General features: G+C 53.4%; 60 protein-coding genes, 3 tRNA genes and 1 pseudogene (1 of these 64 only partly in view). 43 read left to right on the top strand and 21 right to left on the bottom strand.

All coding sequences use genetic code 11. The features are described from left to right. Together fliG and fliF are read right to left on the bottom strand one after the other, a co-directional pair. Positions 1-216: the beginning of a flagellar motor switch protein FliG gene (gene fliG / locus OOJ60_RS20005; RefSeq protein ID WP_042284037.1), read on the bottom strand. 783 nt of this gene lie to the left of the window's left edge; the window shows 216 of its 999 coding nt (coding positions 1-216); it begins with the start codon at positions 214-216; its stop codon lies off the left edge, out of view. Continuing rightward, positions 209-1,891 carry a flagellar basal-body MS-ring/collar protein FliF gene (gene fliF / locus OOJ60_RS20000; protein ID WP_205613070.1) on the bottom strand — a complete coding sequence of 561 codons (1,683 nt, stop codon included), beginning with the start codon at positions 1,889-1,891 and terminating at the stop codon, positions 209-211. The genes fliG and fliF overlap by 8 nt, the downstream gene beginning before the upstream one ends. A gap of 216 nt (positions 1,892-2,107) precedes the next feature. On the opposite strand from fliF, the gene fliE reads away from it, so the two are divergent. Continuing rightward, positions 2,108-2,422 (top strand): flagellar hook-basal body complex protein FliE, encoded by a 315-nt coding sequence (gene fliE, locus OOJ60_RS19995; RefSeq protein WP_042284034.1) that lies wholly within the window; start codon positions 2,108-2,110, stop codon positions 2,420-2,422. Positions 2,423-2,489: 67 nt separating this feature from the next. On the opposite strand, the gene yedF is transcribed toward fliE, so the two are convergent. Together yedF and yedE are read right to left on the bottom strand one after the other, a co-directional pair. Further along, positions 2,490-2,723 carry a sulfurtransferase-like selenium metabolism protein YedF gene (gene yedF, locus OOJ60_RS19990; protein ID WP_000790504.1) on the bottom strand — a complete coding sequence of 78 codons (234 nt, stop codon included), beginning with the start codon at positions 2,721-2,723 and terminating at the stop codon, positions 2,490-2,492. Next, positions 2,720-3,925, bottom strand: coding sequence for a selenium metabolism membrane protein YedE/FdhT (gene yedE / locus OOJ60_RS19985; RefSeq protein ID WP_205613069.1), 1,206 nt, complete (start codon positions 3,923-3,925; stop codon positions 2,720-2,722). The genes yedF and yedE overlap by 4 nt, the downstream gene beginning before the upstream one ends. Positions 3,926-4,110: 185 nt before the next feature. On the opposite strand from yedE, the gene yedD reads away from it, so the two are divergent. Beyond that, positions 4,111-4,524, top strand: a complete 414-nt coding sequence (gene yedD, locus OOJ60_RS19980; RefSeq protein ID WP_205613096.1) for a lipoprotein YedD — start codon at positions 4,111-4,113, stop codon at positions 4,522-4,524. A 35-nt stretch (positions 4,525-4,559) separates the two neighbouring features. Here yedD and amyA read toward each other — a convergent pair whose 3' ends face one another. The 4 genes from amyA to fliD all read right to left on the bottom strand — a co-directional run bounded on the left by amyA (position 4,560) and on the right by fliD (position 8,312). Further along, a complete protein-coding gene (amyA, locus tag OOJ60_RS19975) occupies positions 4,560-6,047 on the bottom strand; it encodes an alpha-amylase (protein WP_205613068.1) in 1,488 nt (495 codons plus the stop codon). A gap of 67 nt (positions 6,048-6,114) precedes the next feature. After that, positions 6,115-6,486, bottom strand: a complete 372-nt coding sequence (fliT, locus tag OOJ60_RS19970; RefSeq protein WP_181823005.1) for a flagella biosynthesis regulatory protein FliT — start codon at positions 6,484-6,486, stop codon at positions 6,115-6,117. Beyond that, positions 6,486-6,893, bottom strand: a complete 408-nt coding sequence (fliS, locus tag OOJ60_RS19965; RefSeq protein ID WP_042284021.1) for a flagellar export chaperone FliS — start codon at positions 6,891-6,893, stop codon at positions 6,486-6,488. Before fliS ends, fliT begins: the two co-directional genes overlap by 1 nt. A 15-nt stretch (positions 6,894-6,908) precedes the next feature. Beyond that, complete coding sequence (gene fliD, locus OOJ60_RS19960) at positions 6,909-8,312, bottom strand: flagellar filament capping protein FliD (protein WP_042284017.1); 1,404 nt, start codon at positions 8,310-8,312, stop codon at positions 6,909-6,911. A 255-nt stretch (positions 8,313-8,567) separates the two neighbouring features. Here fliD and OOJ60_RS19955 point away from each other — a divergent pair, with 255 nt between their 5' ends. The 8 genes from OOJ60_RS19955 (at position 8,568) to sdiA (ending at position 15,954) form a co-directional block, all read left to right on the top strand. Next, positions 8,568-10,091, top strand: a complete 1,524-nt coding sequence (locus OOJ60_RS19955) for a FliC/FljB family flagellin (protein WP_199956774.1) — start codon at positions 8,568-8,570, stop codon at positions 10,089-10,091. Positions 10,092-10,253: 162 nt separating this feature from the next. Further along, complete coding sequence (gene fliA / locus OOJ60_RS19950) at positions 10,254-10,973, top strand: RNA polymerase sigma factor FliA (protein WP_012906204.1); 720 nt, start codon at positions 10,254-10,256, stop codon at positions 10,971-10,973. A gap of 59 nt (positions 10,974-11,032) precedes the next feature. Next, a complete protein-coding gene (fliZ, locus tag OOJ60_RS19945) occupies positions 11,033-11,584 on the top strand; it encodes a flagella biosynthesis regulatory protein FliZ (protein ID WP_205613067.1) in 552 nt (183 codons plus the stop codon). An 87-nt stretch (positions 11,585-11,671) separates the two neighbouring features. Continuing rightward, positions 11,672-12,472: a cystine ABC transporter substrate-binding protein gene (tcyJ, locus tag OOJ60_RS19940; RefSeq protein WP_060571412.1), complete on the top strand. Its 801-nt coding sequence runs from the start codon at positions 11,672-11,674 to the stop codon at positions 12,470-12,472. 106 nt (positions 12,473-12,578) lie between these two features. After that, entirely contained in the window at positions 12,579-13,565 is a 987-nt protein-coding gene (gene dcyD, locus OOJ60_RS19935; protein ID WP_181823009.1) for a D-cysteine desulfhydrase, read from the top strand. Positions 13,566-13,579: 14 nt separating this feature from the next. After that, positions 13,580-14,248: a cystine ABC transporter permease gene (gene tcyL, locus OOJ60_RS19930; RefSeq protein WP_042284001.1), complete on the top strand. Its 669-nt coding sequence runs from the start codon at positions 13,580-13,582 to the stop codon at positions 14,246-14,248. Next, complete coding sequence (gene tcyN / locus OOJ60_RS19925) at positions 14,245-14,997, top strand: L-cystine ABC transporter ATP-binding protein TcyN (RefSeq protein ID WP_060571408.1); 753 nt, start codon at positions 14,245-14,247, stop codon at positions 14,995-14,997. The genes tcyL and tcyN overlap by 4 nt, the downstream gene beginning before the upstream one ends. Before the next feature lie 234 nt (positions 14,998-15,231). Continuing rightward, positions 15,232-15,954, top strand: a complete 723-nt coding sequence (gene sdiA / locus OOJ60_RS19920) for a transcriptional regulator SdiA (protein ID WP_042283995.1) — start codon at positions 15,232-15,234, stop codon at positions 15,952-15,954. A 66-nt stretch (positions 15,955-16,020) separates the two neighbouring features. On the opposite strand, the gene OOJ60_RS19915 is transcribed toward sdiA, so the two are convergent. Together OOJ60_RS19915 and OOJ60_RS24885 are read right to left on the bottom strand one after the other, a co-directional pair. Further along, positions 16,021-16,245, bottom strand: a complete 225-nt coding sequence (locus OOJ60_RS19915) for a DUF2594 family protein (protein WP_042283992.1) — start codon at positions 16,243-16,245, stop codon at positions 16,021-16,023. Positions 16,246-16,264: 19 nt separating this feature from the next. Next, positions 16,265-16,312 (bottom strand): hypothetical protein, encoded by a 48-nt coding sequence (locus tag OOJ60_RS24885; RefSeq protein ID WP_420246181.1) that lies wholly within the window; start codon positions 16,310-16,312, stop codon positions 16,265-16,267. Between the two features lie 389 nt (positions 16,313-16,701). On the opposite strand from OOJ60_RS24885, the gene uvrY reads away from it, so the two are divergent. The 6 genes from uvrY to OOJ60_RS19880 all read left to right on the top strand — a co-directional run bounded on the left by uvrY (position 16,702) and on the right by OOJ60_RS19880 (position 20,240). Next, complete coding sequence (gene uvrY, locus OOJ60_RS19905; RefSeq protein ID WP_042283990.1) at positions 16,702-17,358, top strand: UvrY/SirA/GacA family response regulator transcription factor; 657 nt, start codon at positions 16,702-16,704, stop codon at positions 17,356-17,358. Further along, positions 17,355-19,187, top strand: a complete 1,833-nt coding sequence (gene uvrC / locus OOJ60_RS19900) for an excinuclease ABC subunit UvrC (protein WP_042283987.1) — start codon at positions 17,355-17,357, stop codon at positions 19,185-19,187. The genes uvrY and uvrC overlap by 4 nt, the downstream gene beginning before the upstream one ends. A gap of 56 nt (positions 19,188-19,243) precedes the next feature. After that, positions 19,244-19,792 (top strand): CDP-diacylglycerol--glycerol-3-phosphate 3-phosphatidyltransferase, encoded by a 549-nt coding sequence (gene pgsA, locus OOJ60_RS19895; RefSeq protein WP_042283985.1) that lies wholly within the window; start codon positions 19,244-19,246, stop codon positions 19,790-19,792. Positions 19,793-19,942: 150 nt separating this feature from the next. Beyond that, positions 19,943-20,018: transfer RNA gene (locus tag OOJ60_RS19890), tRNA-Gly, on the top strand. A 50-nt stretch (positions 20,019-20,068) separates the two neighbouring features. Next, a tRNA-Cys gene (locus OOJ60_RS19885) sits at positions 20,069-20,142 on the top strand. Between the two features lie 11 nt (positions 20,143-20,153). Next, a tRNA-Leu gene (locus OOJ60_RS19880) sits at positions 20,154-20,240 on the top strand. A 171-nt stretch (positions 20,241-20,411) separates the two neighbouring features. Here the strand turns inward: OOJ60_RS19880 and OOJ60_RS19875 are convergent. Beyond that, positions 20,412-20,756, bottom strand: coding sequence for an anti-adapter protein IraM (locus OOJ60_RS19875; RefSeq protein WP_042283982.1), 345 nt, complete (start codon positions 20,754-20,756; stop codon positions 20,412-20,414). Positions 20,757-21,184: 428 nt separating this feature from the next. Here OOJ60_RS19875 and OOJ60_RS19870 point away from each other — a divergent pair, with 428 nt between their 5' ends. Then, complete coding sequence (locus tag OOJ60_RS19870) at positions 21,185-21,850, top strand: YecA/YgfB family protein (protein WP_042283979.1); 666 nt, start codon at positions 21,185-21,187, stop codon at positions 21,848-21,850. Between the two features lie 57 nt (positions 21,851-21,907). Here the strand turns inward: OOJ60_RS19870 and tyrP are convergent, their stop codons facing one another. Further along, positions 21,908-23,119, bottom strand: a complete 1,212-nt coding sequence (gene tyrP / locus OOJ60_RS19865; RefSeq protein ID WP_205613066.1) for a tyrosine transporter TyrP — start codon at positions 23,117-23,119, stop codon at positions 21,908-21,910. Between the two features lie 193 nt (positions 23,120-23,312). Between tyrP and OOJ60_RS19860 the strand changes: the two genes are divergently transcribed. Then, the gene (locus tag OOJ60_RS19860; RefSeq protein WP_060571401.1) at positions 23,313-23,552 is read left to right on the top strand and encodes a YecH family metal-binding protein; all 240 of its coding nucleotides are present in this window, start codon (positions 23,313-23,315) and stop codon (positions 23,550-23,552) included. A gap of 32 nt (positions 23,553-23,584) precedes the next feature. Here the strand turns inward: OOJ60_RS19860 and ftnA are convergent, their stop codons facing one another. Together ftnA and yecR are read right to left on the bottom strand one after the other, a co-directional pair. After that, positions 23,585-24,082, bottom strand: a complete 498-nt coding sequence (gene ftnA, locus OOJ60_RS19855; protein ID WP_042283973.1) for a non-heme ferritin — start codon at positions 24,080-24,082, stop codon at positions 23,585-23,587. Between the two features lie 181 nt (positions 24,083-24,263). Continuing rightward, entirely contained in the window at positions 24,264-24,599 is a 336-nt protein-coding gene (gene yecR / locus OOJ60_RS19850) for a YecR family lipoprotein (protein WP_205613065.1), read from the bottom strand. Between the two features lie 259 nt (positions 24,600-24,858). Here yecR and OOJ60_RS19845 point away from each other — a divergent pair, with 259 nt between their 5' ends. After that, positions 24,859-25,497: an RpiB/LacA/LacB family sugar-phosphate isomerase gene (locus OOJ60_RS19845; RefSeq protein WP_042283968.1), complete on the top strand. Its 639-nt coding sequence runs from the start codon at positions 24,859-24,861 to the stop codon at positions 25,495-25,497. A gap of 40 nt (positions 25,498-25,537) precedes the next feature. On the opposite strand, the gene OOJ60_RS19840 is transcribed toward OOJ60_RS19845, so the two are convergent. Beyond that, positions 25,538-26,962 (bottom strand): MFS transporter, encoded by a 1,425-nt coding sequence (locus OOJ60_RS19840; protein WP_205613064.1) that lies wholly within the window; start codon positions 26,960-26,962, stop codon positions 25,538-25,540. 211 nt (positions 26,963-27,173) lie between these two features. On the opposite strand from OOJ60_RS19840, the gene azuC reads away from it, so the two are divergent. Both azuC and OOJ60_RS19830 read left to right on the top strand, forming a co-directional pair. Continuing rightward, entirely contained in the window at positions 27,174-27,257 is an 84-nt protein-coding gene (azuC, locus tag OOJ60_RS19835; RefSeq protein ID WP_014229869.1) for a stress response protein AzuC, read from the top strand. Positions 27,258-27,373: 116 nt separating this feature from the next. Further along, positions 27,374-27,625, top strand: coding sequence for a DUF2766 family protein (locus OOJ60_RS19830; protein WP_060571393.1), 252 nt, complete (start codon positions 27,374-27,376; stop codon positions 27,623-27,625). Positions 27,626-27,750: 125 nt separating this feature from the next. Here OOJ60_RS19830 and OOJ60_RS19825 read toward each other — a convergent pair whose 3' ends face one another. Further along, positions 27,751-28,254: a non-heme ferritin-like protein gene (locus OOJ60_RS19825; protein ID WP_042283961.1), complete on the bottom strand. Its 504-nt coding sequence runs from the start codon at positions 28,252-28,254 to the stop codon at positions 27,751-27,753. A 515-nt stretch (positions 28,255-28,769) separates the two neighbouring features. Here OOJ60_RS19825 and OOJ60_RS19820 point away from each other — a divergent pair. The 6 genes from OOJ60_RS19820 (at position 28,770) to otsA (ending at position 35,590) form a co-directional block, all read left to right on the top strand. Further along, positions 28,770-29,327 carry a DJ-1/PfpI family protein gene (locus tag OOJ60_RS19820; protein ID WP_205613063.1) on the top strand — a complete coding sequence of 186 codons (558 nt, stop codon included), beginning with the start codon at positions 28,770-28,772 and terminating at the stop codon, positions 29,325-29,327. A gap of 317 nt (positions 29,328-29,644) precedes the next feature. Continuing rightward, the gene (gene araF / locus OOJ60_RS19815) at positions 29,645-30,634 is read left to right on the top strand and encodes an arabinose ABC transporter substrate-binding protein AraF (protein ID WP_042283956.1); all 990 of its coding nucleotides are present in this window, start codon (positions 29,645-29,647) and stop codon (positions 30,632-30,634) included. A 69-nt stretch (positions 30,635-30,703) separates the two neighbouring features. Further along, positions 30,704-32,218, top strand: coding sequence for an L-arabinose ABC transporter ATP-binding protein AraG (gene araG, locus OOJ60_RS19810; protein ID WP_200034015.1), 1,515 nt, complete (start codon positions 30,704-30,706; stop codon positions 32,216-32,218). A gap of 14 nt (positions 32,219-32,232) precedes the next feature. After that, positions 32,233-33,225 carry an arabinose ABC transporter permease AraH gene (gene araH, locus OOJ60_RS19805; RefSeq protein WP_205613062.1) on the top strand — a complete coding sequence of 331 codons (993 nt, stop codon included), beginning with the start codon at positions 32,233-32,235 and terminating at the stop codon, positions 33,223-33,225. A gap of 165 nt (positions 33,226-33,390) precedes the next feature. Beyond that, positions 33,391-34,194 carry a trehalose-phosphatase gene (otsB, locus tag OOJ60_RS19800; RefSeq protein WP_205613061.1) on the top strand — a complete coding sequence of 268 codons (804 nt, stop codon included), beginning with the start codon at positions 33,391-33,393 and terminating at the stop codon, positions 34,192-34,194. Next, positions 34,169-35,590 carry an alpha,alpha-trehalose-phosphate synthase gene (gene otsA, locus OOJ60_RS19795; protein ID WP_042283945.1) on the top strand — a complete coding sequence of 474 codons (1,422 nt, stop codon included), beginning with the start codon at positions 34,169-34,171 and terminating at the stop codon, positions 35,588-35,590. The genes otsB and otsA overlap by 26 nt, the downstream gene beginning before the upstream one ends. A 17-nt stretch (positions 35,591-35,607) precedes the next feature. Here otsA and uspC read toward each other — a convergent pair whose 3' ends face one another. After that, on the bottom strand, positions 35,608-36,036 hold the full coding sequence (gene uspC, locus OOJ60_RS19790) for a universal stress protein UspC (RefSeq protein WP_205613060.1): 429 nt from the start codon (positions 36,034-36,036) through the stop codon (positions 35,608-35,610). A 793-nt stretch (positions 36,037-36,829) separates the two neighbouring features. Between uspC and flhD the strand changes: the two genes are divergently transcribed. The 6 genes from flhD (at position 36,830) to cheW (ending at position 42,246) form a co-directional block, all read left to right on the top strand. Further along, complete coding sequence (gene flhD / locus OOJ60_RS19785) at positions 36,830-37,180, top strand: flagellar transcriptional regulator FlhD (RefSeq protein WP_042283937.1); 351 nt, start codon at positions 36,830-36,832, stop codon at positions 37,178-37,180. 2 nt (positions 37,181-37,182) lie between these two features. Further along, entirely contained in the window at positions 37,183-37,761 is a 579-nt protein-coding gene (flhC, locus tag OOJ60_RS19780; protein ID WP_042283935.1) for a flagellar transcriptional regulator FlhC, read from the top strand. 127 nt (positions 37,762-37,888) lie between these two features. Next, complete coding sequence (gene motA / locus OOJ60_RS19775) at positions 37,889-38,776, top strand: flagellar motor stator protein MotA (protein ID WP_042283932.1); 888 nt, start codon at positions 37,889-37,891, stop codon at positions 38,774-38,776. After that, entirely contained in the window at positions 38,773-39,702 is a 930-nt protein-coding gene (gene motB, locus OOJ60_RS19770) for a flagellar motor protein MotB (RefSeq protein WP_042283929.1), read from the top strand. Before motA ends, motB begins: the two co-directional genes overlap by 4 nt. A gap of 4 nt (positions 39,703-39,706) precedes the next feature. Beyond that, positions 39,707-41,722: a chemotaxis protein CheA gene (cheA, locus tag OOJ60_RS19765; protein WP_205613059.1), complete on the top strand. Its 2,016-nt coding sequence runs from the start codon at positions 39,707-39,709 to the stop codon at positions 41,720-41,722. A 20-nt stretch (positions 41,723-41,742) separates the two neighbouring features. Beyond that, complete coding sequence (gene cheW, locus OOJ60_RS19760) at positions 41,743-42,246, top strand: chemotaxis protein CheW (protein ID WP_042283923.1); 504 nt, start codon at positions 41,743-41,745, stop codon at positions 42,244-42,246. A 68-nt stretch (positions 42,247-42,314) separates the two neighbouring features. Here the strand turns inward: cheW and OOJ60_RS19755 are convergent, their stop codons facing one another. Continuing rightward, the gene (locus OOJ60_RS19755; protein ID WP_205613058.1) at positions 42,315-43,583 is read right to left on the bottom strand and encodes a dicarboxylate/amino acid:cation symporter; all 1,269 of its coding nucleotides are present in this window, start codon (positions 43,581-43,583) and stop codon (positions 42,315-42,317) included. Positions 43,584-44,006: 423 nt separating this feature from the next. On the opposite strand from OOJ60_RS19755, the gene OOJ60_RS19750 reads away from it, so the two are divergent. The 10 genes from OOJ60_RS19750 to cheZ all read left to right on the top strand — a co-directional run bounded on the left by OOJ60_RS19750 (position 44,007) and on the right by cheZ (position 54,037). Further along, positions 44,007-44,576, top strand: coding sequence for a Csu type fimbrial protein (locus OOJ60_RS19750; RefSeq protein ID WP_042283919.1), 570 nt, complete (start codon positions 44,007-44,009; stop codon positions 44,574-44,576). Positions 44,577-44,664: 88 nt separating this feature from the next. Continuing rightward, a complete protein-coding gene (locus tag OOJ60_RS19745; RefSeq protein ID WP_233470911.1) occupies positions 44,665-45,132 on the top strand; it encodes a Csu type fimbrial protein in 468 nt (155 codons plus the stop codon). Positions 45,133-45,148: 16 nt separating this feature from the next. Next, a complete protein-coding gene (locus OOJ60_RS19740; protein ID WP_205613056.1) occupies positions 45,149-45,904 on the top strand; it encodes a fimbrial biogenesis chaperone in 756 nt (251 codons plus the stop codon). Continuing rightward, positions 45,880-48,270 carry a fimbria/pilus outer membrane usher protein gene (locus OOJ60_RS19735; RefSeq protein ID WP_205613055.1) on the top strand — a complete coding sequence of 797 codons (2,391 nt, stop codon included), beginning with the start codon at positions 45,880-45,882 and terminating at the stop codon, positions 48,268-48,270. The genes OOJ60_RS19740 and OOJ60_RS19735 overlap by 25 nt, the downstream gene beginning before the upstream one ends. Beyond that, on the top strand, positions 48,267-49,232 hold the full coding sequence (locus OOJ60_RS19730) for a Csu type fimbrial protein (RefSeq protein ID WP_373322582.1): 966 nt from the start codon (positions 48,267-48,269) through the stop codon (positions 49,230-49,232). The genes OOJ60_RS19735 and OOJ60_RS19730 overlap by 4 nt, the downstream gene beginning before the upstream one ends. Before the next feature lie 81 nt (positions 49,233-49,313). After that, positions 49,314-50,975 carry a methyl-accepting chemotaxis protein II gene (gene tar, locus OOJ60_RS19725; protein WP_042283908.1) on the top strand — a complete coding sequence of 554 codons (1,662 nt, stop codon included), beginning with the start codon at positions 49,314-49,316 and terminating at the stop codon, positions 50,973-50,975. An 87-nt stretch (positions 50,976-51,062) separates the two neighbouring features. After that, the gene (cheR, locus tag OOJ60_RS19720) at positions 51,063-51,929 is read left to right on the top strand and encodes a protein-glutamate O-methyltransferase CheR (protein WP_060571384.1); all 867 of its coding nucleotides are present in this window, start codon (positions 51,063-51,065) and stop codon (positions 51,927-51,929) included. Beyond that, positions 51,926-52,975: a protein-glutamate methylesterase/protein glutamine deamidase gene (gene cheB, locus OOJ60_RS19715; RefSeq protein WP_042283903.1), complete on the top strand. Its 1,050-nt coding sequence runs from the start codon at positions 51,926-51,928 to the stop codon at positions 52,973-52,975. Before cheR ends, cheB begins: the two co-directional genes overlap by 4 nt. Before the next feature lie 17 nt (positions 52,976-52,992). Continuing rightward, positions 52,993-53,382 (top strand): chemotaxis response regulator CheY, encoded by a 390-nt coding sequence (gene cheY, locus OOJ60_RS19710; RefSeq protein WP_042283900.1) that lies wholly within the window; start codon positions 52,993-52,995, stop codon positions 53,380-53,382. 10 nt (positions 53,383-53,392) lie between these two features. After that, positions 53,393-54,037: a protein phosphatase CheZ gene (cheZ, locus tag OOJ60_RS19705; protein WP_042283898.1), complete on the top strand. Its 645-nt coding sequence runs from the start codon at positions 53,393-53,395 to the stop codon at positions 54,035-54,037. A gap of 41 nt (positions 54,038-54,078) precedes the next feature. On the opposite strand, the gene OOJ60_RS19700 is transcribed toward cheZ, so the two are convergent. The 3 genes and pseudogenes from OOJ60_RS19700 to OOJ60_RS19690 form a co-directional block, all read right to left on the bottom strand. Continuing rightward, the gene (locus OOJ60_RS19700) at positions 54,079-54,225 is read right to left on the bottom strand and encodes a hypothetical protein (protein ID WP_205613054.1); all 147 of its coding nucleotides are present in this window, start codon (positions 54,223-54,225) and stop codon (positions 54,079-54,081) included. Between the two features lie 45 nt (positions 54,226-54,270). Beyond that, positions 54,271-54,781 (bottom strand): annotated as a pseudogene (locus OOJ60_RS19695) (RHS repeat-associated core domain-containing protein); the annotation flags it as partial. Between the two features lie 561 nt (positions 54,782-55,342). Then, positions 55,343-55,923, bottom strand: a 581-nt coding sequence (locus OOJ60_RS19690; RefSeq protein WP_233470910.1) for an RHS repeat-associated core domain-containing protein, incomplete at its 5' end; no start/stop codon positions are given.

Raw genomic sequence — 55,923 nt, 5'->3', positions numbered from 1 at the left:
AATGTTGAGCGCCGCAAACTGCTCGGCCTCTTGCTCAAATTCCGCCAGCACTTCCGTAAGCTGCTGATTAGAGATTTGGCGAACGTTCGCCATCGCCGCGCTCAGGGTCTGTACTTCCCGTTGGGAGAGGTGCTTGAACACCTCCGCCGCGCGATCTTCGCCAATGGTCATCAGCAGGATGACGCTTTTATCGGTACCGGTAAGGGCATTACTCATGATCGTTACTCATCCACTGACGAATGACCAGCGCCACCACGCGCGGATCGTTATCTGACATTTCGCGAATACGTTGACTCATCACTTCCGCGCCCAGACGCTGGTTCGCGCGACGCTGCTGAGTCTGTTCATCCTTACTGAGACGAACTTCAACGGCTTCCTGCGTTTCCTGACGCAGTTGTTCAAGTTCCTGAGCGGCTTTGGCCTCCTCAGCGCGACGCGTCAACTGTGGACGCACCGCCTTACGCCAGAGGATCCAGGCAACCAGCAGCACCAGCAGCCAGCGACCCGCCGACATTAACTGTTCGATAAAGGCCTGTTGTTTCCAGAACGGCAGGTCGGCGCTGTCGTCATCGGTGGCGGTAAACGGTGAGTTAACGACGTTCAGGGTGTCGCCGCGTTTATCCGAGAAGCCCATTGCCTCGCGAGTCAGATCTTCCAGCTGTTTCATCTGTTCAGCGGTGAGCGGCAGCGGCTTGCCATCCGGCAGGGTTTTGTAATTCACGACCACCGCCACGGAAAGACGCTGGATGTCGCCGACGTTCATTTTGGTATGGCGAATGGTGCGGTCGACTTCGTAGTTACTGGTTTCGTTACGCTGGGTGCTGCGCGGCCCGGCGTTGGTATTGGTGGTCGTCTGCTGGGCGTTTTGCCCGTTTTGCGCATTCTGCTGATTAGCCGGCGGTGTGGTAATTGGCGCGGCGTTTGCTGGCGCAGGCTGGTTGGACAGCGCGCCCGGTACGCCGCCTGGCAGACCGGAACCGATTTGTTCGCTTTCATTCACCTGACGTGAACGCAGCACCGCCTGCGACGCGTCGCCGTTCGGACGGTACTGCTCTTCCGTCTGTTCTTTATTGGCGAAGTCCAGTTGCGCGGTCACCTGTGCGTGGACATTACCGTTACCGACGATCGGCGAGAGGATCGATTCGATGCGGCGCTGAATACGGCCTTCCACGTCGCTGGCGTATTTCAATTGCGCGTCGTTGAGGTCGCGTCCGCTGGTGTTCGACTGGGTAAGCAAATGCCCGCCCTGATCGACCAGCGTCACGTTACCCGGCGGCAGCCCGGCGACAGCACTGGAAACCAGATGCACCACCGCGCTGATTTGTCCTTCGTCCAGGGCGCGGCCCGGTTCCAGATTCACCGTGACGGAGGCGGAAGGGGATTTTTGTTCACGCACGAACAGCGACGGTTTGGGCATCGCCAGATGCACGCGGGCGCGCTTGACCGGACCGAGGGTTTCGATGGTGCGCGCCAGTTCGCCTTCCAGCGCGCGCTGGTAGTTCACCTGCTCGCTGAACTGGCTGATGCCGAATTTTTCCTGATCCAACAGTTCAAAGCCTACCGCGCCGCCTTTCGGCAGCCCTTGCTGAGCCAGACGCAGGCGCAATTCATGCACTTTATCCGCCGGAACTTCGATCGCGCCGCTGCCTTCCGTAAAACGGTAGGGGATATTCATCTGGGTTAGCTGGGTGACGATCGCGCCGCCGTCCTGATCGGACAAATTGCTGAACAACGTGCGATAGTCCGGCGACTTCGCCCAGAGCACCATCGCCACGATAATCGCGACGGCGGCGGAGCCAGCGACAATCAAAGGAATTTTAGGGTTCGCGCGCAGGCGATTAAGCCACTCGAGAGGTTTAGGTTGGGTTGCAGCCGATGCAGTCGCGTTCATCTCGCACCTCGTGACTGTTCGTGGACGGCTTTATTTGCAAAGTGGAACAAGACTCACTCCCGGGTCAGCAAAATCGAAAAATTGACGGTCTCATTATTTGTGCTTTCGTTTTTTTCTATGCGGCAAAAACCGTGGTTTTTTAGCGTTATTTAACGCCTTTATCTTATTGACAAACTGGTAATCTCTGCTGCGTAAAAAATCATCCAGAGGATTATCATGTCAGCGATACAGGGGATTGAAGGGGTCATCAGCCAACTGCAGGCGACCGCGATGGGCGCGCGTGCGCAGGAGGCTTTGCCGCAGTCGACCGTCAGTTTTGCCGGCCAACTCCACGCGGCGCTGGACCGCATCAGCGACAGGCAAACCGCCGCACGCGTTCAGGCCGAAAAATTTACCCTCGGCGAGCCGGGCATCGCGCTGAACGATGTGATGACCGATATGCAAAAGGCGTCCGTGTCCATGCAGATGGGCATTCAGGTGCGTAACAAGCTGGTGGCGGCGTATCAGGAAGTCATGTCGATGCAGGTGTAGGTTTGATGCCTGGGGGTGAGCGGTGTCAGGCCGGACGGTGACGCTTGCGCCGCCATCCGGCAACGTTTTATTTCTGAATTAAATAACGGATTGTGGGACCGTCCTGCTGAATGTCCAGTACCGTGTAGCCATGGTTACGCGCATCCAGCGGGATGTTATTGATCGATTGCGGACAGTCGCTCACCACTTCCAGAATTTCCCCTTTTTTTAACTGCGGCATCGCCTCAAGCGTGGCGACGGCAGGGTAGGGGCAGGGTTCACCAACCATATCAAGACGGTAATCAGGTACGATATTTTTCATGCGGTTTCCTTAGCGGGGGTTAACCCGGCGCGGCGGAAGAAACGTTTTTCCCAACCGATAATCAGCATCAGCGCGGTAAACAGCAGCAGATAAGTCACCAACAGACCGCCAGGCGGACCAAAGGTTGTGAGCAGATTAATTTTGTCCCAGTTGGTTGCCAGCGCCGGGGCGAAGTCATCCCAGTAGTACGCCAGAATTGTAGAGCCAATGACATTACCCAGCCCAACCCACCAGTAGTGCACCTGGCCTTCCACGGCGCGGTACATCCAGCCGGTTTCGCAACCGCCGGCCAGCACGATGCCAAAACCGAACAGCAGCCCGCCGATCACGGCGTTCGGGCCAGCCCACATGATCTTCGCTTCCACGCCCAACTGCACGTAGCTGAATATCCCGATTGCGCTTACCGCCATCCCAAAGATGATCGCTTTCGCCATATGGGTACGTCCGGTGATCCACAGATCGCGAAACGCCGAAGTAAAGCAAATCTGCGCGCGTTCAATCAGCAGCCCAAATCCCACGCCGAACAGCATCGCCATACCCAGCTTCGGTTGGTTCATCGCCGTTAACAGCGCCCAGCCAATCATGCCGATAAACACCAGCATCCCTAAGCGGAAGCGGCGACGCGCCTGATCCGGCTTTTGCGTCAGCGGCGAGGCGGCGGAGACTTTTTGCATTTTGACCGGAATGCGGAAGATTGGCAGTAGCGTAAAGCGAGCGCCGAACCAGGAGCCGATGGCGGTCGCTAATGCAAAGAACCAGGCATGAAGAGAGAACTGCGGGATGCCGGTAAAGAAGGCCGCCAGATTACAGCCCATCGCCAGACGCGCGCCGAAACCGGCGATCATCCCGCCAATGATTGCCTGCATGATGCGCACCCGGCTGCGTGGAATACGCAGCTTGACGTTGTTGGCCCACAGCGCGGCGGCGAAGCAGCCACCGAACATGCCGAGGATCATCATTCCGTCGATGCGCGTCAGCGGCGAGCCGTCGAGATGAATCAGCTTGTAATAGCCCCATTCTTCGGCATGGACGCCAAACAGTTGCAGGATTTGTCCGCCCCAGCGGGTAAATTCGCCGGTGACGGCCCAGAAGGTGCCGGTGATGCCAAAATAGTAAGTGGAGAGAATACCCGCCGCGATGACCGCGGGAACGGGCGCCCAGAATTTAATTAACCAGGCGTGTTTGAAGTGTTGCCATGACATGTGTTTTGCCTCTGAACTCAGAAGGTATGAAACAAGAGTGCGGATAGTACACCACAACCGTTTTTTTGCCTGGTACTATTAAGCGGTAATACCGACTGGATCAAACTTCGCCGTTCTGTGGGAAAGGCTGGCGACATCAGGGCTTTAATGCCACAATCCCCTTTTCTTCGCATGCAGGATGAATGATGAAAAAAGTAGCAATCATTGGGGCGTTACTGATGTTAGCGGGATGCGCCGAGGTGGAAAATTACCATAACGTGGTGAAAACGCCCGCGCCGGCCGGACTGGAAGGGTACTGGCAGACGAAAGGCCCGCAGCGCAGTCTGGTGAGTCCGGAAGCGATTGGCAGCCTGGTGATTACCCACGCCGGGGATACCTTCGACTGCCGTCAATGGCAGCGCGTGATTGCGCTACCGGGTAAACTGACGATGTTATCGGGTGAGTTAACCAACGTGACGGTAAACCGCGATCTTTACGCGATCGAGCGCGAAGGCAGCACGTTAGAATATGATGGAATGACCCTGCAGCGCGTCACGCGTCCCACCGCAGAGTGCGCCGCCGCGCTGGAAAAATCGCCGCTGCCGACCCCGCTGCCCTGAACACTCCCCCGACAGGTCGCCCTGCCGGGGTATTTTTATATCGCTTCTTCTATCACCCACACGCTCACGCTGCCGCCGTTGCAGTAAAAGGTCGCTACGCCATTTGCGTCGGTTGTCACGGTTTCCTGACGATTTCCTAAAAAGTCGCGCCAGGTTTTGTTGCCGTAGTTTTCACCCAGCGTGAGCGTTTTTTCGCCGTCGTCGCCGTTCGACAGCACCACCACACAGCCGGGATCCTCTTCAGTGCCGCTGCGGCTGAAAGCGATACAGTTTGGATGGTCGAAGTAGAGTGTCTGCACGCCGTGGGCGAAACGCTGGCGCGCCAGAATAAGCTGATCGAGCTGATTAATGATCGGCATGTCGATGGGGTAGGTTCCGCCGTCGTTGCCGGTATCTTCGTAATGCGCGCCGTAAAGATCGGGATAAAAAACGGAAGGGACACCGTTTTCCCGTAGCAGGATCAACGCATAGGCCAGCGGTTTAAACCACGGCTCGACCGGGGCTTCCAGCGCCTGCAACGGCTGGGTATCGTGGTTGGCAACCAGCGTGACGGCATGAAAAGGATCGGCCTCCACCAGCGTACCGGTAAAGATCTGGCTCATATCATAGTCGCTCCCCTGACGGGACGCTTCGTGAAATTTCATTTGCAGCGGGGCGTCAAACAGCATCGTCTTGCCGTCAACCTGATTGATGTAGTTTTGCAGCGTATCAACGTCGTGCGACCAGTATTCCGCCACGATAAACAGCGGCTTCGGCGCGACCTCCTGTACGTGCTCAATCCACTCTTTATAAAACCAGGCCGGAATATGTTTTACCGCGTCCAGCCGGAAACCGTCGCAGTGGGTTTGTTCCATCACCCAGCGCGCCCAGTATTTGATCTCTTCGGTCACGGCATGATTGCGGAAGTCGATATTTTCGCCCATCAGATAATCAAAATTGCCCATTTCGTCATCGACCTGGTCGTTCCAGCCGTCGCCGGTATAGTCGTTGACGATTTTGAAAATCCCGTCCTCGGTGGGGTTTTCAATGTGGTCGATACCGCTGAAACATTTAAAGTCCCAGATAAACTGCGAATATTGCCCGGCGCGGGCAGGGAAGGTGTAGCGGGTCCAGCCTTCGCATTCGATGATTTCGTCCTCTATTTGCGTGCGGTCGTCTTCATTCACCCGCTGAACGCGAATCGGCTCTTTTTCGTCTGCGCCCATTTTATGGTTCACCACCACGTCGAGCAGAACCGCAATTTCGTTCTTTTGCAGCGCGTCGATGGCCGCCAGCAGCTGCGTCTTGTCGCCATATTTGGTGGCGATCGATCCTTTTTGATCGAACTCGCCGAGATCAAATAAATCGTAACAGTCATAACCGACGGAATAGCCGCCCGATGCGCCTTTATACGCCGGGGGAAGCCAGACCATGTTTATCCCGATATCGTTAAGGCCGTCCGCGCGCGCTGCGACTTCCTGCCAGAGTTTGCCGCCGTCGGGGTAATACCAGTGGAAGAACTGCAAAAGGGTAGGATTTTTCATCTTCCGTGCTCCAGAAATCAAAAGACAACTTCTGGAGTATGGAAGATATTTTTAAACGTGGCGGGAATTATTGTGGCGCGCTGGGGGCGTCCGGCACCAGAAGCATGCCGGAAAGGCGACCGTAAGCATTGTTGAGGGACTGCTGTCGCGTGCTCTGGCCAATCAGACCGCTCAGCTCATCGAGTCTTTTTTGCAGCAAAACCTTGAGGTGCTGTTCGTTATCCAGCGTTTGTTTAATGTATCCGGCAACAATATCCTGAATACTGCGCGTAATGTCCGGTGGAGTTTGCGTTTCAACGACCGTTTCAATACTTTGCAGATAGGTGACTTCCTGTTCCAGTAAAAGGTCCCATTCACCTCGCTGCGCAAGTTCGAGCAGCGACTGGCTTAGCAGCGCAATGCGCTGCCAACGGTTGATAAACTCCACGGCTGAGGTCATTAACGAGACTCCTGGGATGATGCTTTCGGTGAAATCTGTTTCCAGGCATCCGCGATGTTGCCGAGTAACCCTTCCACTTCTTCGATGGCCTGACTGTCATTGCGCAGATTAGCGAGCAGTAAGCGGCGGATCATATAGTCATAGAGATCGGAAAGATTGGCGGCGATGTCGCCACCATTCTCCAGGTCCAGACCAGCCTTCAGCCCGTTATCGATGATATTGATGGCTTTGCTTACGGCTTCTCCTTTCGCGACAATTTCACCCTGTTGCATAAACAAACGCGCGCGAACTAAAGCGCTATTAGCACCCTCAAACAACATCTCAATTAACTGGTGCGGGCTGGCGCTCATCACAGCGCTTTCTACTCCAACCTGCGCGTACGCTTTAGTACCGCTCGCGGTATACATATTAACCTCGTGTTATCAGGAATTACTCATCGCCGTAAATTGCTGGCTCAGATAAGTACTGGTGTTGTTCAATTTGCTCATCATGGTATCGAGCTGGGTAAACTGGGCTTTGTAGCGTGCTACGGTTTCATCAATACTGTTGCTGACAGAAAGATATTGTTTGGTCAGGCTCTTTAGCGTGGCGTTAATATTGTCCTGGGCATTATCAATGATGCCGTCGTCGGCCAGATAACCTTTAACTTCAGTGGCGATTTTTGTAGTGATACCTGTTTCTTTGCCATCTCCGACTAACAGTTCGCGAACTGAAGCAGTGTTATCTTTTAGCGATTTCGCTAATTTATCCTCATCAAGTTTGAGTTTTCCGGTTGTACCGTCCTGTGTAATGCCAATTTCAGCCATTGTCTTGAAAGTGGAATTGCTGCCACTGTTCGCAAACTGAGCGCGAATACCTGTCTGGATAGTACGTAATACGCTGTCGCCAAGAAGAGCGCCATTTTTGTCGCTTGAGGCTTCGCCCGGTTCGACTTCATTGTATTTAGTCAGGGTGCTGAAGGTATCCACCAGTGAGTTGTATGCCTCTACCCAGCTTTTGATCGCTTCAGTCGCTTTAGAATCATCTTTTGTGACGGTCACGGTAGCGTCAGTGACTTTTTTGGTCAGATTAAGTGTCAGGCCTTGCGGAGCATCGGTTACAGTATTGCTTTGACGGACAATATCAATACCGTTAACGGTAAGCTCCGCATTTTCCGCTTTGACCAATTCCTTCATGTTACCTGTGCCGGTCGTGCTGTCATAGGCAAGAAGATCATTCAGTTTGGTATCACCCTCGACAGAGATCTTCATTGTGTTGTCTGTGCCGCTTGCCGCTGTTAACACCAACTGATATTTGTCTTCAGAGACTTTAACGATACTGGCTGAAATCCCGCTGTCAGCGTCATTGATCGCATCGCGAACCGCTTCCATAGAGGTATCGCCTTTATCAAGCTTAATTTCCAGCGGTTCTTTACGTCCCGGTTGTTCAATTTTAATGGTGCGGGAAGTGACAGAGGTATCGCCTAGCTGTTCTTTCGTGGTCGCGAAAGTCGCATTGGTGGCAAGAGATTGCGCGGCGGCAAGATTCTTAACGGTAATTTTGTAAGTACCAGGTGCAGCACCTGCCGTCGTACTGACTTTGAGATCCTCGGTGGTGCTTGAAGCCGTGGTTGCTTTAAATAAATCAGCTTTATTCAGGGCGGTATTCGCAGTCTGAAATTTTTCTAATGCGCTTTTCAGGGTGCCATAGGCCGTTAATTTCGCAGTGTTTGCGCTCTGCTGGGTAGTAATAGGGGTTAAACGTCCTTTTTCGGAGGTGGTCAGGTTAGCCAGCAGCGTGTCCAGCGGTAAGTTTGAACCGACACCCAGTGATGAAATTGAAGCCATGCCTTCTTCCTTATGATTGCAAACAGTAGATAAGCGCGTTATCGGCAATCCGGAGGCAAAGTTTAATGATAATTTCGATAAAATAATGCGCAGATTAATGGCTATTAAAGCGGGTATTTCGTGCGCTAAGAAAAAAGCAGCCTGCAACTAAAAATTTTCTAAAGTTCGAAATTCAGGTGCCGATACAAGGGTTACGGTGAGAAACCGTGGGCAACAGCCCAATAACATCAAGTTGTAATTGATAAGGAAAAGATCATGGCACAAGTCATTAATACAAACAGCCTGTCGCTGTTGACCCAGAACAACCTGAACAAATCTCAGTCCGCACTGGGCACGGCTATTGAACGTCTGTCTTCCGGCCTGCGTATCAACAGCGCGAAAGACGATGCTGCGGGTCAGGCAATTGCTAACCGCTTTACATCCAACATCAAAGGCCTGACTCAGGCTTCCCGTAACGCCAACGATGGTATCTCCATTGCGCAGACCACTGAAGGCGCGCTGAACGAAATCAACAACAACCTGCAGCGTGTGCGTGAACTGGCTGTTCAGTCCGCGAACAGCACTAACTCTCAGTCTGACCTTGACTCAATCCAGGCTGAAATCACTCAGCGTCTGAACGAAATCGACCGTGTTTCAGGTCAAACCCAGTTCAACGGCGTGAAAGTTTTGGCAAAAGACAATACTCTGACCATTCAGGTTGGAGCGAACGATGGCGAAACTATCGATATTGACCTAAAGCAGATCAATTCCCAGACACTGGGGTTAGATTCGCTAAATGTGCAGAAATCTTATGATGTTAAAGCAGAAGCTGTAACTACTGGTACAACAGTAAGCTATGTGGATACTGCTACAGCAGTCAAAACCCCTGACGCGACTGCAATTAAAAACGCGCTGGGGGACCCCAAAGATCCTGTTGGGGATACTTTTGATGCGGAAATCAGTTTTAAAGATGGGAAATATTATGCCACTGTTAGTGGTGATTCAGAAACTGGCGCTACGACTAAAAATGGAAAATATGAAGTCAATGTTGATAAAGATGGTAACGTAAGTTTTGCCACTTCCCCTACACCACTAGCGGCTGGAACTGACGTTGGTGCCAAAGCTGACTTTGTTAAAGCAGAACAGGTTGGAACCCCAGTAACAGTAACTGCAACCGCAATCCAAGCGTTGAAAGATGCTGGAATTGATCCGACAGCGGCTGATGGTGCAAAATTAGTAAAAATGTCTTATACGGACAAAAATGATAAGACAATTGATGGTGGTTACGCTTTAGAAGTTGGTGGTAAACGATACGCTGCAACTTATAATGAAGGGAAAGTTGAAGTTAAAACCACTACCTATACTGATACTTCAGGTAAATCTGCAACAGCGTTGAATCAATTAGGCGGTGTTGACGGAAAAACCGAAGTGGTAGATATTGATGGTAAAATTTATACTGCAGCTAAAGCAAAGGGTCATAATTTTGAGACTGAGCCTAAATTGGCTGAGGCTGCTTCTGCAACTACAGATAATCCGTTGCAGAAAATTGACGCTGCTCTGGCACAAGTAGATGCACTGCGTTCCGATCTGGGTGCGGTACAGAACCGTTTCAACTCAGCTATCACTAACCTGGGCAATACCGTAAACAACCTGTCCGAAGCACGTAGCCGTATCGAAGATTCCGACTACGCGACCGAAGTGTCCAACATGTCTCGTGCGCAGATCCTGCAGCAGGCGGGTACCTCTGTTCTGGCGCAGGCGAACCAGGTTCCGCAGAACGTTCTGTCTCTGCTGCGTTAATTTACGCGTCCTTCTCAAACCCCGCTACGGCGGGGTTTTTTCTCTCTGGCTGTACCGGTAACCTCTAAATAACCCCTCATTTCACCCATTATTCATCCAATTAAAACCCCTGCAGAAACGGATAATCATGCCGATAACTCATTTAACGCAGGGCTGTTTATCGTGAATTCACTGTATACCGCTGAAGGTGTAATGGATAAACACTCGCTGTGGCAGCGTTATGTACCGCTGGTGCGTCACGAAGCGTTGCGCCTGCAGGTGCGTTTGCCCGCGAGCGTGGAACTGGACGATCTGCTACAGGCGGGCGGCATCGGGTTATTGAATGCAGTTGACCGATATGACGCTCTGCAAGGAACGGCATTTACCACTTACGCAGTGCAGCGTATTCGTGGCGCAATGCTGGATGAACTACGCAGCCGTGACTGGGTGCCGCGTAGCGTCCGGCGTAATGCCCGCGAAGTGGCGCAGGCGATGGGGCAACTGGAGCAGGAATTAGGACGCAACGCGACGGAAACGGAAGTGGCGGAGCGTCTGGGGATCCCTGTCGAAGAATACCGTCAGATGTTGCTTGATACCAATAATAGCCAGCTTTTCTCGTACGACGAATGGCGGGAAGAACATGGCGACAGTATTGAGCTGGTGACTGAAGAGCATCAGCAGGAAAACCCGTTACAGCAGCTCCTTGAGAGCAATTTGCGCCAGCGCGTGATGGATGCCATTGAAGCCCTTCCGGAGCGTGAACAACTGGTGCTGACACTCTATTACCAGGAAGAGCTGAATCTCAAAGAGATTGGCGCGGTTCTGGAAGTCGGGGAGTCGCGGGTGAGCCAGTTGCACAGTCAGGCTATCAAACGGTTACGCACTAAGCTGGGTAAGTTATAGGAGGCGACCATATTGCCTCTGCAAAATGCCGCACAACCTACTGACTACCAGGAGTTCTCATGACGGTGCAGCAATCTAAAAGACGGCCATTAAGCCGCTACCTCAAAGACTTTAAACACAGCCAGACGCATTGCGCCCATTGCCACAAATTACTCGACCGCATCACGCTGGTGCGTAAAGGGCAGATCGTCAATAAAATCGCCATATCCCGACTGGACACGCTGATGGACGAGTCTGCCTGGGAGCAAGAGCGGAAAGAGTGGGTCGCGCTGTGCCGCTTCTGCGGCGATCTGCACTGCAAAGCGCAGAGCGACTTCTTTGACATCATCGGTTTTAAGCAGTTTTTATTTGAACAAACTGAGATGAGCCACGGCACTGTGCGCGAATACGTTGTTCGCTTGCGCCGCCTCGGCAATCACCTTAGCGAGCAGAAGATTTCTCATGATCTGCTGCAGGATGGTTTTCTTGATGAAAATCTGGCGCCGTGGCTGCCGGAAACCAGTACCAACAACTACCGCATTGCGCTGCGCAAGTATGAACAGTACAAAGCGCAGGTCCACCCCGGGCAGATGCAGAAATCCTCCTTCAGAGCGACTTCTGATATATATTAAAAATGAATAAGATGTAGCAGAGTGGATTATGGCGTGACGCGTAATCGCTCTACACTACGGTCATTCATAATAACATTCGGGGTAAATATGAAATTAGCACTTCTGGGTCGTCAGGCGCTGATGGGCGTGATGGCTGTTGCACTGGTCGCTGGGATGAGCGCAAAAACGTTTGCGGATGAAGGACTGCTTAAGAAGGTCAAAGATCGCGGAACCCTGCTGGTGGGGCTGGAAGGCACTTATCCGCCGTTCAGCTATCAGGGTGACGACGGTAAATTAACCGGCTTTGAAGTGGAATTTGCCGAAGAGCTGGCGAAACATCTTGGGGTGAAAGCCTCACTGAAACCGACCAAATGGGACGGGATGCTGGCCTCTCTGGATTCAAAACGCATTGACGTGGTGATCAATCAGGTGACCATCTCTGACGAGCGTAAGAAGAAATACGATTTCTCTACCCCGTATACGGTGTCCGGTATTCAGGCGCTGGTGAAAAAGGGCAATGAAGGGGCGATCAAGACCGCGGCCGATCTGAAAGATAAGAAAGTCGGCGTCGGCCTGGGCACCAACTACGAAGAGTGGCTGCGTCAGAACGTTCAGGGCGTGGACATCCGCACCTACGATGACGATCCGACCAAATACCAGGATCTGCGCGTAGGGCGTATTGATGCGATCCTCGTCGACCGTCTGGCCGCGCTGGATCTGGTGAAGAAAACCAAAGACTCGCTGGCGGTGACTGGCGAAGCGTTCTCCCGTCAGGAAGCGGGCGTTGCGGTACGTAAAGGCAACGAAGATCTGCTGAAAGCGGTAGACGCTGCTATCGCTGAGATGCAAAAAGACGGTACGCTGAAGGCACTTTCTGAGAAGTGGTTTGGCGCTGACGTGACGAAATAATCAGCTAAATAGCAAAAAAAGGCGCTTTAATCAGCGCCTTTTTTATTTCATCCGCCTGAACGTGCATAATAAAAAGAACATCACAACAACAAAAAACGGAGGCTTTATGCCACTGCACAACCTGACGCGCTTCCCACGCCTGGAATTTATCGGCGCGCCCACGCCGCTCGAATACCTCCCACGTTTATCTGATCATCTTGGACGCGACATTTTTATAAAGCGGGACGACGTCACGCCAATGGCGATGGGCGGCAATAAGCTGCGTAAACTGGAGTTTCTTGCCGCTGACGCGCTGCGCGAAGGGGCGGATACGCTAATTACCGCTGGCGCTATTCAGTCCAACCATGTGCGTCAGACGGCGGCGGTGGCGGCGAAGCTCGGCCTGCATTGCGTCGCGCTGCTGGAGAACCCGATCGGCACCACGGCGGAAAACTATCTGAGCAACGGCAACCGGCTACTGCTGGATCTGTTCAACGTGCAAATCGAAATGTGCGACGCGTTAACCGATCCGGACGCCCAGCTACAGGAATTAGCCACCCGGCTCGAAGCGCAGGGCTTCCGGCCTTACGTTATCCCGGTGGGCGGTTCAAACGCCCTCGGCGCGTTAGGTTACGTTGAAAGTGCGCTGGAGATCGCCCAGCAATGTGAAGGAGCGGTACAGCTCTCTTCGGTGGTGGTGGCTTCCGGCAGCGCTGGCACTCATGCCGGTCTGGCGGTGGGCCTTGAACAACTGATGCCAGAAGTGGAGCTGATTGGCGTCACGGTATCGCGTAGCGTCGCCGAACAAAAACCAAAGGTGGCGGCGCTGCAGCAGACCCTTGCCAAAACCCTGGAACTGACCGCGTCGGCAGACATTGCGCTATGGGATGACTATTTTGCGCCCGGTTATGGCATGCCGAATGAAGAGGGGATGGAAGCGGTAAAACTGCTGGCGCGCCTCGAAGGCATTCTTCTCGATCCGGTGTATACCGGGAAAGCGATGGCCGGGCTAATCGACGGCATCAGCCAGAAGCGTTTTAAAGACGAAGGTCCCGTTCTCTTTATTCATACCGGCGGTGCGCCTGCGCTCTTTGCCTACCATCCCCACGTGTAATATCGGATAAGCTCATGCAAGAAAGTATCCAACTGGTTATTGATTCCCTGCCGTATCTGCTTAAAGGCGCGGTGTTCACGCTGCAGTTAAGCATCGGCGGGATGTTTTTCGGCCTGCTGCTGGGATTTATCCTTGCGCTGATGCGCCTGTCGCCGCTGCTGCCGCTTCGCTGGCTGGCGCGGTTTTATATCTCCATTTTTCGCGGTACGCCGCTTATCGCCCAACTGTTTATGATCTACTACGGCCTGCCGCAGTTCGGTATTGAACTGGATCCGATCCCGGCGGCGATGATCGGTCTGTCGCTTAATACCGCCGCCTATGCCGCGGAAACCCTGCGGGCGGCGATCTCGTCCATTGACAAAGGGCAGTGGGAAGCGGCGGCCAGTATTGGCATGACGCCGTGGCAAACGATGCGCCGGGCGATTCTGCCGCAAGCTTCGCGGGTGGCGCTGCCGCCGCTCAGCAACAGCTTTATCAGTCTGGTGAAAGACACCTCGCTGGCGGCGACCATTCAGGTGCCGGAGCTGTTCCGTCAGGCGCAACTGATCACCTCGCGCACGCTGGAAGTGTTCACCATGTATCTGGCGGCCTCGCTGATCTACTGGGTGATGGCGACCGTGCTGTCAACGTTACAGAACTACTTTGAAAATCAACTCAACCGCCAGGAGAGAGAGCCGAAATGAGCGCGATCGAAGTGAAAAACCTGGTCAAAAAGTTTCATGGTCAGACCGTCCTGCACGGTATCGATCTGGAGGTTAAACCCGGCGAAGTGGTCGCCATCATCGGCCCCAGCGGGTCGGGTAAAACCACGCTGTTGCGCAGTATAAACCTGCTTGAACAGCCGGAGGCCGGGACAATCAAAGTGGGCGAGATCACCATTGATACCGCACGCTCGTTGAATCAGCAAAAATCGCTGATTCGCCAGCTACGACAGCATGTCGGCTTCGTGTTTCAGAATTTCAATTTGTTCCCTCACCGGACGGTGCTGGAAAACATTATTGAAGGACCGGTTATTGTGAAAGGGGAACCTAAAGACGCCGCAACGGCGCTGGCGCGGGAACTGCTGGCGAAGGTGGGCCTCGCTGGCAAAGAGACCAGCTATCCGCGACGTCTCTCCGGCGGTCAGCAACAGCGTGTGGCCATTGCCCGGGCGCTGGCGATGCGCCCGGAGGTGATCCTGTTTGATGAACCGACCTCGGCGCTCGATCCCGAACTGGTGGGTGAGGTGCTTAACACCATTCGCCAGCTGGCGCAGGAAAAACGCACAATGGTCATCGTTACCCATGAAATGAGTTTTGCCCGCGACGTGGCGGACCGGGCGATATTTATGGATCAAGGGCGAATAGTAGAGCAAGGGCCGGCGAAATCGTTATTCAGCGAACCGCAGCAGCCGAGAACGCGTCAGTTCCTTGAGAAGTTTCTCCTGCAATAATTCTCCCGCCAGGCACGCAATGATTCACGCCGGTCGGCGCGTGCCATTTTGCATAATTATTTATGGTTATTGCATGACGGGATCCTTATTTCTTTCGCCCTGTTCTGAATAACACTTTACGGTTCAAGTAATTTGCGTTCTGACCGATATTTCATTAATGAAACATGTCATTATGTGTTAGCTTATTTCATACATTAATAATGATTATCAATCACAAGAGCCCAGCGACTGAGTATGCAGGATACCGATTTCTTTACCTGGCGGCGGACGATGCTGTTACGCTTCCAGGAAATGACCCGCGCAGAAGACGTTTACAACGAATTACAGCTTCAGACGCAACGCCTGGAATTTGATTATTACGCGCTGTGTGTCAGACATCCCGTTCCGTTTACCCGGCCCAAAATTACCCTTCATACCACTTACCCGGCGGCGTGGGTTTCGCACTATCAGTCCGAGAACTATTTCGCCATCGATCCGGTGCTCAAGGCGGAGAACTTCATCCAAGGGCATCTGCCGTGGAATGACGCCTTATTCAGTCATGCCCAGACGATGTGGGACGCGGCGCGCGCGCATGGTCTGCGCAAAGGCGTCACACAGTGCTTAATGCTGCCCAACCGGGCGCTGGGTTTTCTCTCCGTTTCTCGTGCAAGCCTGCGCCACACGCCTTTCGACACCGATGAAGTAGAACTTAAGCTACAACTGCTGGTGCGGGAAAGCCTGACGGCGCTGACTCGTCTGGAGGATGACATGGTGATGGCGCCGGAAATGCGCTTTAGCAAGCGGGAAAAAGAGATCCTGAAATGGACCGCAGAAGGCAAAACGTCGGCTGAAATCGCGATGATCTTGTCGATATCGGAGAATACCGTCAACTTTCACCAGAAGAATATGCAGAAGAAATTCAACGCCCCCAATAAAACGCAGATTGCCTGCTATGCCGCCGCGACGGGGCTCATCTGAAACGTTGAGCGTTCTGCGTGTCAGACGATAAACCGGCTGAAAGCTGTGCTCTCAGCCGGTTTTGTTTTACTGGCGGTAAGCTTGTTTAATCTGCTTAACCGTACTGGAAAATACGGCGGCCTGGGTTTCGTCTTCGACCAGCGCGATCTGTTTTTCCATCTTAAGAATCACACGGCCCGCATCGGCCTGGCCCATCGCCTGGAGCATCAGCGTTAACAGCGCCTTCAGGCAGGTGACTTCGGTAGCCAGTTCTTGATTATTTTCGGCAGTGGAAAAATCAGGCGTACTCATTTATTTTCCTCGTTATGTCTCAGTAAAAATGTGCGATGGTAAATGTTGAGGCCGCGGAGTATACCATAAGCCAGGCTAAAAATAGCAGCGGTTGTTTTTTGATCAAAAAAAGGCGGTAGGGGTTAATTTAAACCACAACCTCAGCCGCGTATATTTACGCGCATTATTGTTTATTAGGCGTATTTGACTCGTTAATTATTGTTACAAACTTGCTGTGTAATTAGCATCTTTTTGCGCCGTATCGTTTTCTGTCGCCATTCTGAAACGACTTTCCGAAATAAGACATGTAACAGATTGTTAGTACATGGAGTTTCCACTCCACGTACACACTAATTTCCAAAAACGAGAGCAAAATCGGTCGCGGAGCGTTTTTTACGTTTCAAAGTTGAGATAAAACCCGCTAATATAGGGATGTTTTATTATCAGTAGCGTTATCCCTATTCTGGAGAAATTCCTTTGATCAACGTTCTTCTTGTTGATGACCACGAACTGGTGCGCGCAGGGATACGACGCATTCTTGAAGATATTAAGGGTATAAAAGTCGTCGGTGAGGCGAACTGCGGTGAGGATGCCGTCAAATGGTGTCGCACAAACACCGTCGACGTCGTGTTGATGGACATGAACATGCCCGGTATTGGCGGTCTGGAAGCCACGCGTAAAATTGCGCGTTCAACGGCTGATATAAAAGTCATCATGTTAACGGTCCATACGGAAAACCCGTTACCTGCGAAGGTGATGCAGGCGGGAGCCGCTGGCTATCTCAGCAAAGGCGCGGCGCCGCAGGAAGTGGTTAATGCAATTCGTTCGGTGTACACCGGTCAACGCTACATTGCTTCAGACATTGCCCAGCAGATGGCGTTGAGTCAGATTGAGCCGGAAAAAACGGAAACGCCCTTTGCCAGTTTGTCTGAACGGGAATTGCAGATTATGCTGATGATCACCAAAGGTCAGAAGGTTAATGAGATTTCAGAGCAACTGAATCTCAGTCCTAAAACGGTGAACAGCTATCGCTATCGTATGTTCAGTAAATTAAACATTCATGGTGATGTCGAGCTGACTCACCTGGCAATTCGCCATGGCCTGTGTAATGCGGAGACGTTAACAAGCCAGTGAGTGTTCAGTTTGATTCAAAAGCATTTTTAAAAACCGTCACCAGCCAGCCCGGCGTGTACCGGATGTATGATGCCGGTGGTACGGTAATTTATGTGGGAAAAGCGAAAGACCTGAAAAAACGGCTTTCCAGCTATTTCCGCAGCAATCTGGCGTCGCGTAAAACGGAAGCGCTGGTGGCGCTCATCCAGCAAATAGACGTGACGGTGACCCACACCGAAACGGAAGCGCTGCTGCTTGAGCACAACTACATCAAGCTTTATCAGCCGCGTTACAACGTACTGCTGCGCGACGACAAATCCTATCCCTTTATTTTCCTCAGCGGCGACACGCATCCCCGACTAGCGATGCACCGTGGCGCCAAACACGCCAAAGGCGAGTATTTTGGACCTTTCCCGAATGGCTATGCGGTACGTGAAACGCTGGCGCTGCTGCAGAAAATCTTTCCGATTCGTCAGTGTGAAAACAGCGTATACCGCAACCGCTCGCGTCCCTGCCTGCAGTATCAGATTGGTCGCTGCCTCGGCCCCTGCGTCGAAGGGCTGGTGAGTGAAGAAGAATATGCGCAGCAGGTGGAGTACGTGCGCCTGTTTTTATCCGGCAAAGACGATCAGGTGCTGACGCAATTGATCGCGCGGATGGAAAAAGCCAGCGAGAATCTTGCCTTTGAAGAAGCCGCGCGCATTCGCGATCAGATCCAGGCTGTGCGCCGCGTGACGGAAAAACAGTTCGTCTCGAATACCGGGGACGATCTTGATGTCATCGGCGTGGCGTTCGACGCCGGTATGGCTTGTGTGCATGTGCTTTTCATCCGGCAAGGAAAGGTGCTGGGTAGCCGCAGTTATTTCCCGAAAGTCCCTGGCGGTACGGAACTGGGCGAAGTCGTGGAAACCTTCGTCGGCCAGTTCTATTTACAGGGTAGTCAGATGCGTACCTTGCCGGGCGAGATCCTGCTTGATTTTAACCTTAGCGATAAAACGCTGTTGGCCGACTCGCTATCTGAACTGGCGGGGCGTCGTATTCATGTACAGACGCGCCCCCGAGGCGATCGCGCGCGCTACCTCAAGCTGGCGCGCACAAATGCCGCGACCGCGTTGACCACCCGGTTGTCTCAGCAGTCGACCATTAACCAGCGTCTGACCGCGCTGGCGACGGTGCTGAACCTTCCAGCCATCAAGCGCATGGAGTGTTTCGACATCAGCCATACGATGGGCGAGCAGACGGTGGCCTCCTGCGTGGTGTTCGATGCCAACGGGCCGCTGCGCGCGGAGTATCGCCGTTACAACATTACCGGTATCACGCCGGGTGATGATTATGCGGCGATGAATCAGGTGTTACGCCGCCGCTACGGGAAGGCTATCGAAGAGAGTAAGATTCCGGACGTGATCCTGATCGATGGCGGTAAAGGACAACTGGGCCAGGCGAAAGCGGTTTTTGCCGGGCTGGACGTGACCTGGGATAAAAATCACCCGCTGCTGCTGGGCGTGGCGAAAGGCGCTGACCGTAAAGCCGGACTGGAAACCCTGTTCTTTGAGCCGGAAGGCGAGGGCTTTAGCCTGCCGCCGGACTCGCCAGCGCTGCATGTGATCCAGCATATTCGCGACGAATCGCACGATCATGCCATCGGCGGACACCGTAAAAAACGGGCGAAGGTGAAAAATACCAGCACGCTGGAGACGATTGAAGGCGTGGGGCCAAAACGTCGCCAGGTTTTGTTGAAATATATGGGCGGTTTGCAAGGATTACGTAATGCCAGCGTAGAAGAAATTGCAAAAGTGCCGGGTATTTCGCAAGGTCTGGCAGAAAAGATCTTCTGGTCGTTGAAACATTGAGGTCTCTGTAGCAACATAGGGGTAATTTCTCTGACAACAGATAGTTACCCGTCACTATGCAATTTAATATCCCAACGTTGCTAACGCTGTTCCGTGTCATCCTCATTCCATTCTTTGTCGTGGTGTTTTATCTGCCGTTTAGCTGGTCGCCCTTCGTGGCGGCGCTGATCTTTGTGGTGGCTGCCGTCACCGACTGGTTTGACGGCTTCCTGGCGCGCCGCTGGAACCAGAGCACCCGGTTTGGCGCTTTTCTCGACCCGGTGGCGGATAAAGTGCTGGTTGCCATCGCGATGGTGCTGGTGACCGAACACTATCACAGCTGGTGGGTGACGCTGCCTGCGGCAATCATGATCGCGCGCGAAATTATTATTTCTGCGCTGCGTGAATGGATGGCGGAACTGGGTAAACGCAGTAGCGTGGCGGTTTCATGGATTGGTAAAGTTAAAACCACCTCGCAAATGGCGGCCCTGGCGTGGCTGCTGTGGCGACCCAATATTTGGGTCGAGTATGCGGGCATTGCGCTGTTTTTCGTCGCGGCAGTCCTTACGTTGTGGTCAATGTTCCAGTATCTGAACGCTGCGCGCGGGGATTTGCTTGATCAGTGATCGTTTCGCCGCAAATTTCAGCAAACGAGCGGAAGTGGCGAAAAATATCGTTGACTCATTGCGTCAGGTAAGTAGAATGCAACGCATCGAACGGCAGCACGGTTTGCCAGACGATAGCAAAATCAAGTGATTAACAACGTACTTGATTATGCGGGAATAGCTCAGTTGGTAGAGCACGACCTTGCCAAGGTCGGGGTCGCGAGTTCGAGTCTCGTTTCCCGCTCCAGATTAACGGCACCGGCGATAGCGGGTGCGGGTCGAAAGACAAAGAATTAAGGCGCGTTAGCAAAGCGGTTATGTAGCGGATTGCAAATCCGTCTAGTCCGGTTCGACTCCGGAACGCGCCTCCACTTTTTCCCGAGCCCGGATGGTGGAATCGGTAGACACAAGGGATTTAAAATCCCTCGGCGTTCGCGCTGTGCGGGTTCAAGTCCCGCTCCGGGTACCATGGGAACAGAAGAATAATCAAAGCAATAAGCAGTGTCGTGAAACCGCCCTTCAGGCGGTTTTTTTATTTCTACGGCATGGCTGACACGTGCTGAACATTTCCTCCTGCGTAGAAATAACGTCTCATAGTGTATTCCGCCTGATTATGACGGAACACAAGATTACGGCAACATTATCCTTTTCGTTTCAGTAAACCGTATGGACAGATAGCAATCACGCACAGATGAGCTAAATGACAATATTTAGGATGATTTTCATCATTGCCTGGGCATAAGCTATTTGTTTTCATCGCATTCCATAATTCTTTATTGTAGCGTGTCACATTATAGACGGTGATGGGATAGGGTTTGTGGTCTATTAATACACCGTCCTGAAACGGCTCAATAATGCTGCCGCTGGATAAAAATATATCTGCCTGATACCAGATCGTTAATTTTAAATTTTTCAGACTACAAATGCATGAGAAACACATACCCGTTGTCGGGCTGACAACGGTGTCAATGACAGTCCATTCCATACTCACCTTCACGTCAATATTAAATACATTTTTTAAGGCCAGATTTAGCCTAGTAGAAAATGCAAGTGGCGCATAACTTATTGAAAATGATCAATTTTTTAATTAACCTACTGAAGGTGTTGTTTTTTAATAAATTATTAAGTTTGTATGATGTTTTTATTTACATTATATTACATTTTAGTCTTTTAGATGCATTGCTATTATTGATCGTGAGCAATTGTTATACATTCCAATTATTAAAAAATGCTAATGCATACTGCCTGACTGCAATGCTTACGGATTATTCTTCACTCCCGCGCGGAACGTGACAGATTACGCCAGTAAATTGTGTCAGAAGCGTTTTCTTTTCTTGCGCGCGCAGGGTGTATCCGCCGCTCCTTTCAACCTGTAAGATAGCCACAGTTAAGCATTCAACGAGGACAAGCATGATGAAAACGGGACCGTTAAACGAAAGCGAACTGGAGTGGCTGGACGATGTATTGACCCAATACAACACCGATCATGCCATACTGGACGTCGCAGAGCTGGATGGGCTGATCACCGCTGTTCTCAGTTCGCCGCGCGAAATTGAGCCAGATGAGTGGCTGGTTGCCGTGTGGGGCGGTGCGCAATATGTGCCGCGCTGGTCTTCAGAAAAAGAGATGACGCGTTTTATGAATCTCGCTTTCCAGCACATGGCGGATACCGCTGACCGACTCAATGCGTTTCCAGAGCAGTTCGAGCCGCTGTTTGGCCTGCGGGAAGTCGATGGCCATGAGCTCACCATCGTAGAAGAATGGTGCTTCGGTTATATGCGGGGCGTGGCGCTGTCTGACTGGTCAGCGTTGCCTGACACGCTGAAACCGGCCCTGGATGCCATTGCGCTTCACGGTACGGAAGAGAATTTCAGCAAAGTCGAGAAACTTAGCCCGGAAGCGTTTGAAGAGAGTGTCGATGCCATTCGCCTTGCGGCGCTGGATCTCCATGCTTACTGGATGGCGCATCCGCAGGAAACGCCGGTGCAGGTGCCGGTGAAAGCAGAGGTGAAACCAGGACGTAACGATCCGTGTCCGTGCGGCAGCGGCAAAAAATATAAGCAGTGCTGCCTGCATTAAAATTTACGGCCTGGCGACGTTTCGCCCGTCAGGCCGTTTGTCGTCTCTCTGACCGACCTATCCCACCTCAGGCAACACCCCGGCGGCAATACAGAACTGCACCCCGATGACGGCAATACCGCAGAGAAACACCAGGGCCAGCGCAGGACGCCCGCCCGACACGCGGTAGTCAGCTTGCGGATTTTGTTTTCTGCTCTGCCATGCGAGCAGCGAGGGCACGATCAGCGCCAGCACCGCCAGTGCGACGCCGGCATAACCCAGCGCCATCACAAAACCACGCGGATAGAAGAGGGCGAATGCCAGCGGAGGCAGAAAGGTAATCGCTCCGGTTTGCAGTCGGCCTGACGCCGTATTGCGGCGCTGGAACAGATCCGCCAGATAATCAAACAACCCGAGGGCCACTCCGAGAAACGAGGTCGCCAGCGCCAGATCAGCAAACAGATGCACAGCCAGCTCAACGTGCGCCGAGGCTACCACTTCCCGCAGGGCCTGCAGCAGGCCGTTTAAACCCGCATGATCCGCCAGCAGCCCCATAAACGTTGTCGAGTCGATGCTGCCAAGCGTGGCCAGTTGCCAGAAAATGTAGGCCACCAACGGAATCGCGCTGCCGATAATAAATACCCACCGCAATTTACGAATATTGCCGTTCATATAGCTGACAATGCTGGGAACGCTGCCGTGAAACCCGAAGGAGGTAAAGATCACCGGAATGGCGGAAAGGGCAAGGCCCTGTTCCAGCGGCAGGGTTAACAGGTTAACTTTGTGAATATGGGGCATCAGCAGCGCCAGCATGACGACCAGGAAAATGATTTTGGCGCTGAAGAGAAAACGGTTAAACAGATCGACCAGCGAGGTGCCGACACATACCACGCCACCGGCAACAAAGGTGAACAGCAGGACACCCGCGGTGGGGGACATTTGTTTTCCGCTCCAGTCGCTGATACTGGCTGCCAGCAGTTCGCCAGCGCCGCTAATGTACGCTGCGGTGAGGGCATACATCAAAAACATCATACTGAAGCCTGTCGCCCACTGACCGTATCGGCCAAGATAACGCTTCGCCAGCGATCCGAGGCCGGTATCCGCCGGAACGTGTTGATAAACTTCCAGCAGCAGCAGCGCGGTATAACACATTAAGGCCCACAGACCCATCAGCAGCGCAAAAGTCACGCCAAAACCGACGCCAGCGGCCGCCAGCGGCATGGCCAGCATCCCGGCGCCAATCGTGGTGCCAGCCACGATAAAAACACTTCCCAGAGTTCTATTTTTCACGCTTTACACTGTCCTGCAGATAAACAACGGTAAGATCTGCGGCGCAGGGTAAGGCAAAACGTTATTTTCGTCAAATCACCGTTACAATCAATGTAAACATAATTATACATCCATTCCCACATTGAACCTGCGCTAGCGCAAGGCGAAGAACGCGCGTCCCGCTTAGGCTATCCGTTTTGATTCAGGAGGACATATGACATCCATTCATGGGCACGAAGTGTTGAATATGATGATAGAGTCGGGCGAACCGTATTCAACGGCAAGTCTGGAAGCGGCGATAAAAAATCGCTTCGGCGAACAGGCGCGTTTTCATACCTGTTCCGCGTCGGATATGACCGCAGGGGAACTGGTGGCGTTTCTGGCAGCGAAAGGAAAATTTGTTGCCCAGGATGACGGCTTTTCCACTCATGAAAGTAAGATCTGCCGTCATTAACAGAACGGTGAGGATAACCTCACCGTCAGACATTAATTTGCGGTATCAAGAGTCGAAAGTTCTTTATCAATAAAATACAACCCTTCACCGCTTTTCCCCGCCAGGGTTAATTTATCAATAACGGATTTAAACAGTTTTTCTTCTTCATGCTGTTCAGCGACGTACCATTGCAGGAAATTAAAGGTCGGATAATCCTGGCTGGTCATTGCGGCATGAGCCAGTTCATTTATTTTCTGCGTAATTAATTGTTCGTGCTCATACGTGGCGCGGAATAATTCGTCCAGCGATGCGTACTCCGCAAAAGGCGAAGAGACGGTATTAATGCGCGGCAGGCTGCCGGTATCGGTCAGATAGTCGAACAGGCGTTGCATATGGGTCATCTCTTCCTGCGCATGGCGACGCAGAAACGCGGCGGCGCCTTCAAAACTGTGGTAACTACACCAGGCGCTCATTTGCTGATAGAGCAGCGAAGAATATAACTCCAGATTCATTTGCTCATTGAGTTTATCGATCATTTCTGTTTTCAGCATGGTTAGGCTCCACAAAGGTGAGAATTATTTTGATGTGGCGTCACTATAATTTGTTATTTAAATATTTGCAAAAGGTAAAATAATAAATTTAATTATTAAAAATACGAATGGGAATAAAACGCATTTACGCTATATGCCCGATATAATAGGGATAAAGGCCAGCGATACCCTGGCCGTTATTTTAATAAGTAGGGGAAATCGTTTGTGACAAGGCGACACCCTGGCACTGGTATGAAAGGATAACCTGACTGTTGATACAGAGCGAACCTGCAAATACACGACAGGTTTTAACCGGCTGCCCGAAGCGTACGGCATTGGCATAGCCTGTCTGTTGACACGCCTTCGTCGCGGTGCCGTGGGCGATATACTCATCGGTTACCGCATTTTGTAACATGGCTTCACCGTAGCTCAGACGTACCACACCCGTGGTCGCGCTGACCTCGCTCACCTCAGCGTGCCTGCTTATCGTACATCCTGTCAGTGCCGTCAATGAAAGGGCAAGTAAAAGCGTCTTCATGGTTTCACTCTGATAGATCTGGGATAGGCTATCCTACTCTATGCCTGCGAATTTCAATGGCCGGAATAGCTTACAGATCCGCTATCACTAATTTCTACGGCCAGGGTTGCGCCTTTCGTTGTGCAAAAATGTGAAGCTTACTCTGTTTTTTAAAATCGTTTTTCACAAAATTTGAAAGTGCGTTTGGGAAGTAGTACTGTTCCTGAAACGTCATTGACTCATGGCGGGACAACCCGCACGCATTTCAGGAGAAGACAGAATGAAAATTGCACTCATGATGGAAAACAGCCAGGCCAGCAAAAACGCCATCATTCATAACGAGCTTAAAGCGGTTGCGGATGAAAAAGGCTTTCCGGTATTCAACGTTGGTATGAGCGATGAAAACGATCATCATCTGACCTACATCCATCTGGGTATCATGGCCAGCATTCTGCTGAATGCCAAAGCAGTTGACTTTGTCGTGACTGGCTGTGGTACCGGTCAGGGCGCGCTGATGTCGCTGAACATCCATCCGGGCGTGGTGTGCGGTTACTGCATCGATCCGGCTGACGCCTTCCTGTTTGCGCAAATCAACAACGGTAATGCGCTGTCTCTGCCGTTTGCTAAAGGATTTGGCTGGGGCGCAGAACTGAACGTACGCTTCATTTTCGAGAAAGCCTTTACCGGTCGTAACGGGGAAGGATACCCGCCGGAGCGTAAAGAGCCGCAGGTACGTAACGCAGGTATTCTGAACCAGGTGAAAGCGGCAGTTGTGAAAGACAACTACCTCGACACCTTGCGGGCGATCGACCCGGAACTGGTCAAAACCGCCGTGTCTGGCCCGCGCTTCCAGCAGTGTTTCTTTGAGAACTGCCAGAACAAAGAGATCGAAGCCTTTGTTCGCGAAATCCTGGGCTAATCACCGCGACGAAACCGGATGGCCCTGCGCCGTCCGGTAACTACCCTGATTTCTTTGCCGACACCGCACTTCCCGCATCGTTCGCCAGCCTCAACGTATCCACCATCCCCACCAGACAGATCGCCGCAATCGTCACAAACGCCAGGCGAAAGCTGATGCCGGGCGTCGCGCTTATTTCCAGCCATTCGCTGATGCTTGCGCCGATCCGGATCCCAATTGCGCCCAGCGAAATGCCCAACCCAACGGCCAACTGAGTGGCGGTACTGAATAGCGTATTGGCATAACTCATCTGTTCAGCAGGAACGTCCGCAAAGGCGAGGGTGCTGATGCCGGTGAACTGTACAGAACGGAATACGCCGCCAAGGTAAAGCACCAGTAATAGTAACCAGACGGGCGTGTCGGGCGTCAGGCACGCACAGGCGAGCAGCGCCAGCACATTGAGCGCGCCATTAATCAACAACAGCTTTTTAAAGCCAAGCCAGCGGATCAGCGGAGTGGTGGCGGGTTTGATCGTTAAATTACCGACAAAAACCGCCAGTACCAGCGAGCCCGCCTGAAAAGCATTCATGCCAAAACCAACCTGAAACATCAGCGGCAGCAAAAACGGAACGGCGCTAATCGAGGCGCGAAACAGAGAGCCACCGTACATCGTGACGCGAAACGTCGACACCTGCATAGCGTCCAGACGAATCATCGGATGTGCGGCTTGCTGAAAATGACGCAGTGAATACGCCAGGGTGATCCCGCCCAGTAGCAGCAGCGTGAGGGGCAAGCCCGGCGCAAATTGCTGAGCGCCCATCAGTTCCATCGCGTAAACCAGACTGACCATCGCAATGGCGGTAGCCATAAAACCCGGCACATCGAAAGGACGGCGAACCTCCTCTTTTATATCGGGGATAAAACGCAGCGCCAGCGTCATTGCCAGCAGCCCTGCCGGTACGTTAATAAAGAAAATCCATCGCCAACTGGCATAGCTGGTTATAAATCCACCCAGCGGCGGGCCGATGATGGGCGCCACCAGGGCGGGCCAGGTTAAGGTGGCGATGGCGGTAATGAGCTGATGCTTCGGCGTGGTGCGCAGTACGGCCAGACGTCCGACGGGCACCATCAGCGCGCCGCCGACGCCTTGAAAAATACGCATCGCCAGAAAGCCTTCCAGCGTGGTGGCAAGACCGCAAAGCACTGAAGCCAGCGTAAAAATGGCCAGGGCAAGGGTAAACACTTTGCGCGCGCCAAAGCGGTCGGCTATCCAGCCGCTGGCGGGTATCAGTACCGCCAGGGTGATCAGATACGCGCTGATACCGATATTCAGATCCACGGCCTGAACACCGAAAGTAGTGGCCATATCCGGCAGGGCAGTCGCGATCACCGTGCCGTCAATGAACTCCATAAAAAATGCGCCAGCAACAAGCAAAGCGGCAGGAGAGATGCCCCGTTTGCTTTCTGTGACCCAATCGTCTCGCATGTGGTCCTTGCCTTCAAAAAAAATTTAAATTTTTACTGGAACTTAACGTGATACAGGCCCTTGAAAAGTCAGCAATAAGGGCAAATTTGGAAAGAAAATGTTAATTTAATTATGTGATATGCATCACATAATGATTGATTTTTGTGATTAGTGTCATATTATACGCGCATAGGCAATAACACCTGCATAACAATACCTTTGGAGTCATGCCATGAAACTGCGTAAAATCCTCAAAAGCATGTTTGAAAATTATTGCAAAACATTCAAAGACGTACCGCCTGGCGCGATGTTCTGATAAAAAACCTGCTTCGGCAGGTTTTTTTATGCCCGCGAGCCGGGTACCCGTATGACTATCGTTTCTGCGACGTAATCGGTACTATGGCGGCCTTTCTTTTTTCAGGAGCCCAAGCAATGTCCCAACCGATGAATGCCGATCAGGAACTGGTATCTGATGTTGTCGCCTGCCAACTGGTGATCAAACAAATCCTTGATGTACTTGATGTGATCGCGCCCGTTGAAGTACGTGAAAAAATGTCCAGCCAGCTAAAGAATATCGATTTCACCACACATCCGGCGGCAGCCGACCCTATCACCCTGCGCGCCATTCAAAAGGCAATCGCGCTCATTGAGCTCAAATTCACGCCGCAGGGCGAAGCACATTAAAATAAACCGTTGTTTCAGAATTTAGAAATGTTTTTTGCGATGCCTCCTGTTTATGGGAGGCATCCGGGAACACGGACTTGCGTAATGGCCTGCGGGGAAGGGAACGGCAGGCCAGTGCGGGGATATTAATGCTGCTGATAATTCACCACGTTAAGGACATGCTGGTCGGTCTGGGCTGGACATAGTCCCGCGCGTTTCGCGTTGCGCACTTCCTCAAAGATGGTCTGCAATAACAATCCGTCCTGCTGCTGTTCTTTCTCCAGATCGTGCAGGAAAGTGAGCGTCTGTGCGTCGTTCAACGCCTGCGCTTCATCGGCCAGACGCGACAGCGTACTGGCGCGCTGTTGGTACTCTTCGAGTGTTTTTTGAAACAATTCTTCCAGGGAATGCAAATCGCTGCCCGGCACGTCAACCGCCTTCACGATCGGGTTCGCGCCGGCGTTTTTCATAAAATTAAACATCCGCATCATATGGGTGACGTTACTTTGCGCCTGGGTGCGAAGAAATGTTGCCGTTCCCATCAAACTTTGCTCTGAGCACCATTCGCTCAAATGGAGATAAAAATTCGAGGCGTAAAACTCAAGGTTCATTTGGGTGTTGAGTTTGTGAGCCATGCCTGCTGCAGCCATAACAATATCCTTATTTACTGAAAGAGACGGTGTGCGGGATAAACGGCACACTTAACTGTTAGCAGAATAAAACCCCTTCTGCCGGTCCATGAGTGATCGTAGTATCAATTCAGTCGCTGATCGAAATAAGCATAGCGCCGAATGCAAATTAAGAAAATCCTTAATGCTGTATGTTTATAAATTTTTACATGTTGCTGAAAGCAATGTCTGAATGCCTAAAATATTACCCCGCGTGATTAAAATACATCCTCTTGATTATCAATGGTTTTAATCTGGAATTGATTTTTGAAATGACGTTTCAGATCACAAAAGAGATCCCTCGGCCATGGTAGGATCGGATTATTGATAATTCTTTTTTACGTTGGCGCATTAATTTACGAATGACACTGTTTAGTCAGAAATTATCGGCTCGCCATTTTTGCGCCAGATCAGTTTCACTAAAAACTATTTTATTTTACCGAATGATAACGTCGTTATTTCGGTTCATTTGACATCATTGGCATGAGGTTGTGGAAATGAAAAAAGTTGCTGTCCTGTTAGCGCCTGGCTTTGAAGAAGCGGAAGCGATTGTCACCATTGATATTTTACGCCGTCTGCACATTGAGGTGGACACGCTGGCCTGCGCGGAATCGCGGGCGGTGGTAAGCTATCACGATGTTCCGATGGTGGCGGATCACACCCTGGCAGAAAGTCTGGAAACACTCTATGACGCCGTGGTGCTGCCGGGTGGACCGCTGGGTAGCGTCAATCTGGCGGCCAGTCCCCAGGTTGTGGCGTTCATCGCTCGCCATGACGCGGCGGGTAAACTGATCTGCCCGATTTGTTCGGCGGCGGCGCGAGTGTTGGGCGGCAATGGGTTACTGAAAGGACGTCGCTACGTCTGTTCCGGCGATCTCTACGAGACAGTCACCGATGGCGTGTATGTCGACGCCCCGGTTGTGGAAGACGGAAATCTGCTGAGCGGAAAAGGGCTGGGACACATCTTTGACTTTGCGCTGGCGCTGTCGGCCCGTTTACTCGGCGATGACGCGCCGGTACGCGACCACGCCGACCATATTTATTATCGCTGGTAATTTTCGTGTCCCCAAATATGCCGTATTTGGGGACAAGGATTTGCTGGCTGGCGTTATGGATTAATTGGCTATCTTGTTTTTTATTTGTCAGACAATACTCCCCATTCTTATGTCATTTTCCGCTGAATTTATGTACGCAATTACTGTAATTCTGCGGTGTGATGCCGCTCTCCTATGGAGAATCAATTTCCCGCTACAACTATTCCAGAACCGGCATTTACCAGGCGAATAAATGGTAATGCCTTGTTTTACGTCTGAATTACAAAGAATCGTTCGATTTTACCCTACATAAAATGACGCTAAAGCTGGAGTTAACCATGCACAAATTCACTAAAGCGCTGGCGGCCATCGGTCTGGCTGCCGTTATGTCACAATCCGCTATTGCTGAAACCATGAAGTTAGGTTTTCTGGTCAAACAACCCGAAGAGCCCTGGTTTCAGACAGAATGGAAATTTGCCGATAAGGCCGGGAAAGATCTGGGCTTTGAGGTAATAAAAATAGCGGTCCCGGACGGGGAAAAAACCCTGAATGCGATCGACAGTCTGGCGGCCAGCGGCGCGAAAGGGTTCGTCATTTGCACGCCTGACCCGAAACTCGGTTCGGCGATTGTCGCCAAGGCGCGCGGGTATGACATGAAAGTCATTGCCGTCGATGACCAGTTCGTTAATGCCAAAGGTAAACCCATGGACAGCGTCCCGCTGGTGATGATGGCGGCGACCAAAATCGGCGAGCGTCAGGGCCAGGAACTGTTTAAAGAGATGCAGAAACGCGGCTGGGACGTCAAAGAGACCGCGGTGATGGCGATTACCGCCAACGAGCTGGATACGGCGCGCCGTCGTACCTCCGGTTCCATGGAAGCGCTGAAAGCCGCCGGCTTCCCGGAAAAACAAATTTATCAGGTGCCCACCAAATCAAACGATATCCCGGGCGCGTTTGACGCCGCCAACTCAATGCTGGTGCAGCATCCGGAAGTCAAACACTGGTTGATCGTCGGCATGAACGATAACACGGTGCTCGGCGGCGTCCGGGCGACAGAAGGCCAGGGCTTTAAGGCGCCGGACGTTATCGGTATCGGCATTAACGGGGTTGATGCGGTAAGTGAGCTGTCGAAAGCGCAGGCCACCGGCTTTTACGGTTCTCTACTGCCAAGCCCGGACGTTCACGGCTATAAGTCCAGCGAAATGCTTTACAACTGGGTGACTAAAGATGCAGAACCGCCAAAATTCACTGAGGTCACAGACGTGGTGCTGATCACCCGCGACAACTTCAAAGAAGAACTGGCGAAAAAAGGCCTGGGCGGTAAATAACCTGACAGACAGCGAATGCCGGACAAGGCGCAGCGGCCCTCCGGCATTCGCTGTGAACGAGGAGTCGTTATGCAACAGTCTACCCCGTATCTCTCATTTCGCGGCATCGGTAAAACGTTCCCCGGCGTCAGGGCGCTCTCGGACATCAGTTTTGACTGCCATGCCGGTCAGGTGCATGCGTTGATGGGAGAAAATGGCGCCGGGAAATCCACTCTCCTGAAAATTCTCAGCGGCAACTATGCGCCTACCACGGGCTCTTTGGCGATTCGCGGTCAGGAGATGTCGTTTTCTGACACCACCGCCGCACTGAACGCCGGTGTCGCGATTATTTACCAGGAATTGCATCTCGTCCCGGAAATGACCGTGGCGGAGAACATTTATCTCGGCCAGCTTCCGCACAAGGGCGGAATCGTAAACCGCAGCCTGCTTAACGACGAAGCGGGGCTGCAACTGAAACATCTTGGAATGGATATTGATCCCGATACCCCGTTGAAATACCTGTCCATCGGCCAGTGGCAAATGGTGGAGATTGCCAAAGCGCTGGCGCGTAACGCCAAAATTATCGCCTTTGACGAGCCGACCAGTTCGCTTTCAGCGAGGGAGATTGAGAATTTGTTTCGGGTGATCCGCGAACTGCGCAAAGAAGGCCGCGTCATTTTGTACGTTTCACACCGCATGGAAGAAATTTTTGCCCTTAGCGACGCCATTACTGTGTTTAAGGATGGACGCTATGTCACCACCTTCACCGATATGACGCAGGTGAACCATGACATGCTGGTTCAGGCGATGGTGGGGCGCGATCTCGGCGATATCTATGGTTGGCAACCGCGGCAGTATGGTGCGGAGCGTCTGCGTTTGCATGAGGTAAAAGCGCCTGGCGTGCGTATGCCAGTCAGTCTGACGGTGCGCAGCGGAGAAATCGTCGGTCTGTTTGGTCTGGTCGGCGCAGGCCGCAGCGAACTGATGAAAGGGCTGTTTGGCGGCACGCGGATCAGTGACGGGCAGGTGTATATCGACGGTCAACAGATTGATATTCGCAAACCCGCGAACGCCATTGCCGCCGGTATGATGCTGTGCCCTGAGGACCGCAAAGCCGAAGGAATCATTCCAGTGCATTCCGTTCGCGACAATATCAATATCAGCGCCCGGCGCAAGCATGTGCTTGGCGGCTGCCTGATCAATAACGGCTGGGAGGAAACCAACGCCGATCACCACATTCGTTCCCTGAACATCAAAACGCCTGGCGCGGAGCAACTGATCATGAACCTTTCCGGCGGGAACCAGCAGAAGGCGATTCTGGGGCGCTGGCTGTCGGAAGAGATGAAGGTCATTTTGCTCGACGAACCGACGCGCGGCATTGATGTTGGCGCGAAGCACGAAATTTACAACGTAATCTATGCCCTGGCCGCCCGCGGCGTCGCGGTGCTTTTCGCCTCCAGCGATCTGCCGGAAGTGCTCGGTGTCGCAGACCGCATCATCGTCATGCGGGAAGGGGAAATTGCCGGGGAACTGCTTCATGAACAGGCGGATGAGCGCCAGGCGCTGAGCCTCGCTATGCCTAAAGTCAGCCAGGCAGTCGCCTGAGAAAGGAGAGAAAGATGTCTTCCGTAACAACGTCTGGTTCTGGCGCGCCGAAGTCGCCGTCGTCGTTTAGTCTGGGTCGCATCTGGGATCAGTATGGCATGCTGGTGGTCTTCGCCGTTCTGTTCCTCGCCTGCGCGATTTTTGTGCCTAACTTTGCCACCTTCATCAACATGAAAGGGCTGGGGCTGGCTATCTCTATGTCGGGGATGGTGGCATGCGGCATGTTATTCTGCCTGGCGTCAGGGGATTTTGACCTCTCTGTCGCCTCGGTGATCGCCTGTGCCGGGGTAACCACGGCAGTGGTGATCAACATGAGCGAAAGCCTGTGGATTGGCGTCGGCGCGGGGTTGCTGCTCGGCGTGCTGTGCGGGCTGGTTAATGGCTTTGTCATCGCCACGCTGAAGATTAACGCGCTGATTACCACGCTGGCGACGATGCAGATTGTCCGCGGGCTGGCCTATATCATCTCTGACGGTAAAGCCGTAGGGATTGAGGATGAACGCTTTTTCACCCTCGGCTACGCCAACTGGTTCGGCCTACCGGCCCCCATCTGGCTGACGGTCGCCTGCCTGATCATTTTTGGTTTACTGCTGAATAAAACCACCTTTGGACGCAATACGCTGGCGATTGGGGGAAATGAAGAGGCGGCGCGTCTGGCGGGGGTACCGGTCGTTCGGACCAAAATCATCATCTTCGTGCTGTCGGGGCTGGTGTCTGCGGCGGCCGGGATTATCCTCGCGTCGCGCATGACCAGCGGACAGCCAATGACCTCTATCGGTTACGAGCTGATCGTCATTTCCGCCTGCGTGTTAGGCGGCGTTTCCCTCAAAGGCGGCATCGGAAAAATCTCATATGTGGTCGCCGGAGTCCTTATTTTAGGCACCGTTGAGAACGCCATGAACCTGCTGAATATTTCGCCTTTCGCCCAGTACGTGGTACGCGGCTTAATCCTGCTGGCAGCAGTGATCTTCGACCGTTACAAGCAAAAAGCGAAGCGCACCGTTTGATAAAAAAATCCTCAACTTTTTAGTCTAGTTCCTCCCTTTTGCCAGCCGCTACCCCGGCTGGCAACTGTCTTTCTAAATGGCGAGCAGGGTCACACTGTCTATACTTACATGACTATGGGGCGCGATCCGCGCGTTGCCGGAAATAATGATAAGGAGGAGAACCGGGTGGCAGAACCGTTAACCGCAATCCCTGAACAATCCGCTCTCTACGCTTACTTTTTTGATCTTGATGGCACCCTGGCGGAGATCAAACCGCATCCTGACCAGGTCGTTGTGCCACCAACGATTCTTCAGATGCTTCACCGTCTTGCCGAGAACAGCGCTGGAGCACTGGCACTGGTTTCAGGGCGTTCCATGGCGGAACTTGATGCGCTGGCGAAACCCTGGCGTTTTCCGCTGGCGGGTGTCCACGGCGCCGAGCGGCGCGATATTCATGGCCGGACGCATATCGTTCATCTTCCGCAAGTCATAGAGCGTGAGGTGAGCCTGCAACTGCATACCGCGCTGGCGAATCTGCCAGGCACTGAACTCGAGACCAAAGGCATGGCCTTTGCGCTGCACTATCGTCAGGCACCAGAGCATGAGGCGACCCTTCAGGCGATAGCGAGCCGCATTACCCAGACCTGGCCGCAACTGGCCATACAGCAGGGTAAATGCGTTGTAGAGATAAAACCGAAGGGGACCAACAAAGGAGAGGCGATCTCTGCGTTTATGCAGGAAGCGCCGTTTGCCGGGCGAATCCCGGTATTTTTGGGAGATGACCTGACCGATGAAACAGGATTTGCCGTGGTGAACAACGCGGGGGGTATGTCAATCAAAGTGGGTGAGGGAGAAACCCTGGCGAAATGGCGTCTCGCAAGCGTTCCCGACGTATGGCGTTGGATCGAAACTATTCACACTTCACAACAACAAGAAAAAAACACGAATGACAGGAGAGATGGCTATGAGTCGTTTAGTCGTAGTATCTAATCGAATTGCTCCCCCGGACAATAAAACCAGCGCAGGCGGACTGGCCGTCGGCGTGCTGGGCGCGCTGAAAGCCGCAGGAGGATTATGGTTCGGTTGGAGTGGCGAACTGGGGAACGAGGATCAGCCGTTAAAAAAGGTGACCCGGGGCAACATTACCTGGGCGTCGTTTAATCTGAGCGAGCAGGATCACGAAGAGTATTACAACCAGTTTTCCAATGCCGTGTTATGGCCGGCCTTTCACTACCGTCTGGATCTGGTGAATTTCCAGCGTTCGGCGTGGGAAGGTTATCAGCGGGTCAATGCGCTGTTAGCGGACAAGCTGCTGCCGCTGCTAAAAGAGGATGACATCATCTGGATCCACGATTATCACCTGCTGCCGTTCGCCAGCGAGCTGCGTAAGCGTGGGGTAAATAATCGCATCGGCTTCTTCCTGCATATTCCGTTCCCGACGCCAGAAATCTTTAACGCGCTGCCGTGTTCAGAAGAGCTACTGGAACAACTGTGCGACTTCGATCTGTTGGGATTCCAGACGGAAAATGACCGACTGGCGTTCCTGGACAGCTTGTCCAGCCTGACGAGAGTCGCGACCCGTGAAAGCCGAAGCCACATCGCGTGGGGCAAAAGCTTCCGTACCGAGGTGTATCCTATCGGCATCGAGCCAGATGAGATCGCTCAGCAGGCCTCGGGTCCGCTGCCGCCGAAACTGGCGCAGCTTAAGGCTGAACTCAAAAATCTGAAGAATATTTTTTCCGTTGAGCGCCTCGACTACTCGAAAGGGTTGCCGGAGCGTTTTCAGGCCTATGAAGCGCTGCTGGAGAAATACCCGCAGCACCACGGCAAAATTCGCTATACCCAGATAGCCCCCACCTCCCGTGGCGATGTTCAGGCCTACCAGGATATCCGTCATCAGCTTGAGACCGAAGCCGGACGCATCAACGGTAAATATGGTCAACTGGGCTGGACGCCGCTGTTCTACCTGAATCAGCATTTTGATCGCAAGCTGTTGATGAAAGTGTTTCGCTACTCTGACGTAGGGCTGGTGACGCCGCTGCGTGACGGTATGAACCTGGTGGCGAAAGAGTTCGTGGCCGCGCAGGACCCGGCGAACCCCGGCGTGCTGGTGCTTTCACAATTTGCCGGCGCGGCGAACGAGTTGACGTCTGCGCTGATCGTCAATCCTTACGATCGTGACGAAGTGGCCGCGGCGCTGGATCGCGCGTTAACGATGCCGCTGGCGGAGCGCATATCCCGCCACGCGGAAATGCTGGAGGTGATTGTTAAAAATGACATTAACCACTGGCAGGAGCGCTTTATCTGCGATTTAAAGCAGATCGCGCCGCGCAGTGCTGACAGTCTGCAGCAGAACAAAGTGGCGACCTTCCCGAAACTGGCCTGATGGAGGCTGAAATGCGGTTATTCGCCATCGAGCGGGACGAGCAGGATGTCCACCAGGCTTGAACTGACAACGCTTTTCGCCGAGCAGGACGCTCGCGAAAAGAAACTTTGATTATGATTGCCGCAAACCACCAGATCGACGTCGTGTTTGCGGCACACGTCCAGAATATGCTCGCTCAGTTCGCCGTATGTGATAAAAGTTTGGGCGATCGGGTAACCAGCATCTTTTCCTAATTTTTCCAGAAAATCATGGGTTTCTTCATGCATCACGGCGCGTAAATCTTCCAGCATCGGCGCAGCGAACTGATTATACAGTTCCGGATCGGAGGCAAGGGTGATAAGGCTGATACGCGCATTGACGGGTTGGGCAATCGAAACCGCTTTTGCCAGAAGCTGCTGGCTTTCCGGGGTGACCGCGACGGCAACCAGGATGTGACGGTAACTCATAACTCGCTCCTTATTGCAAGAATATGAGAGGGTTCTTCAGCATTACTCCGAAATGAGGACAACTGCAATGCTTTACGATGACAATAATGTGAAGGCAATCATAATTATTCATTAAGTTTTCTTATAAATATTCTGAAGGAATAACCAAAATTATGTCCGAAATGGGATGACTTAAATCAAATTTCGCGCGCATCAATTTTTCCTCTTAACAAATTTACGAAAGTTATTAATTTCTTTATAGGCATAAATAGCACGCATTGATAAAAATTAGAAAACAATTAACTCATTGTTTATAAACGATAAAAATATTCAACCCTTCATGGTGAAATTAATGGAAAACGAGTATTTTCTCACCGTTATTTTAACTTCTGTGTCGTAATATTTTTCTCTGTATCCGGCTCTTTTTTTAATGACCCTGGAAACAAAAAGGGGTTTTGCTGGCTAATTATTCATCAAAATAAAAGCTCAACTGATGGATTTATGTTATCGAATAAGTTAATTTATGTGATGTACATCACATATTTTCCAAATTCGTAGCGTGGCTTTGTTGTATGTCTTGGGAGTGACGAGTACAGTTGCGTCGATTTAGGAAAAATCTTAGGCATTTGTAAGAAATCATGTTCGTCTGTAAGCGCCTGACAAGGTTGTCATGACGTTCGCAGCGTGCATATTTCTGTCTGAGATCTGCTATGTATTTGACCTATTTGCTTTTATTTACCGGGATTTCCCGGCGACATCACGGGGTGCGGTTACGCCGCATAAAAAATAAAGTTGGTTATTCTGGATGGGAATAATGCATACATCCGAGTTGCTGAAACACATTTATGACATCAATTTGTCATATTTACTCCTTGCACAGCGTCTGATCGTTCAGGACAAAGCGTCCGCCATGTTTCGTCTCGGGATCACGGAAGAGATGGCGACCTCGCTGGGTGCCCTGACCTTGCCACAGATGGTCAAACTGGCGGAAACAAACCAACTGGTATGTCACTTCCGCTTCGACAATCATCAGACCATCACCCGGCTGACTCAGGACTCACGGGTAGACGATCTCCAGCAAATTCATACCGGTATCATGTTGTCCACGCGTCTGTTGAGTGATGTCGAACAGGCTGATGAAACCGCACGGAAAAAAAGGGCCTGACGATGAGTGAAAAAAGCATTGTTCAGGAAGCTCGCGATATCCAGTTAGCGATGGAATTGATCACACTGGGCGCCCGTTTGCAAATGCTGGAAAGCGAGACGCAGTTAAGTCGCGGCCGCCTCATCAAATTGTACAAAGAACTCCGCGGTAGCCCCCCACCTAAAGGCATGCTGCCGTTTTCTACTGACTGGTTTATGACCTGGGAGCAAAATATTCATGCTTCCATGTTCTGTAATGCCTGGCAGTTTTTACTCAAAACCGGTCTGTGCAGCGGTGTGGATGCGGTGATCAAGGCCTACCGGTTGTACCTCGAACAGTGTCCGCAAGGGGAAGACGGTCCGCTGTTGGCGCTGACCCGCGCCTGGACGCTGGTGCGTTTCGTTGAAAGCGGATTGCTGCAACTGTCGAGCTGTAGCTGTTGCGGCGGGAATTTTATTACCCATGCGCATCAGCCTGCCGGGAGTTTTGCCTGCAGTTTGTGCCAGCCGCCTTCCCGCGCGGTAAAAAGACGTAAACTTTCCCAGGATGCTGCCGATATTATTCCACAACTGCTGGATGAACAGGTCGAACAGGCTGTTTAACCGATACGGTGTGGACAAGACACTCCAGCAGCGGTAAGCGATTACCGCTGCTTTTTTTTGCCTCGCCGACGCGTTAACGCCCCCCGACTGCGCATCCTGTCATAGTCAACAGCGGAAGGATGATGTCGTGCTTATCTTATTAGGTTACCTGGTTGTTATCGGTACAGTTTTCGGCGGTTATATGATGACCGGCGGGCACCTTGGGGCACTCTATCAACCGGCTGAATTTGTGATCATCGGCGGCGCGGGCGTCGGGGCGTTTATTGTCGGCAACAACGGTAAAGCGATTAAGGGAACGCTGAAGGCGTTGCCGCTGCTGTTTCGCCGATCCAAATACACCAAAGCGATGTACATGGATCTGCTGGCGCTGCTCTACCGCCTGATGGCTAAGTCACGCCAGCAGGGGATGTTTTCCCTTGAGCGTGACATTGAGAACCCGAAAGAGAGTGAAATTTTTACCAGCTATCCGCGCATTCTTGCCGATGCGGTCATGCTGGATTTTATTGTCGATTACCTGCGTCTGATTATCAGCGGCAATATGAATACTTTCGAAATTGAAGCGCTGATGGACGAGGAGATCGAAACCCACGAAAGCGAAGCGGAAGTCCCGGCGAACAGCCTGGCGCTGATGGGCGATTCGCTACCGGCGTTTGGTATCGTCGCCGCGGTGATGGGGGTGGTTCACGCGCTGGCTTCCGCCGACAGGCCCGCTGCCGAACTGGGGGCGCTGATCGCCCACGCGATGGTCGGCACCTTCCTCGGTATTTTACTTGCCTATGGTTTCATCTCGCCGCTGGCCAGCGTGCTGCGTCAGAAAAGCGCCGAGACCACCAAGATGATGCAGTGCGTCAAGATTACGCTGCTTTCAAACCTGAATGGCTATGCCCCACCGATCGCCGTCGAATTTGGCCGCAAAACCCTCTATTCCAGCGAGCGCCCGTCATTCATTGAACTGGAAGAGCACGTGCGGGCGGTCAGAAACCCTAATCAGCAGACGACGACTGAGGACGCATGAAGAATCAGTCCCATCCTATCGTCGTCGTCAAACGACGCAAACATAAAGGGCACGGCGGCGGCGCTCACGGTTCGTGGAAGATTGCCTACGCTGATTTTATGACAGCCATGATGGCCTTTTTTCTGGTGATGTGGCTCATTTCCATCTCCAGCCCTAAAGAACTGATTCAAATTGCCGAATATTTCCGTACGCCGCTGGCGACGGCGATCACCGGCGGCAACCGGATCGCCAACAGCCAGAGCCCGATCCCCGGCGGTGGTGATGACTTCACCCAACAACAGGGAGAAGTGAATAAACAGCCTGACATCGAGGCATTACGGAAGCGGATGGAGCAAAACCGGTTGAGCAAACTGCGTGGCGACCTCGATCAGCTGATTGAATCCGACCCGAAACTGCGGGCGTTGCGTCCGCATCTGAAGATCGATCTGGTGCAGGAAGGGCTGCGTATTCAGATTATCGACAGTCAGAATCGCCCGATGTTTAAAACCGGCAGTGCCGAGGTCGAGCCGTATATGCGCGACATTCTGCGGGCGATCGCGCCCGTGCTGAACGGGATTCCAAACCGAATCAGCCTGTCCGGGCATACGGATGATTTTCCCTATGCCAACGGGGAGAAAGGCTACAGCAACTGGGAATTGTCCGCCGACCGCGCGAATGCGTCGCGGCGTGAACTGGTGCAGGGCGGTCTGGATGATGGAAAAGTGTTACGGGTGGTGGGGATGGCCGCCACGATGCGCCTGAGCGATCGCGGCCCCGATGACGCCATTAACCGCCGGATCAGCCTGCTGGTACTGAATAAACAGGCTGAACAGTCAATTTTGCATGAAAACGCTGAAAGCCAGAACGAGCCGGTAAGTGTATTACAACAGCCTGCGGCGGCACCGCAGGTAAGCGTTCCCACATCGCCACCAGCCAATCCGAGGTGATAGCGTGAGCATGGATATTAGCGATTTTTATCAGACCTTTTTTGATGAAGCTGACGAGTTGTTGGCTGACATGGAGCAACACCTGCTTGACCTTGCGCCCGATGCGCCGGACGCCGAGCAGTTGAATGCCATTTTCCGCGCCGCGCATTCCATTAAAGGCGGCGCCGGAACCTTCGGCTTCACCATTTTGCAGGAAACGACCCATCTGATGGAGAACCTGCTGGATGAAGCGCGCCGTGGTGAAATGCAGCTCAACACCGACATTATCAACCTGTTTTTGGAAACGAAAGATATTATGCAGGAACAGCTCGACGCCTATAAAAGCTCCCAGGAGCCGGATGCCGCTAGCTTCGAATATATCTGCAATGCATTGCGCCAGCTGGCGCTGGAAGCGAAGGGCGAAACCGCGCCTGCGGTGGTGGCAAACGCCCGGCTGAGCGTCGTGGACACAACGCCTGATGAGGGCGGCGCGCCGACAGTAGAAGAAAAATTGCGCATTAATTTGTCCCGCCTGAAAGCCAGTGAGATTGATCTGCTGGAGGAGGAACTGGGCAATTTGAGCACCTTAACCGACGTGGTGAAAGGCGCCGATTCGCTTGCCGCCACCCTGGACGGCGGTGTCGCCGAAGAGGATGTGGTGGCAGTGCTGTGCTTTGTGATCGAAGCCGATCAGATTTCCTTCGAAAAAGTCGTCGCGCCGAACGCCCCTGCGGTCGCGCCTGAGCCGCCCGCCGCCGTTGCGCAGCCTGTCGCTGCGGTCCCGGCCGTTAAATCGCCCGCTGCCGACGCGCATGCCGGACGTGCGGAGCGCGAAAAGCCCTCGCGCGCCAGCGAATCGACTAGCATTCGCGTGGCAGTGGAGAAGGTCGATCAGCTCATCAACCTGGTGGGTGAACTGGTGATCACCCAGTCGATGCTGGCCCAGCGTTCGAACGAACTTGACCCGGTTAATCATGGCGATCTCATCACCAGCATGGGGCAGTTACAACGTAACGCCCGCGATTTGCAGGAGTCGGTGATGTCGATTCGCATGATGCCGATGGAATACGTTTTCAGCCGCTTCCCGCGTCTGGTGCGGGATCTGGCGGGAAAGCTCGGCAAACAGGTGGAACTGACGCTGGTGGGCAGCTCCACCGAACTCGATAAGAGTCTGATTGAACGCATTATCGATCCGCTGACGCATCTGGTGCGCAACAGTCTCGACCACGGCATTGAGCTGCCGGAAAAACGCCTTGAGGCCGGTAAAAATGCGGTCGGAAATCTGATCCTGTCCGCAGAACATCAGGGCGGCAACATTTGCATTGAAGTGACCGACGACGGCGCGGGGTTAAACCGCGAGCGGATCCTCGCAAAAGCGATCGCCCAGGGGATGGCGGTAAACGAAAATATGACCGATGACGAAGTCGGTATGCTGATTTTTGCCCCTGGCTTCTCTACCGCCGAGCAGGTGACCGACGTTTCCGGTCGCGGCGTGGGCATGGATGTGGTGAAACGTAACATCCAGGAGATGGGCGGCCATGTGGAGATCCAGTCGAAACAGGGCGCCGGTACCACCATCCGTATTTTGCTGCCGCTGACGCTGGCGATTCTCGACGGCATGTCCGTTCGCGTCGCTGATGAAGTCTTTATTTTGCCGCTGAATGCGGTAATGGAATCGCTGCAACCGCGCGAGGACGATCTGCATCCGCTGGCCGGTGGCGAGCGCGTGCTGGAAGTGCGTGGAGAATACCTGCCGCTGGTGGAACTGTGGAAAGTCTTCGACGTTGAAGGGGCGAAAACGGAGGCCACCCAGGGCATTGTGGTGATCCTGCAAAGCGGCGGTCGCCGTTACGCGCTGCTGGTTGATCAACTGATTGGTCAGCACCAGGTGGTGGTAAAGAACCTGGAAAGCAACTATCGCAAAGTGCCGGGGATTTCCGCCGCGACGATCCTCGGCGATGGTAGCGTCGCGCTGATTGTGGATGTCTCTGCCCTGCAGAGTTTAAATCGCGAACAACGTATGGCGATCACCGCCGCCTGATTGAGTGAGAAAGGAAAAATATGACCGGTATGACTAATGTAACCAAACTGGCCGGCGAGCCGTCAGGTCAGGAGTTCCTGGTGTTTACGCTGGGAGACGAAGAATACGGTATTGATATTCTGAAAGTGCAGGAAATCCGCGGCTATGATCAGGTTACCCGGATAGCCAACACCCCTGCGTTTATCAAAGGAGTGACCAACCTGCGCGGTGTGATCGTGCCAATCGTCGATCTGCGCGTGAAGTTCTGCGAGGGTGACGTTGAGTACAACGATAACACGGTCGTGATCGTGCTTAACCTGGGGCAGCGCGTGGTCGGCATTGTCGTTGATGGCGTTTCCGACGTGCTGTCGCTGACCGCGGAACAGATTCGTCCTGCGCCGGAGTTCGCCGTCACCTTGTCAACGGAATACCTGACGGGACTGGGCGCGCTGGGCGAACGTATGCTGATTCTGGTGAATATTGAAAAACTGCTGAACAGTGACGAAATGGCGCTGCTGGATATTGCCGCCTCGCATATGGCGTAAGGGGCGCAGGCCCGGCGGCGATGCCGCTTCCGGGCCTGCGTATCAACGGTATCCGTCAGCATAAACCGTTATGCGTTAACTTCCTGCTCTGCCACTTCTTTTTCGCTTTCCGTCAGTAATCCTTCATCCTGCGCCAGCATCGCGGTGGCAATGCCGTTACCTAACACATTGATGGCGGAACGCCCCATGTCGAGGAAATGGTCGATACCCATCAGTAACAAAATGCCCGCCACCGGGATATTGAAGCTCGGAATGGTTGCCGCCAGCACTACCAGCGCCGAACGCGGAACGCCGGCAATCCCTTTTGAGGCCAGCATCAGGGTCAGCATCAGCACGCTGATCTCAGCCAACGACAGGTGAATATTGTACGCCTGGGCGATAAACATCGACGCAAACGAGCAGTACACCATCGAACCGACCAGATTAAAGGAATACCCGATCGGCAAAACGAAAGAAACAATATTGCGCGAGCAGCCGAATTTGGTCAGCAACTCCAGGGTTTTCGGGTAAGCGGCTTCAGAACTGCTGGTGGTAAAGGCGACCAGCACAGGTTCCTTCAGCAGACTGACCAGCCGGAATACCTCTTTTTTCAGCACCAGATAACCCGCGGCCAACAGCACCAGGCAGGTCATCAGAATGGCGACGTAATAGCCGCCGATAAACGAGGCGTAGTTGAGTAAAATCCCCACTCCTTCGGTGGCGATCACCGAAGAAATCGCGGCAAATATCGCCAGTGGAGCCACATACATCACGTAGCCCGTCACCTTCAGCATAATATGCGAAACCACATCCAGCGCGGCAACCAGTGGGGCGTTGAATTTCTCGCCCAGCGACGCGCCGCCGATACCAAAGAACATTGAGAACACCACGATCTGCAAAATTTCATTATTCGCCATCGCTTCGGCAATGCTGGTGGGGATCGTATGTGACAGAAAGCCTTTCAGGCTCATACCGCCCACCGCCAGACCGGTTTCCACCGCGTCTTTGGGAATGGTCAGGTTCAGGCCGCTGCCGGGCTGTTCAAGGGTAACAATAAACAGCCCTACCAGAATCGACAGTATCGAGGAGCTGATAAACCAGATCATCGCCTTACCGCCCACGCGCCCGATGGTGGCGGTCTCGCCCAGACGCATAATGCCAACGGTCAGCGTACTGAAGACTAACGGCGCAATGACCATTTTTATCAGGCGCAAAAAGATATCGGTAAGAAGGGTGATGTTCTCTGCCCAGGCGGTAATCACGCTTTCGGATGTCCAGGAATGAATAACCGCGCCTGACACAATGCCTGCCAGCATGAAAATCACGATGAATATCGTGAGTTTATTTGCATTTGCCACTGAAAATCCCTCGGGCTGAATTTAACAATTTGTTATCAGCTATATATTTGTTTTGTGAATTTATTGGTGAAGATTTATTTACTACCTAAATTGGCGTATTCCCGCCCGGCTTACAACTATTTTTTATTAATTACGCATTTTGTTGTGTTCTTCGAAGGGCGTTTTCGTGATCTGGATCGCATAAGAATGAATATATCCTTCGACGGAGCAGGGTAAATGAGATGTAATGAAAGTTAATGGACTGATATATATGCTGTTTTTACGTCAATCACCCCTCTGTATGAACAAGCGTAACGCCAGTGGTTGTTTTCCGCGCCGTAAACTAAATTTCTGATTATCGGTTTGTTTTCTGAACGTGTGCGAACTTTCTCGCTACGTCGGTGCTGGCTTTCGTCAACGTGACGGTATTTCGGAGGTGGAGTCATGAACACATTTTCTCGGTTCCTGGGTATAGCTGGCATTTTTCTTGTTCCCTTGCCTTCGACGATGGCGGTAACCAGCAGCGGCACGGTCGGGGTGTCACTGACGTTAACCAATGGCTGCCTGATAAACGGCTCGCCCAGTCAGAACGGTATCAACTTTGGTACGTTGAATTTCGGGACGCATCCCGCCACCTTTTCTGAACTGACCACCCAGCTCACCGGCGCCGCAGGGGGCAACAGTTTTGGTATCCAGTGCACCACCACCGACTACACCGTACAGATTACCGGTAATACCAACTCTTCCGCGCCGGGCTCGGTGGTCGGTACGCCGGGAACGCCAGCCCGTTATCTGGTGAACGCCGCGAATACCACTCAGGGCGTGGCGTACAGCCTCTACAGCGACAGCGGCTTCAATAACGTGATCGCTAACAATACTCCTATTCCTAAAGTCTCCACTACAGCCGGGGTCGATAACTATACGATCTTCGGTCGGATCCAGGGCGGCGGTAACAGCGTGACCGTGGTTCCCGGTACGTACACGGACACCATCAACGTCAGCGTTATTTACTGATACGTCTCTTTAAATGAGAACACGGTTCAGGCGCTTCCTGTGGGGAGGCGGGGGAAAGCGACGTCTTTTTTTGACGGTTCTCGCGCTGATGGCTTTCCCGGCCTATGCCATTACCACGCAATCCTTTCAGGTGAATGCCACCATCGTGCCGGGCTGTTCGGTTACCACGGGGAGCGGAGCGGCGATGGGGAATCTGAACTTTGGCAGCTACAGCGGCGTGGAGAACCGTCAGGTGAACGCCCAGTTTGTGCCAAACGCCGCGCTGGCGCTGGCCTGTACGCCAGGCGTGGCGTTGAGCATGACGGTGGATGGCGGACGCTATTACGGTACGGTGCGTCATATGCAGCGTGACGGCGGGACGCAGCGCGTGGGGTACCGTTTGTACCGTACCGCCTCGCTGGCGGCGAACAGTGAGATTGGCGTCAACCAGCCGGTCTCTGTCACCTATACCAACAGTAACAATATTGCGCTACCGCTGTTTGGCGTCGCGTTTTTAACGGGTTTTAGCCCGGCAGGTAATTATTCAGATCAGCTTACGGTGACCTTGTCATGGTAGCGAAGGGAGAAGTGAAATGAAGGTGCGAGAATCGTTCGGACTGTTGTCGGTACTCACGGCAGCACTGGTCTCACCCGGGGCCAACAGCGCTGCCACAATACTGCTGTGGCCCATCGATCCCTGGCTGGCGGCGGAGAATAATGCCACCGAACTGTGGATCCAGAATCAGGGCGACACGCCCACGACGATGCAGGTACGCATTGTGCGCTGGCAGCAGGAAAATGGATATGAACGCTATAAGGCGCAGCAGGAGGTGGTCGCCAGCCCGCCGATTGTCCGTATCGAAAAAGGCAGTAAGCAGCTCATTCGACTGATTAAACAGACGACCGTTCCTGCCGGTGTGGAGCAGGCTTACCGGATCATCGTGGACGAGATCCCCCAGCCGGAGCCCGTCAGTACACCCCAGATGGGACTGAAGGTGCAGATGCGCTATTCGCTACCGCTGTTTGTTTACGGACAGGGGGTGCAGACCTGGGCGCAAGGGGAACATCACGCGCAGGTGAAGCCTTCGCAACTGCACTGGCGGGTGGTGCGCAGCGAAGGGCAACCACAGCTGGAAGTGCGCAATGACAGTGACGTGCATGTCCGGCTGAGCAAAGTGTCACTGCAACAGGGCGGGTCTCAACACACGATGGCCGAGGGGCTGCTCGGGTATGTGTTGCCGGGGAGTTTCCGCCGCTGGCCGTTACCCACTGGCGCAACCCGTCCGGACCGATTAACCGCGGCAATCAACGCGCAGGACGGCAAATGGTTGTCTGGTCCCGCCAACTGAGCGGCTTGTTTGTGACGGTCATACTGACCACCAGCGGGCTTTGCCGCGCCGGGAGCGGCGATGATGTATTGCCGCCGCCACCGGATGCGCGCGCGCTCGATCGGCAGGCGGTTTTTCATCTGGCGCTGGTTGTTAACCATTACGAGACGCAAAAGGTGGTGGCGGTAACCCGGCGCGGCGGCGACTTCTTTGTCGCCAGCGCCGATCTGCAACAGGCTGGCCTGCCTGTCGAACAGCTGGCGGCGGGGGAGGTGAATCTCTCCCGGATGACGCAGGTGAAAGTGGATTACGACAGCAGCGGTCAGCGACTGCTGCTCAGCGTGCCGCGAGAATGGTTACCGGTACGCAGCACGCCGTTTGGCGGTGAATCCCCGACGTCTGTGGCGAGAAACGGCAGCGGGGCGTTGCTGAATTACGACGTTTACGCCAGCAGTACCCAGGATGGCGACAGCCAGGCCTCCGTCTGGCATGAGCTGCGCTTTTTTAACGATGCGGGTTCGCTCTCTTCCACCGGGTACGTGCGACAAAATCTGGCGGGGGACGATGACTGGCAGGATGGCTATGTGCGTTACGATACGGTTTTTACCGCAACCCATGAGGAAAATGCGACCCAGTGGCAGGTTGGGGATGTGATTACTGACGCCCTGAGCTGGAGCAACAGCGTCCGCGTCGGCGGGATCTCCTGGGGACGCGACTTCTCGCTGCGTCCGGATCTGGTGACCTGGCCGCTGCCGGCATTCTCCGGTGAAGCCGCGGTGCCGACCGCTGTGGATCTGTTCATCAACGGTTATCGCGCGGGGTCGACGGAGCTGCAGCCCGGGCCGTTTACGCTGACGAACCTTCCTTATGTAAACGGTGCGGGAGACGCGGTGCTGGTCACCCGTGACGCGCTTGGCAGACAGGTCAGCACCACCTTACCGTTTTATGTCGCCAGCAATTTGTTGAAATCGGGCGTCAGCGACGGCGCCGTTACGCTCGGCAGCCTGCGGCGCAACTACGGTATTGATAATTTTGATTACGGCCCGGCGGTGGGCAGCGCGAGCTATCGCTATGGCGTCAATGACGCTCTGACGCTCGAAGGTCATGGCGAAGGCGCCGAAGAACTGGCGCTGGGCGGTGTGGGCGCACTGGTGAAAGTGGGCCGCTTTGGCGTTGTGAACGGCGCATGGACGGAAAGCAGAATGCGCGGTCACCACGGTAATCAGCTTAACTGGGGGTATCAGTACAGTACCGCAGCCTTTAGTGTCGCCACGCAACATTCCCGCCGCGAGCGCGGTTTCGGCAACCTGGCGTTATATGACCAGACCGCGCTGGTGGATGACGACAACCGCCCGCTGGCCTCTTTAAGTCAGCGCAGCGATCAGTATTCGTTAACCGTTAATATGGGAACCTTCGGCAATATTGGCGCGGCGTGGATTGGCATCCGCAGCTTCGACGCGCAAAAAACGGAGCTGCTCAATCTCTCCTGGAGCCGCAATTTATGGGGAAGCAGCAGTATCTATCTGGCTGCCAGTCGTGACAATCAGCAGGGTGACTGGACGCTGGCAATGTCGGTGCAAATTCCACTGGGCGATCGCGACAGCGTGGCGCTGAGCGACGAGAAAACGCCGGATGCCGGGCAGACGCAGCGAATCAACTATAACCACTCGATGCCGACGGACGGCGGGTTCAGCTGGAATCTGGCGTGGGCGCGACAGACCCAGGCGCGAAACTACCAGCAGGCGACGCTGGGCTGGCGCAATAATAACGTTGAATTACAGGGGGGCGCATACGGCGAAAGCAACGCCATGACCTGGTGGGGAGAGGCGATGGGATCGCTGGTGTTGATGGAAAATCAGCTGTTCGCCGCCAATAAAATCAACGATGCATTTGTGGTGGTCAGTACTGACGGTCAGCCTGAAGTGCCGGTGAACTATGAGAATCAACCGGTCGGCAAAACCAATGAGAAAGGCTTTTTGCTGATAAGCGGCGTATCCGCTTATTATCCTGCGAGCTACAGCATTAATACCCTCAACCTGCCCGCGGATACCCGCCTGAAGGAGACCGAGCGCAAAGTCGCGCTGCGTCGTCAGAGCGGTTATCTGGTCGATTTCCCAATGGAACAGGAGCGGGTGGCCAGCGTGATTTTGCACGACGCAGAGGGGCAACCGCTGCCGCTGGCAAGCCAGGTGCTGCGCGACAACAGTGCGCCTGCGGTGGTGGGATATGAGGGGATCGTCTGGCTGGAAAATCTTGCCGAGGTGAACCGACTCCGGGCGATAACCCCGGACGGAGAGCATTGCACGGCCACATTCACTCTTGCGCCCAATCCCGGGCATAAGCTGCAAACCTACGGGCCGCTGATCTGCCGTAAGGGGGCGCCATGATGGGACGGGCGTTGTGGGGGATCGTGTTTCTGCTGGTTACGCCGGGGGCCTGGGCCGCCTGTGCCGTCACCACCACCAGCGGCGCGTTTGGCAGCGTGTCATCTTTTACCGTGAACAGCAGCGAGCAGGCCACCAGCGCTAATCTCGTGGTCCAGTGCGACGTGGTGTTGGGATTGTTGAACAACGATACCATCACTTTGACCTATACTGGCGCGACGCTTTCGGTCAGCAACAGAGCGGCTCTCAGGCGAAGCGATAACGCAGCGGTGACGGATGCCATTCCGGTACGCATGTGCGCGCAGTCCGGTTGCGCCAGCAACAGTGAGATCCCGATTGGCGGCAGCTACACCTGGAGCGGCAGTTCATTGCTGGCGCTGTTAGGCTCTTCACGCTTTACCCTGCCGCTTTACTTCCGCACCCTTACGGGCCAGAACGTTAGCGCCGGGCCGTATCAGGTGACGCTTAACTTCAGCGTCTATTTTAATGTCTGCCAGGTGGGGGCGCTTGGCTTATGCGTTACCGCGCAAACCGGCACGGTGGCGGCTAACCTGCAGGTAAACCTGACCGTCACCAATGACTGTATTACCCTTACTGCGCCGAACGTGAACTTTGGCAGCGCGCCGCTGGTGAACAATTTTCCCGCCGTCTCGCAGGCGGTGGCGATCACCTGTACCAAAGGCAGCGCCTACACGGTAGGCATCAATAATGGCAGCTATGCCAACGGCAATGTACGCAACATGGCAAGCGGTAATAACCGTCTGAGCTATGAAATTTATAAGGCAGGCACCACCAGCCGCTGGGGAAGCGTCGGCGGCGATCGCTGGGCCAGCAGCGCGTCGTCTTCTCTTAGCAGCGACGGCCTGCTGCGCACCTACAACTATACCGCCAGAGTGTTAACCACGCAGACCACACCGCCCGCCGGGACCTACACCGACACGGTGGTTGTTGATATCGCCTTCTGATCTGTTTTTCCCTTTCGCAAACGTAAAGTTCTCAACCGGGTTGCCGATAACGTTGATAACTCGTTTTAAGGAAGGTGCCTTATGTTTAACCGTATCCGCGTTGTCACAATGCTGATGATGGTGCTTGGGGTTTTCGCACTGCTACAGCTTGTATCCGGGGGGCTGCTGTTTTCATCTTTACAGCAGAACCAGACCAGTTTTGTTATCTCAAACGATCTGCGCCAGCAGCAAAGCGAACTGACCTCAACATGGGATCTGATGCTGCAAACGCGTATTAACCTTAGCCGCTCTTCCGCCCGCATGATGATGGATGCGGCGAACCAGCAAAGCAGCGCCAAAACCGAATTGCTGAAGAATGCGAAAAATACCCTCGCGCAGGCTGCGGTGCACTATAAGGCATTTAAAGCGATCAGTCCGCTGCCTGACATGGAAGAAGCCAGTCTTGAGGTGGAGGCGAAGTACCAGGCCTACTTTGCGGCGTTAACCGAACTGGTGCAGTTTCTGGAAAGTGGCAACATGGACGCCTACTTTGCCCAGCCGACTCAGGGAATGCAAAACGCGCTCGGCGAAGCGCTGGGCAAGTATGCCAGCGTCAGCGAAAAACTTTACCGCCAGGCCTTTGACGAAAGCGCCCGCGATTATCAGTTTGCCCAGTGGCAGCTTGCCATTCTCGCGGTCGTGCTGGCGCTGATTCTGGTGGTGGTGTGGTACGGCATCCGTCACACCTTGTTGAATCCGCTGGGGCGCGTCATTGCGCATATCCGTGATATCGCCAGCGGCAATTTAACCACTACCCTGACCGTGGCCGGACGCAATGAGATTGGCGAACTGGCCGACAGCGTCGATCACATGCAGCGTTCGCTGGTTGAAACCGTCACGCAGGTGCGGGAAGGGTCCGACGCCATCTATGCTGGCACCAGCGAGATTGCCACTGGCAATACCGACCTCTCTTCGCGAACCGAACAGCAGGCTTCGGCGCTGGAAGAGACCGCCGCCAGCATGGAACAACTGACCGCCACCGTGAAACAGAACGCCGACAACGCCCGCCAGGCGTCTCAACTGGCGCAGAGCGCCTCGGAAACGGCGCAGCACGGCGGCAAAGTGGTGGATAACGTCGTTAAAACGATGCACGACATTGCCGACAGTTCGAAGAAAATCGCCGACATCATTAGCGTGATCGACGGCATTGCGTTCCAGACCAATATCCTGGCGCTGAACGCGGCGGTTGAAGCGGCGCGCGCCGGTGAACAAGGCCGTGGTTTTGCCGTGGTTGCCGGAGAGGTGCGTAATCTCGCCAGCCGCAGCGCGCAGGCGGCAAAAGAAATCAAAGCGCTGATCGAAGATTCAGTGGCGCGCGTGGATACCGGCTCGGTGCTCGTTGAAAGCGCGGGTGACACGATGAATGACATTGTTAACGCGGTGACCCGGGTGACTGACATCATGGGGGAAATCGCCTCGGCGTCCGACGAGCAAAGCCGCGGTATCGATCAGGTGGCGCTGGCGGTGTCGGAAATGGATCGTGTGACGCAGCAAAACGCCGCACTGGTGCAGGAGTCCGCCGCTGCCGCCGCCGCGCTGGAAGACCAGGCCAGTCGCTTAACCAGAGCGGTGTCGGCGTTTCGTCTCGCCGCTCGCCCTTATACCACGCAAAAAACAGAAGAACGCGCCTCTGCGCCGTCGCCTCGCGAGCCGCAGAAGGCATCACCCGGCGCTGAACCCGACACCCACTGGGAAACATTTTGACGGCAAATAAACACGTTGTAACACACCAAGAATCGGCGCCGCAGCAGGCGGCGCCCGTTGTATCCTGAATGTGATTGAGAAGGCGCTATGACATCATCTCTGCCCAACGGGCAAACGTCATTATTGTTACAGATGACACAGCGCCTCGCGCTGTCCGACGCGCACTTTCGTCGGATATGTCAGTTAATCTATCAGCGCGCGGGGATCGTGCTGGCGGACCATAAGCGGGATATGGTTTATAACCGCCTGGTTCGCCGTCTGCGTACGCTGGGGCTGGATGATTTTGGTCGCTATCTCAGCATGCTGGAAGCGAATCAAAACAGCGCGGAATGGCAGGCTTTTATCAACTCGTTGACCACCAACCTGACCGCCTTTTTTCGCGAAGGTCATCACTTTCCGGTATTGGCTGAGCACGCCCGCCGTCGCAATGGCGAATACCGGGTGTGGAGCGCGGCGGCGTCAACCGGTGAAGAACCTTACAGTATCGCCATTACGCTGGCCGATACGTTAGGCACAGCGCCAGGGCGCTGGCGGGTCTTTGCCAGTGATATCGACACCGAAGTGCTGGAAAAAGCCCGCAGCGGCATCTATCGGCTTGATGAGTTAAAAACCCTGTCGCCACAGCAACTGCAGCGCTACTTCATGCGCGGCACCGGCCCCCATGAAGGGTTGGTACGCGTGCGCCAGGAGCTGGCAAGTCACGTGGAGTTCGCCGGGATAAACCTGCTTGACAAACAGTACAACGTACCGGGGCCGTTTGATGCGATTTTCTGCCGCAATGTGATGATCTATTTCGATAAAACGACGCAGCAGGACATTCTGCGCCGTTTTGTTCCCCTCCTTAAGCCTGACGGCCTGCTGTTCGCCGGGCATTCAGAGAACTTTAGCAACCTCGTGCGCGACTTTAGCCTGCGCGGACAGACGGTGTATGCGCTGAGTAAGGATAAAGCATGAGTAAAATCAGGGTGTTATCGGTTGATGATTCCGCGCTAATGCGCCAAATCATGACTGAAATTATCAACAGCCATAGCGATATGGAGATGGTGGCAACCGCACCCGATCCGCTCGTTGCCCGTGATTTAATCAAAAAATACAACCCGGACGTTTTGACGCTGGACGTCGAAATGCCGCGGATGGACGGCCTCGATTTTCTTGAAAAATTGATGCGCTTGCGTCCGATGCCGGTGGTGATGGTGTCATCGCTGACGGGGAAAGGCTCCGAAGTGACGTTGCGCGCGCTGGAGCTGGGGGCCATTGATTTTGTCACCAAGCCCCAGTTAGGGATCCGCGAAGGGATGCTGGCCTACAGCGAGATGATTGCCGAAAAAGTGCGCACCGCGTCGCGCGCGCGGTTGGGCGCGCATAAGCCACTGGCCGCGCCAGCGACCCTGAAAGCCGGGCCGTTGCTCAGTTCAGAAAAGCTGATCGCCATTGGCGCGTCGACGGGCGGCACCGAAGCGATTCGTCACGTGTTGCAGCCGCTGCCGCTTTCCTGCCCGGCGGTGATTATTACGCAGCATATGCCGCCGGGTTTTACCCGTTCGTTTGCCGAGCGTCTGAACAAACTGTGTCAGATCAGCGTGAAAGAAGCGGAGGACGGCGAGCGCGTGCTGCCAGGACATGCCTACATCGCGCCCGGCGATAAGCACATGGAGCTGGCGCGCAGCGGGGCAAACTATCAAATCAAAATTCATGACGGGCCGCCGGTTAACCGGCACCGGCCGTCTGTGGATGTGCTGTTTCATTCGGTGGCGAAACACGCGGGGCGCAACGCCGTGGGGGTGATCCTGACGGGGATGGGCAACGACGGGGCCGCCGGAATGCTGGCGATGCACCAGGCGGGCGCCTGGACGATTGCGCAGAATGAAGCAAGTTGTGTGGTGTTCGGCATGCCGCGCGAGGCCATCAATATGGGTGGCGTGAGCGAAGTGGTCGATCTCAGCCAGGTAAGCCAGCAGATGCTGGCGAAAATCAGTGCCGGACAGGCAATACGTATTTGACTCAGGAGTAATTTTTTATGGCGGACAAAGAGCTTAAGTTTCTGGTTGTGGATGACTTTTCCACCATGCGTCGCATCGTGCGTAACCTGCTTAAGGAACTGGGATTTAACAACGTCGAAGAGGCCGAAGACGGCGTGGACGCATTGAATAAGCTGCAGATGGGTGGCTTTGGTTTTGTCATCTCTGACTGGAACATGCCGAATATGGACGGTCTGGAACTGTTGAAAACCATTCGTGCAGACGGCGGCATGTCTTCATTGCCGGTACTGATGGTGACGGCGGAAGCGAAGAAAGAGAACATTATCGCCGCGGCGCAGGCCGGTGCCAGCGGTTACGTGGTGAAGCCGTTTACCGCCGCGACATTGGAAGAGAAACTCAACAAAATCTTTGAGAAACTGGGCATGTAAGGGGCGGACAATGATGCAACCAACCATGAAACCCGTAGATGAACACTCTGCCGGGGATATTATTGCGCGCATTGGCAGCCTGACCCGTATGCTGCGCGACAGCCTGCGGGAGCTGGGTCTGGACCAGGCCATCGCCGAAGCGGCAGAAGCCATTCCGGACGCCCGCGACCGTCTGGACTATGTGGTGCAGATGACCGCCCAGGCCGCCGAGCGCGCGCTGAACAGCGTCGAAGCTTCACAGCCGCACCAGGACGAAATGGAGAAAGGGGCGAAAGCGTTAAGCAAGCGCTGGGACGCGTGGTTTGAAAACCCGATCGAGCTGGCAGACGCCCGTGAACTGGTGACCGACACGCGCAAATACCTGAGCGATGTGCCGGAACACACCAGCTTCACTAACGCGCAGTTGCTCGACATTATGATGGCGCAAGATTTCCAGGATCTGACCGGTCAGGTGATCAAGCGCATGATGGATGTCATCCAGGAAATTGAACGTCAACTGTTGATGGTGCTGCTGGAGAATATTCCGGAGCAGGGCGCGCGACCGAAGCGTGAAAACGACAGTCTGCTCAACGGTCCGCAGGTGGATACGACCCGGGCGGGCGTGGTCGCCAGCCAGGATCAAGTAGACGACCTGCTGGACAGCCTCGGTTTTTAACCTGGCCGCCCGATGGCGTCACGCCATCGGGCTGATAGGCGCTATCCGGCACTATCTATAAATAATATCTGTATTGCCTGTTTTGCCTTTATGCTGTTCCAAATGTTTTTTATCAAAGCATCATCTTCTGGTGTGGTTTTAAATGATTCAGCTACTTTTATAGCACTATCATTGTCTACATATACCATCCCATCTCCAGCGTTCCCTACATCAGGGGTTCCAGACACATTTCCCTATATATCAGGATTAGCAGTGTAGTCCCCGAAGCTTATACCATAAGTTCCTGTGCCCTCATCTACTTCAACTTTTCTATGCCAACCACCTACAGCATCGATATTTACCAACCTTACATCAAGCCCTGACGGATCAATATATTCAACTGGATTTAGGGGATATTTATAAAGATTCCATCCCCCGCCAGCCCAATCGGGTCTTGAGTAATATACCGTCCCTGCACCGGGTCGTAATACCGGTGACGGTTATAGTACAGCCCCGTCTCTTCATCATACTGCTGACCCGGCAGGCGGATGAGTTGTTTCAGATTATGAGGATTATTTTCGCTGAGCACATTCCCTCACGCATTATATTCCGCTGACCAGTCCGTTTCCCCTCCGCGTTGACCAGCGCCAGCGGCAGGCCCCGGTAGTCGCAGTAGTACAGGTGGATTTTTCTCTCCGGTCCATATTCCGGCTCCATCTGGTTTTGTATCTGCTCTGGCGTTAACCCGCACTGCGCCAGCCACGCCTGCTTTGCTGAGCTCCCCGCGCGTAAGCTTTGCTTTCATATTATCCATCCGCAGTAACAGTTCAGTTAGGAAGGTAAGGTTTCAAGCCTCCACAATTCTACTGTATGATAGCACGTTATATGTTTGGCCTATTTTTTATGGTTTTTTTATAAAACACCGGGATTACAATGAACCATTGAATGTAACCAATAAAAAATAAAATAAACCACTCCATTATTAAATAAAAGCGATTAATCTCAAAGCCCGAAAAATTGTTATCAAACATTAACGCAGTTAAGTAAATAACACCAGCAATTCCTCCAGACACTATAAATCCTGATGGGAAAGTCAATAGAAACATAGAATAAGAAAGAAAAATCTCTACATCACTATTCACTGTATGGTCATAAAAATAAAGACTAATAATCAACACAATGAAAGAGGTACTTACCCAACAAAATTTCAGAATAAACATTTTATTAAATTACCCTAGTCTATTGAACCACCCCATAGGTAGGTTATATGGTCTACTACAAGATGTTTTACAACTCTCAAGTACATCATCTGACCAATCTTGACAATCAGTACCAAAAGGTATCTGATACCAAGGTCTTTTTTTTGTTTTTAACTCTGTTTTTAACACATTCATCGACACAATCTCGATCATCAACTTTTTTGCAGGCACCATTCCCATCACTTGGCCATGTGTCATTAGTGGCCTTACCTTTACTACCTGGTAAAACCGCAGCTCCTGATCTATCCTGTCCGCCGCATGTATAAGCTCCCTGACCATCGTCAACACATAGATATTGATGGTAGAATGGGTTTCCCCAAATATCAGGACCACTACGAGTTCCGGATCCTCCTGGTGTATGAAGTGGTATGGTACACATATACGTATCCAACCCTAATGGATCTATATATTCAATCGGATTCAATGGATACTGATATAAATTCCACCCGCCCCGTAATCCAATCGGGTCCTGCGTGATATACCGTCCCTGTAACGGGTCGTAATACCGGTGACGGTTATAATACAGCCCCGTCTCTTCATCATACTGCTGACCCGGCAGGCGGATGAGCTGTGCCAGTTTGTGCGGGTTTGTCTCACGCAGTACATTACCCCAGGCATCATATTCTGCCGACCAGTCCGCTTTCCCCT

The organism is Citrobacter sp. R4 (genome assembly GCF_026719175.1).
GTDB classification, from domain to species: domain Bacteria; phylum Pseudomonadota; class Gammaproteobacteria; order Enterobacterales; family Enterobacteriaceae; genus Citrobacter_A; species Citrobacter_A sedlakii.
This window is presented reverse-complemented; position numbering and strand designations above follow the sequence as displayed.

Excerpts from the sequence above, each read along its gene's own strand:
- fliD (WP_042284017.1), bottom strand. The coding sequence starts at position 8,312 with ATGGCTTCAATTTCATCACTGGGTGTCGGTTCAAACTTACCGCTGGAC.
- tcyJ (WP_060571412.1), top strand. The coding sequence starts at position 11,672 with ATGAAATTAGCACTTCTGGGTCGTCAGGCGCTGATGGGCGTGATGGCT.
- cheR (WP_060571384.1), top strand. The coding sequence starts at position 51,063 with ATGACATCATCTCTGCCCAACGGGCAAACGTCATTATTGTTACAGATG.
- OOJ60_RS19740 (WP_205613056.1), top strand. The coding sequence starts at position 45,149 with ATGAAGGTGCGAGAATCGTTCGGACTGTTGTCGGTACTCACGGCAGCA.
- fliF (WP_205613070.1), bottom strand. The coding sequence starts at position 1,891 with ATGAACGCGACTGCATCGGCTGCAACCCAACCTAAACCTCTCGAGTGG.
- pgsA (WP_042283985.1), top strand. The coding sequence starts at position 19,244 with ATGCAATTTAATATCCCAACGTTGCTAACGCTGTTCCGTGTCATCCTC.
- cheW (WP_042283923.1), top strand. The coding sequence starts at position 41,743 with ATGACCGGTATGACTAATGTAACCAAACTGGCCGGCGAGCCGTCAGGT.
- araG (WP_200034015.1), top strand. The coding sequence starts at position 30,704 with ATGCAACAGTCTACCCCGTATCTCTCATTTCGCGGCATCGGTAAAACG.
- OOJ60_RS19820 (WP_205613063.1), top strand. The coding sequence starts at position 28,770 with ATGAAAAAAGTTGCTGTCCTGTTAGCGCCTGGCTTTGAAGAAGCGGAA.
- OOJ60_RS19830 (WP_060571393.1), top strand. The coding sequence starts at position 27,374 with ATGTCCCAACCGATGAATGCCGATCAGGAACTGGTATCTGATGTTGTC.
- dcyD (WP_181823009.1), top strand. The coding sequence starts at position 12,579 with ATGCCACTGCACAACCTGACGCGCTTCCCACGCCTGGAATTTATCGGC.
- OOJ60_RS19825 (WP_042283961.1), bottom strand. The coding sequence starts at position 28,254 with ATGGCTGCAGCAGGCATGGCTCACAAACTCAACACCCAAATGAACCTT.
- yecR (WP_205613065.1), bottom strand. The coding sequence starts at position 24,599 with ATGAAGACGCTTTTACTTGCCCTTTCATTGACGGCACTGACAGGATGT.
- OOJ60_RS19745 (WP_233470911.1), top strand. The coding sequence starts at position 44,665 with ATGGCTTTCCCGGCCTATGCCATTACCACGCAATCCTTTCAGGTGAAT.
- yedE (WP_205613069.1), bottom strand. The coding sequence starts at position 3,925 with ATGTCATGGCAACACTTCAAACACGCCTGGTTAATTAAATTCTGGGCG.
- yedD (WP_205613096.1), top strand. The coding sequence starts at position 4,111 with ATGAAAAAAGTAGCAATCATTGGGGCGTTACTGATGTTAGCGGGATGC.
- amyA (WP_205613068.1), bottom strand. The coding sequence starts at position 6,047 with ATGAAAAATCCTACCCTTTTGCAGTTCTTCCACTGGTATTACCCCGAC.
- cheZ (WP_042283898.1), top strand. The coding sequence starts at position 53,393 with ATGATGCAACCAACCATGAAACCCGTAGATGAACACTCTGCCGGGGAT.
- cheB (WP_042283903.1), top strand. The coding sequence starts at position 51,926 with ATGAGTAAAATCAGGGTGTTATCGGTTGATGATTCCGCGCTAATGCGC.
- OOJ60_RS19875 (WP_042283982.1), bottom strand. The coding sequence starts at position 20,756 with ATGGAATGGACTGTCATTGACACCGTTGTCAGCCCGACAACGGGTATG.
- OOJ60_RS19730 (WP_373322582.1), top strand. The coding sequence starts at position 48,267 with ATGATGGGACGGGCGTTGTGGGGGATCGTGTTTCTGCTGGTTACGCCG.
- tar (WP_042283908.1), top strand. The coding sequence starts at position 49,314 with ATGTTTAACCGTATCCGCGTTGTCACAATGCTGATGATGGTGCTTGGG.
- fliZ (WP_205613067.1), top strand. The coding sequence starts at position 11,033 with ATGACGGTGCAGCAATCTAAAAGACGGCCATTAAGCCGCTACCTCAAA.
- motB (WP_042283929.1), top strand. The coding sequence starts at position 38,773 with ATGAAGAATCAGTCCCATCCTATCGTCGTCGTCAAACGACGCAAACAT.
- fliT (WP_181823005.1), bottom strand. The coding sequence starts at position 6,486 with ATGACCTCAGCCGTGGAGTTTATCAACCGTTGGCAGCGCATTGCGCTG.
- OOJ60_RS19955 (WP_199956774.1), top strand. The coding sequence starts at position 8,568 with ATGGCACAAGTCATTAATACAAACAGCCTGTCGCTGTTGACCCAGAAC.
- yedF (WP_000790504.1), bottom strand. The coding sequence starts at position 2,723 with ATGAAAAATATCGTACCTGATTACCGTCTTGATATGGTTGGTGAACCC.
- fliS (WP_042284021.1), bottom strand. The coding sequence starts at position 6,893 with ATGTATACCGCGAGCGGTACTAAAGCGTACGCGCAGGTTGGAGTAGAA.
- OOJ60_RS19915 (WP_042283992.1), bottom strand. The coding sequence starts at position 16,245 with ATGAGTACGCCTGATTTTTCCACTGCCGAAAATAATCAAGAACTGGCT.
- araH (WP_205613062.1), top strand. The coding sequence starts at position 32,233 with ATGTCTTCCGTAACAACGTCTGGTTCTGGCGCGCCGAAGTCGCCGTCG.
- ftnA (WP_042283973.1), bottom strand. The coding sequence starts at position 24,082 with ATGCTGAAAACAGAAATGATCGATAAACTCAATGAGCAAATGAATCTG.
- tcyN (WP_060571408.1), top strand. The coding sequence starts at position 14,245 with ATGAGCGCGATCGAAGTGAAAAACCTGGTCAAAAAGTTTCATGGTCAG.
- OOJ60_RS19870 (WP_042283979.1), top strand. The coding sequence starts at position 21,185 with ATGAAAACGGGACCGTTAAACGAAAGCGAACTGGAGTGGCTGGACGAT.
- otsA (WP_042283945.1), top strand. The coding sequence starts at position 34,169 with ATGAGTCGTTTAGTCGTAGTATCTAATCGAATTGCTCCCCCGGACAAT.
- flhD (WP_042283937.1), top strand. The coding sequence starts at position 36,830 with ATGCATACATCCGAGTTGCTGAAACACATTTATGACATCAATTTGTCA.
- OOJ60_RS19860 (WP_060571401.1), top strand. The coding sequence starts at position 23,313 with ATGACATCCATTCATGGGCACGAAGTGTTGAATATGATGATAGAGTCG.
- araF (WP_042283956.1), top strand. The coding sequence starts at position 29,645 with ATGCACAAATTCACTAAAGCGCTGGCGGCCATCGGTCTGGCTGCCGTT.
- tcyL (WP_042284001.1), top strand. The coding sequence starts at position 13,580 with ATGCAAGAAAGTATCCAACTGGTTATTGATTCCCTGCCGTATCTGCTT.
- uspC (WP_205613060.1), bottom strand. The coding sequence starts at position 36,036 with ATGAGTTACCGTCACATCCTGGTTGCCGTCGCGGTCACCCCGGAAAGC.
- OOJ60_RS19750 (WP_042283919.1), top strand. The coding sequence starts at position 44,007 with ATGAACACATTTTCTCGGTTCCTGGGTATAGCTGGCATTTTTCTTGTT.
- fliE (WP_042284034.1), top strand. The coding sequence starts at position 2,108 with ATGTCAGCGATACAGGGGATTGAAGGGGTCATCAGCCAACTGCAGGCG.
- OOJ60_RS19840 (WP_205613064.1), bottom strand. The coding sequence starts at position 26,962 with ATGCGAGACGATTGGGTCACAGAAAGCAAACGGGGCATCTCTCCTGCC.
- flhC (WP_042283935.1), top strand. The coding sequence starts at position 37,183 with ATGAGTGAAAAAAGCATTGTTCAGGAAGCTCGCGATATCCAGTTAGCG.
- OOJ60_RS19735 (WP_205613055.1), top strand. The coding sequence starts at position 45,880 with ATGGTTGTCTGGTCCCGCCAACTGAGCGGCTTGTTTGTGACGGTCATA.
- cheY (WP_042283900.1), top strand. The coding sequence starts at position 52,993 with ATGGCGGACAAAGAGCTTAAGTTTCTGGTTGTGGATGACTTTTCCACC.
- azuC (WP_014229869.1), top strand. The coding sequence starts at position 27,174 with ATGAAACTGCGTAAAATCCTCAAAAGCATGTTTGAAAATTATTGCAAA.
- OOJ60_RS19700 (WP_205613054.1), bottom strand. The coding sequence starts at position 54,225 with ATGGTATATGTAGACAATGATAGTGCTATAAAAGTAGCTGAATCATTT.
- sdiA (WP_042283995.1), top strand. The coding sequence starts at position 15,232 with ATGCAGGATACCGATTTCTTTACCTGGCGGCGGACGATGCTGTTACGC.
- OOJ60_RS19845 (WP_042283968.1), top strand. The coding sequence starts at position 24,859 with ATGAAAATTGCACTCATGATGGAAAACAGCCAGGCCAGCAAAAACGCC.